At 56.9% G+C, this 44,558-nt stretch carries 49 protein-coding genes and 1 pseudogene; 20 read left to right on the top strand and 30 right to left on the bottom strand.

Going from position 1 to position 44,558, the window contains the following annotated elements:
- The first annotated feature begins 111 nt into the window (after positions 1-111).
- The 4 genes from htpG to ACQUWM_RS05170 all read left to right on the top strand — a co-directional run bounded on the left by htpG (position 112) and on the right by ACQUWM_RS05170 (position 5,763).
- Positions 112-2,004 (top strand): molecular chaperone HtpG, encoded by a 1,893-nt coding sequence (htpG, locus tag ACQUWM_RS05185; protein WP_407000854.1) that lies wholly within the window; start codon positions 112-114, stop codon positions 2,002-2,004.
- Between the two features lie 6 nt (positions 2,005-2,010).
- Complete coding sequence (locus tag ACQUWM_RS05180) at positions 2,011-2,229, top strand: DUF2835 domain-containing protein (RefSeq protein ID WP_407000852.1); 219 nt, start codon at positions 2,011-2,013, stop codon at positions 2,227-2,229.
- 261 nt (positions 2,230-2,490) lie between these two features.
- Positions 2,491-4,662: a catalase/peroxidase HPI gene (gene katG / locus ACQUWM_RS05175; protein WP_407000851.1), complete on the top strand. Its 2,172-nt coding sequence runs from the start codon at positions 2,491-2,493 to the stop codon at positions 4,660-4,662.
- A 135-nt stretch (positions 4,663-4,797) separates the two neighbouring features.
- Positions 4,798-5,763 (top strand): tRNA dihydrouridine synthase, encoded by a 966-nt coding sequence (locus ACQUWM_RS05170; RefSeq protein WP_428921406.1) that lies wholly within the window; start codon positions 4,798-4,800, stop codon positions 5,761-5,763.
- A gap of 1 nt (position 5,764) precedes the next feature.
- Here ACQUWM_RS05170 and ACQUWM_RS05165 read toward each other — a convergent pair whose 3' ends face one another.
- Positions 5,765-6,781 (bottom strand): class I fructose-bisphosphate aldolase, encoded by a 1,017-nt coding sequence (locus ACQUWM_RS05165; RefSeq protein WP_428921405.1) that lies wholly within the window; start codon positions 6,779-6,781, stop codon positions 5,765-5,767.
- Between the two features lie 167 nt (positions 6,782-6,948).
- On the opposite strand from ACQUWM_RS05165, the gene ACQUWM_RS05160 reads away from it, so the two are divergent.
- Positions 6,949-7,362 (top strand): MarR family winged helix-turn-helix transcriptional regulator, encoded by a 414-nt coding sequence (locus ACQUWM_RS05160; RefSeq protein WP_407000848.1) that lies wholly within the window; start codon positions 6,949-6,951, stop codon positions 7,360-7,362.
- Positions 7,363-7,385: 23 nt separating this feature from the next.
- A complete protein-coding gene (locus ACQUWM_RS05155) occupies positions 7,386-8,264 on the top strand; it encodes an alpha/beta hydrolase family protein (protein ID WP_428921404.1) in 879 nt (292 codons plus the stop codon).
- Between the two features lie 50 nt (positions 8,265-8,314).
- Here ACQUWM_RS05155 and ACQUWM_RS05150 read toward each other — a convergent pair whose 3' ends face one another.
- From ACQUWM_RS05150 to ACQUWM_RS05130, 5 genes are all read right to left on the bottom strand, one after another.
- Entirely contained in the window at positions 8,315-8,848 is a 534-nt protein-coding gene (locus tag ACQUWM_RS05150; protein ID WP_407000846.1) for an SRPBCC family protein, read from the bottom strand.
- Complete coding sequence (locus tag ACQUWM_RS05145) at positions 8,823-9,185, bottom strand: ArsR/SmtB family transcription factor (RefSeq protein WP_407000845.1); 363 nt, start codon at positions 9,183-9,185, stop codon at positions 8,823-8,825. The genes ACQUWM_RS05150 and ACQUWM_RS05145 overlap by 26 nt, the downstream gene beginning before the upstream one ends.
- A 127-nt stretch (positions 9,186-9,312) precedes the next feature.
- Complete coding sequence (locus tag ACQUWM_RS05140) at positions 9,313-10,371, bottom strand: quaternary amine ABC transporter ATP-binding protein (RefSeq protein ID WP_428921403.1); 1,059 nt, start codon at positions 10,369-10,371, stop codon at positions 9,313-9,315.
- 11 nt (positions 10,372-10,382) lie between these two features.
- On the bottom strand, positions 10,383-11,417 hold the full coding sequence (locus tag ACQUWM_RS05135) for an ABC transporter permease (protein WP_428921402.1): 1,035 nt from the start codon (positions 11,415-11,417) through the stop codon (positions 10,383-10,385).
- A gap of 100 nt (positions 11,418-11,517) precedes the next feature.
- Positions 11,518-12,483, bottom strand: a complete 966-nt coding sequence (locus ACQUWM_RS05130; protein WP_407000842.1) for an ABC transporter substrate-binding protein — start codon at positions 12,481-12,483, stop codon at positions 11,518-11,520.
- A gap of 229 nt (positions 12,484-12,712) precedes the next feature.
- Between ACQUWM_RS05130 and ACQUWM_RS05125 the strand changes: the two genes are divergently transcribed.
- Positions 12,713-13,471: a DUF2182 domain-containing protein gene (locus ACQUWM_RS05125; RefSeq protein ID WP_428921401.1), complete on the top strand. Its 759-nt coding sequence runs from the start codon at positions 12,713-12,715 to the stop codon at positions 13,469-13,471.
- 31 nt (positions 13,472-13,502) lie between these two features.
- On the opposite strand, the gene ACQUWM_RS05120 is transcribed toward ACQUWM_RS05125, so the two are convergent.
- The 11 genes from ACQUWM_RS05120 to ACQUWM_RS05070 form a co-directional block, all read right to left on the bottom strand.
- Positions 13,503-14,306: a methyltransferase domain-containing protein gene (locus ACQUWM_RS05120; RefSeq protein WP_428921400.1), complete on the bottom strand. Its 804-nt coding sequence runs from the start codon at positions 14,304-14,306 to the stop codon at positions 13,503-13,505.
- Positions 14,307-14,334: 28 nt separating this feature from the next.
- Positions 14,335-15,963 (bottom strand): hypothetical protein, encoded by a 1,629-nt coding sequence (locus ACQUWM_RS05115; protein ID WP_428921399.1) that lies wholly within the window; start codon positions 15,961-15,963, stop codon positions 14,335-14,337.
- Between the two features lie 189 nt (positions 15,964-16,152).
- Positions 16,153-16,470 (bottom strand): hypothetical protein, encoded by a 318-nt coding sequence (locus ACQUWM_RS05110; protein ID WP_428921398.1) that lies wholly within the window; start codon positions 16,468-16,470, stop codon positions 16,153-16,155.
- Between the two features lie 53 nt (positions 16,471-16,523).
- Complete coding sequence (locus ACQUWM_RS05105) at positions 16,524-17,597, bottom strand: class I SAM-dependent methyltransferase (RefSeq protein ID WP_428921397.1); 1,074 nt, start codon at positions 17,595-17,597, stop codon at positions 16,524-16,526.
- A 92-nt stretch (positions 17,598-17,689) separates the two neighbouring features.
- Positions 17,690-18,397 (bottom strand): aspartate/glutamate racemase family protein, encoded by a 708-nt coding sequence (locus tag ACQUWM_RS05100; protein WP_428921396.1) that lies wholly within the window; start codon positions 18,395-18,397, stop codon positions 17,690-17,692.
- 97 nt (positions 18,398-18,494) lie between these two features.
- Positions 18,495-18,893, bottom strand: coding sequence for a DUF4399 domain-containing protein (locus ACQUWM_RS05095; RefSeq protein ID WP_428921437.1), 399 nt, complete (start codon positions 18,891-18,893; stop codon positions 18,495-18,497).
- 299 nt (positions 18,894-19,192) lie between these two features.
- A complete protein-coding gene (locus tag ACQUWM_RS05090) occupies positions 19,193-19,924 on the bottom strand; it encodes a glucose 1-dehydrogenase (RefSeq protein ID WP_428921395.1) in 732 nt (243 codons plus the stop codon).
- Between the two features lie 29 nt (positions 19,925-19,953).
- The gene (locus tag ACQUWM_RS05085) at positions 19,954-21,240 is read right to left on the bottom strand and encodes a cation:proton antiporter (RefSeq protein ID WP_428921394.1); all 1,287 of its coding nucleotides are present in this window, start codon (positions 21,238-21,240) and stop codon (positions 19,954-19,956) included.
- 79 nt (positions 21,241-21,319) lie between these two features.
- Positions 21,320-22,060, bottom strand: coding sequence for a hypothetical protein (locus tag ACQUWM_RS05080; protein ID WP_428921393.1), 741 nt, complete (start codon positions 22,058-22,060; stop codon positions 21,320-21,322).
- Positions 22,061-22,365: 305 nt separating this feature from the next.
- Complete coding sequence (locus ACQUWM_RS05075; protein WP_428921392.1) at positions 22,366-23,244, bottom strand: hypothetical protein; 879 nt, start codon at positions 23,242-23,244, stop codon at positions 22,366-22,368.
- A gap of 24 nt (positions 23,245-23,268) precedes the next feature.
- Complete coding sequence (locus ACQUWM_RS05070; RefSeq protein ID WP_428921391.1) at positions 23,269-23,997, bottom strand: SGNH/GDSL hydrolase family protein; 729 nt, start codon at positions 23,995-23,997, stop codon at positions 23,269-23,271.
- Positions 23,998-24,148: 151 nt separating this feature from the next.
- Between ACQUWM_RS05070 and ACQUWM_RS05065 the strand changes: the two genes are divergently transcribed.
- Positions 24,149-25,123, top strand: coding sequence for a tetratricopeptide repeat protein (locus ACQUWM_RS05065; RefSeq protein WP_428921390.1), 975 nt, complete (start codon positions 24,149-24,151; stop codon positions 25,121-25,123).
- 112 nt (positions 25,124-25,235) lie between these two features.
- Here ACQUWM_RS05065 and ACQUWM_RS05060 read toward each other — a convergent pair whose 3' ends face one another.
- Complete coding sequence (locus ACQUWM_RS05060) at positions 25,236-25,697, bottom strand: methyltransferase family protein (RefSeq protein ID WP_428921389.1); 462 nt, start codon at positions 25,695-25,697, stop codon at positions 25,236-25,238.
- 228 nt (positions 25,698-25,925) lie between these two features.
- Between ACQUWM_RS05060 and ACQUWM_RS05055 the strand changes: the two genes are divergently transcribed.
- On the top strand, positions 25,926-26,576 hold the full coding sequence (locus tag ACQUWM_RS05055; RefSeq protein WP_428921388.1) for a TIGR02117 family protein: 651 nt from the start codon (positions 25,926-25,928) through the stop codon (positions 26,574-26,576).
- Positions 26,577-26,598: 22 nt separating this feature from the next.
- On the opposite strand, the gene ACQUWM_RS05050 is transcribed toward ACQUWM_RS05055, so the two are convergent.
- Positions 26,599-27,558, bottom strand: coding sequence for a LysR family transcriptional regulator (locus ACQUWM_RS05050; protein WP_428921387.1), 960 nt, complete (start codon positions 27,556-27,558; stop codon positions 26,599-26,601).
- A 116-nt stretch (positions 27,559-27,674) separates the two neighbouring features.
- Between ACQUWM_RS05050 and ACQUWM_RS05045 the strand changes: the two genes are divergently transcribed.
- The gene (locus tag ACQUWM_RS05045) at positions 27,675-27,902 is read left to right on the top strand and encodes a hypothetical protein (protein WP_428921386.1); all 228 of its coding nucleotides are present in this window, start codon (positions 27,675-27,677) and stop codon (positions 27,900-27,902) included.
- A 1-nt stretch (position 27,903) separates the two neighbouring features.
- Here the strand turns inward: ACQUWM_RS05045 and ACQUWM_RS05040 are convergent, their stop codons facing one another.
- A complete protein-coding gene (locus tag ACQUWM_RS05040) occupies positions 27,904-28,170 on the bottom strand; it encodes a DksA/TraR family C4-type zinc finger protein (RefSeq protein ID WP_407000825.1) in 267 nt (88 codons plus the stop codon).
- A gap of 141 nt (positions 28,171-28,311) precedes the next feature.
- Here ACQUWM_RS05040 and ACQUWM_RS05035 point away from each other — a divergent pair, with 141 nt between their 5' ends.
- Entirely contained in the window at positions 28,312-28,644 is a 333-nt protein-coding gene (locus ACQUWM_RS05035) for a DUF3135 domain-containing protein (protein ID WP_428921385.1), read from the top strand.
- A 38-nt stretch (positions 28,645-28,682) separates the two neighbouring features.
- Here the strand turns inward: ACQUWM_RS05035 and ACQUWM_RS05030 are convergent, their stop codons facing one another.
- The gene (locus ACQUWM_RS05030) at positions 28,683-29,555 is read right to left on the bottom strand and encodes an MBL fold metallo-hydrolase (protein ID WP_428921384.1); all 873 of its coding nucleotides are present in this window, start codon (positions 29,553-29,555) and stop codon (positions 28,683-28,685) included.
- Between the two features lie 101 nt (positions 29,556-29,656).
- Here ACQUWM_RS05030 and ACQUWM_RS05025 point away from each other — a divergent pair, with 101 nt between their 5' ends.
- Complete coding sequence (locus tag ACQUWM_RS05025) at positions 29,657-30,538, top strand: LysR family transcriptional regulator (RefSeq protein ID WP_428921383.1); 882 nt, start codon at positions 29,657-29,659, stop codon at positions 30,536-30,538.
- Between the two features lie 6 nt (positions 30,539-30,544).
- Here the strand turns inward: ACQUWM_RS05025 and ACQUWM_RS05020 are convergent, their stop codons facing one another.
- Complete coding sequence (locus ACQUWM_RS05020) at positions 30,545-31,459, bottom strand: hypothetical protein (RefSeq protein WP_428921382.1); 915 nt, start codon at positions 31,457-31,459, stop codon at positions 30,545-30,547.
- A gap of 270 nt (positions 31,460-31,729) precedes the next feature.
- Here ACQUWM_RS05020 and ACQUWM_RS05015 point away from each other — a divergent pair, with 270 nt between their 5' ends.
- The 7 genes and pseudogenes from ACQUWM_RS05015 (at position 31,730) to ACQUWM_RS04985 (ending at position 36,925) form a co-directional block, all read left to right on the top strand.
- Positions 31,730-32,545, top strand: a complete 816-nt coding sequence (locus ACQUWM_RS05015; RefSeq protein WP_428921381.1) for an alpha/beta fold hydrolase — start codon at positions 31,730-31,732, stop codon at positions 32,543-32,545.
- A complete protein-coding gene (locus ACQUWM_RS05010) occupies positions 32,546-34,093 on the top strand; it encodes an ATP-binding response regulator (RefSeq protein ID WP_428921380.1) in 1,548 nt (515 codons plus the stop codon). It begins immediately after the preceding gene.
- Positions 34,094-34,154: 61 nt separating this feature from the next.
- Positions 34,155-34,757 (top strand): GNAT family N-acetyltransferase, encoded by a 603-nt coding sequence (locus ACQUWM_RS05005; RefSeq protein ID WP_428921379.1) that lies wholly within the window; start codon positions 34,155-34,157, stop codon positions 34,755-34,757.
- A 168-nt stretch (positions 34,758-34,925) separates the two neighbouring features.
- Complete coding sequence (locus ACQUWM_RS05000) at positions 34,926-35,363, top strand: GFA family protein (RefSeq protein ID WP_428921378.1); 438 nt, start codon at positions 34,926-34,928, stop codon at positions 35,361-35,363.
- 40 nt (positions 35,364-35,403) lie between these two features.
- Positions 35,404-36,096 carry a cupin domain-containing protein gene (locus ACQUWM_RS04995; RefSeq protein ID WP_428921377.1) on the top strand — a complete coding sequence of 231 codons (693 nt, stop codon included), beginning with the start codon at positions 35,404-35,406 and terminating at the stop codon, positions 36,094-36,096.
- Between the two features lie 124 nt (positions 36,097-36,220).
- A pseudogene (locus tag ACQUWM_RS04990) lies at positions 36,221-36,307 on the top strand (DUF3303 domain-containing protein); the annotation flags it as partial.
- An 84-nt stretch (positions 36,308-36,391) separates the two neighbouring features.
- Entirely contained in the window at positions 36,392-36,925 is a 534-nt protein-coding gene (locus tag ACQUWM_RS04985; RefSeq protein WP_428921376.1) for a hypothetical protein, read from the top strand.
- A 73-nt stretch (positions 36,926-36,998) separates the two neighbouring features.
- Here ACQUWM_RS04985 and ACQUWM_RS04980 read toward each other — a convergent pair whose 3' ends face one another.
- The 3 genes from ACQUWM_RS04980 to ACQUWM_RS04970 are packed head-to-tail and all read right to left on the bottom strand — an operon-like array spanning position 36,999 to position 39,181.
- A complete protein-coding gene (locus tag ACQUWM_RS04980) occupies positions 36,999-38,213 on the bottom strand; it encodes a serine hydrolase domain-containing protein (RefSeq protein WP_428921375.1) in 1,215 nt (404 codons plus the stop codon).
- A gap of 5 nt (positions 38,214-38,218) precedes the next feature.
- Complete coding sequence (locus ACQUWM_RS04975) at positions 38,219-38,758, bottom strand: CPBP family glutamic-type intramembrane protease (protein ID WP_428921374.1); 540 nt, start codon at positions 38,756-38,758, stop codon at positions 38,219-38,221.
- A gap of 27 nt (positions 38,759-38,785) precedes the next feature.
- Positions 38,786-39,181: a hypothetical protein gene (locus ACQUWM_RS04970; RefSeq protein WP_428921373.1), complete on the bottom strand. Its 396-nt coding sequence runs from the start codon at positions 39,179-39,181 to the stop codon at positions 38,786-38,788.
- Positions 39,182-39,317: 136 nt separating this feature from the next.
- Here ACQUWM_RS04970 and ACQUWM_RS04965 point away from each other — a divergent pair, with 136 nt between their 5' ends.
- On the top strand, positions 39,318-39,647 hold the full coding sequence (locus ACQUWM_RS04965; protein ID WP_428921372.1) for a thioredoxin family protein: 330 nt from the start codon (positions 39,318-39,320) through the stop codon (positions 39,645-39,647).
- A 191-nt stretch (positions 39,648-39,838) separates the two neighbouring features.
- Here the strand turns inward: ACQUWM_RS04965 and ACQUWM_RS04960 are convergent, their stop codons facing one another.
- From ACQUWM_RS04960 to ACQUWM_RS04940, 5 genes are all read right to left on the bottom strand, one after another.
- A complete protein-coding gene (locus tag ACQUWM_RS04960; protein WP_428921371.1) occupies positions 39,839-40,522 on the bottom strand; it encodes a hypothetical protein in 684 nt (227 codons plus the stop codon).
- Between the two features lie 116 nt (positions 40,523-40,638).
- Positions 40,639-41,253, bottom strand: coding sequence for a poly-gamma-glutamate hydrolase family protein (locus tag ACQUWM_RS04955; protein ID WP_428921370.1), 615 nt, complete (start codon positions 41,251-41,253; stop codon positions 40,639-40,641).
- 114 nt (positions 41,254-41,367) lie between these two features.
- Positions 41,368-42,039: a hypothetical protein gene (locus ACQUWM_RS04950; RefSeq protein WP_428921369.1), complete on the bottom strand. Its 672-nt coding sequence runs from the start codon at positions 42,037-42,039 to the stop codon at positions 41,368-41,370.
- An 82-nt stretch (positions 42,040-42,121) separates the two neighbouring features.
- Positions 42,122-43,108: an RNA-binding domain-containing protein gene (locus ACQUWM_RS04945; protein WP_428921368.1), complete on the bottom strand. Its 987-nt coding sequence runs from the start codon at positions 43,106-43,108 to the stop codon at positions 42,122-42,124.
- 262 nt (positions 43,109-43,370) lie between these two features.
- Positions 43,371-44,153 carry a hypothetical protein gene (locus ACQUWM_RS04940; protein WP_428921367.1) on the bottom strand — a complete coding sequence of 261 codons (783 nt, stop codon included), beginning with the start codon at positions 44,151-44,153 and terminating at the stop codon, positions 43,371-43,373.
- Positions 44,154-44,558: the final 405 nt, after the last annotated feature.

Genomic DNA, 44,558 nt, shown 5'->3' with positions numbered 1-44,558 from the left:
CAACATCCCTGTTGTGTTTTGGGGGGTGTGTGTGGCCCCCCCCCCCACACCCCCCCCCCCCCCCCCCCCCCACCGCTCCTCCGAACGTAAACAGCAGGAGACAAAAAAGCCATGACGGTAGAAGCGCAAAAAGAGACCCTGGGTTTTCAGACCGAAGTGAAGCAACTGCTTCACCTGATGATCCATTCCCTGTATTCCAACAAGGAAATCTTCCTTCGTGAGCTGATCTCGAACGCCTCGGACGCCGAAGACAAACTGCGTTTCGCGGCATTGAAGGATGACGGCCTGTACGAAGGCGATCCCGAACTGAAAATCCGCCTGGACTACGACCAGGAAAAGAACACCATCACCCTGACCGACAACGGCATCGGCATGACCCGTGATGACGTGGTTCAGAACCTGGGTACCATCGCCCGTTCCGGCACCGCCGAATTCCTGCAGCAGCTGTCGGGTGACGAGAAAAAAGACAGCAAGCTGATCGGCCAGTTCGGTGTGGGTTTCTACTCCGCGTTTATCGTGTCCGACAAGGTGGAAGTATTTACCCGTCGCGCCGGCGCAGCAGCTGAAGAAGGTGTGCATTGGGAATCCAACGGCGATGGCGAGTTCACCATCGAGCAGGTGAACCGCGAAAACCGTGGTACCGAGATTGTCCTGCACCTGAAGTCCGACGCGAAGGAATTTGCCGACGGCTTCCGCCTGCGTGGCCTGGTGAAGAAGTACTCTGATCACATTTCCTTCCCGGTAGTGATGAAATCCGAGTCCGAGGACGAGGAAGAAAAGGGCAAGGACGAAACCGTCAACGATGCCACCGCGCTGTGGACCCTGCCGCGTACCGAAATCAAGGATGAGGAATACAAGGAATTCTACAAGCACATCGCCCACGATTTTGAAGACCCGCTGACCTGGTCCCACAACAAGGTGGAAGGCAAGCTGGACTACACCAGCCTGCTGTACATCCCGGCCCGTGCGCCGTTTGACCTGTACAACCGGGAAGCGCCCCGTGGCCTGAAACTGTACGTGCAGCGCGTGTTCATTATGGACGACGCCGAGCAGTTCCTGCCGCTGTACCTGCGCTTCGCCAAGGGCGTGATCGATTCCAACGATCTGTCACTGAACGTCTCCCGGGAAATTCTACAGAACGACAGCACCGTGGAAAGCATCCGCACCGCGCTGACCAAGCGTGTGCTGGATATGCTGTCCAAGCTGGCCAAGAAAGATCCCGAGCAGTACCAGAAGTTCTGGGGTGAGTTCGGCACCGTCATCAAGGAAGGCCCGGCGGAAGACTTCAGCAACCGCGAAAAGATTGCCGGCCTGCTGCGTTTTGCCACCACCCACACCGGTGAGCAGACCCAGAACGTGTCCCTGGATGACTACATCGGCCGCATGAAAGAAGGCCAGAATAAGATCTACTACATCACCGCGGACAACTTCATGGCCGCCAAGAGCAGCCCGCACCTGGAAGTGTTCCGCAAGAAGGGCGTTGAGGTACTGATCCTGTCCGACCGCATCGACGAGTGGATGATGGGGTATCTCAACGAGTACGACGGCAAGCAGTTCCAGGATGTCGCCCGGGGTGATCTGGACCTTGGCGAAGTGGAAACCGAGGAAGACAAGAAGCACAAGGAAGAGGCCGCCGAGGAACATAAAGCTCTGGTTGAGCGCATCAAGACGGCTCTGGACGACCGGGTTCAGGACGTGCGGGTGACCAACCGCCTGACCGATTCCCCAGCCTGTCTGGTGGTGGGTGATTTCGACATGGGCGCCCAGATGAAGAAGATCATGGAAGCCGCCGGCCAGAAAGTGCCGGACAGCAAGCCGATCTTCGAGATCAACGTGGATCACCCGCTGGTGCAGCGCCTGGAAAACGAGAAGGGCGAAGAGCGCTTCGGCGAACTGTCCGCCGTACTGCTGGATCAGGCCACCCTGGCCAGCGGCGAGCAGCTGGCGGATCCCGGTGCTTATGTGACCCGTCTGAACCGTCTGTTGCTGGAACTGGCGAACTAAGAGTCCATGCAGCAGATCATTGTGGACGTCAGCATCAGCCCTGAGGAGTGGATCAAGCTCTATCAGGGCGTAGCCACCGATGTTCACACCACGGCCCGGGACGGACGCTCTGTCCGGTTCCCGGCCCGTATCCTCTCCCGTTTCTATCTTCGCGATGGCGTTCGCGGCAGTTTCCGGATTCTGTTCGACGACGCCGGAAAGTTCTCCTCTATTGAAAGACTCTGAGCTGATCAGGTTTTGATCTCCGCCTTCCTCCCTCTTTTTCGATAAACAAAACCTTTCACTCGATTGTTTTTAATTAATTGTTTCTTTGGTGGTGCCCAGAGTTAATCTGAAGGTGTCCTCGTTAGCGTAGGGAATTTTTATAGGTATTCACTATTCAGACAGTAGGAAACATTCAAGCAGCCAACTGTGGTTGATCTATATTGAATGGTGCCCTTGAGACAAATACGTTTTTTGCCAAAGAAGCAGAAACAGGAGAGAACTATGAGTCAGAATAATGGTACTGGTGGTAAGTGCCCGGTTATGCACGGTAGCAGCACTTCGGCCAGCCAGAATAACACCAGTTGGTGGCCGGAAGCCTTGAATCTGGACATCCTTCACCAGCATGACCGCAAAGCCAACCCGATGGGAGAAGACTTTGACTACCGCGAGGAAGTCAAAAAGCTGGACTACGACGCGCTGAAGAAAGACCTGAATGCGTTGATGACAGACAGCCAGGAATGGTGGCCGGCAGACTGGGGACATTATGGTGGCTTGATGATTCGTATGGCCTGGCACGCTGCAGGTACTTATCGTCTCGCCGATGGTCGTGGCGGCGGCGGTACCGGTAACCAGCGTTTTGCGCCCCTGGGTTCCTGGCCGGATAACGTGAGTCTCGACAAGGCCCGCCGTCTTCTGTGGCCGATCAAGAAGAAGTATGGCAACAAACTGAGCTGGGCGGATCTGATGATTCTGGCCGGCAACGCGGCCTATGAATCGATGGGCCTGAAAACCTTCGGTTTCTCCTTCGGTCGTGAAGATATCTGGCACCCGGAAAAAGACATCTACTGGGGCGCGGAAAAAGAATGGCTGGCTCCATCCGACACCCGTTACGAAGATGTGGAAAAGCCGGAAACCATGGAAAATCCCCTGGCCGCCGTGCAGATGGGCCTGATCTATGTAAACCCGGAGGGCGTCAACGGTAAGCCTGACCCGCTCAAGACAGCCGAGCAGGTGCGTGAAACCTTCGCCCGCATGGCGATGGATGATGAGGAAACCGCAGCGCTGACTGCCGGTGGTCACACAGTTGGTAAAACCCACGGTAATGGCGATGCCGAAACCCTTGGCCCCGAGCCGGAAGGTGCGGACGTTCATGAACAGGGGCTGGGCTGGTCCAATCCCAACCTGAAAGGAAAGGCCGCCAATGCCATTTCCTCAGGGCTCGAGGGCGCCTGGACAGCCAACCCGACCAAATTCGATATGGGCTATTTCGACATGCTGTTCGGCTATGAATGGGAGCTCAAGAAGAGCCCGGCCGGCGCCAACCAGTGGGAGCCCGTTGATATCAAGGAAGAGCACAAGCCGGTCGACGCCACCGACCCATCCATTCGCCACAACCCGATGATGACCGACGCGGACATGGCCATGAAAATGGATCCCAAGTACCGGGCGATCTGCGAGAGGTTCATGGCGGACCCCGAGTACTTCAGGGACTGCTTTGCCCGGGCGTGGTTCAAGCTGACCCACCGGGATATGGGGCCGAAGTCCCGTTACATCGGCCCGGAAGTGCCGGCCGAAGACCTGATCTGGCAGGATCCGGTTCCGCAAGGCGAGACCAACTACATCGAAGAAGTGGTCAAGGAGAAAATCGCTGAAGCCGGCCTGAGCATCAACGAGCTTGTCTGCACCGCCTGGGACAGCGCCCGCACCTTCCGTGGCTCCGATATGCGCGGCGGCGCCAACGGCGCCCGTATCCGCCTGGCTCCGCAGAAGAACTGGGAGGGTAACGAGCCGGAGCGTCTGGCCAAGGTACTGGGAGTCTATGAGAAGATCTCTGCCGAAACCGGCGCCAGTATCGCTGACGTGATCGTTCTGGGTGGCAACCTGGGCATCGAGAAGGCGGCCAGCGCGGCTGGCCATGATGTTCATGTGCCTTTCCTCAAGGGCCGTGGTGATGCCTCGGACGAGCAGACCGACGCAGAATCCTTCGAGCCGCTGGAACCCCTGGCAGATGGTTTCCGTAACTGGCAGAAGAAGGACTATGTGGTCAAGCCGGAGGAGATGCTTCTGGATCGCGCCCAGCTGCTGGGACTGACCGCACCGGAGATGACCGTATTGCTGGGTGGCATGCGGGTGCTGGGCACCAATCACGGTGGCACTGCCCACGGTGTGTTCACAGATCGCGTTGGCCAGTTGACCAACGACTTCTTCGTGAACCTGACCGACATGGCAAACCGTTGGGAGCCCAAGGGTAAGAACTCGTACGACATTGTGGATCGCAAGAGCGGTAACACCAGGTTCACAGCGACCCGCGTTGACCTCGTGTTCGGTTCCAACTCCATCCTGCGTGCCTACTCTGAGCTGTATGCCCAGGACGACAACCAGGAGAAGTTCGTGAAGGACTTCGTTGCCGCCTGGGCCAAGGTGATGAACGCCGACCGTTTCGACGTTAAATAACGTCTGACCCCAAACCGGGCATCCTGATTGCGGGATGCCCGGCTACCAACTTGCCGTCAAATTCCTTACAATCCGCTCCGCCTGATTTTTGATCAGCCGCACTCTGATTTTTTTCTTTCAGCCCCTGGAGCCTTCATGCGAATCATCCTTGCCCCGATGGAAGGGCTGGTCGACGCGCCTATCCGCGAAACCCTGACGAAAGTCGGCGGTATTGACCGGTGCGTGACCGAATTTATTCGCGTGACCCACGGAATGCTGCCGCCCAGAATTTTCTACAAGTTTGCTCCGGAGCTCCATAACCGGGCGCTCACCGAAGCCGGGACACCGGTAGCCGTCCAGCTATTGGGGTCGAACCCCGAGATGATGGGGCGTCACGGTGCGAAGGCAGTGGAGCTGGGTGCCGGGCAGGTGGATATAAACTTTGGTTGCCCAGCCAAAACCGTCAACAAACACAAAGGCGGTTGCGTGTTGATGCGGGAACCGGAGCTGATGCACGAGATCACCGCCGCCGTTCGCAACGCGGTGCCAGCCGGAATTCCGGTGACCGCCAAGATGCGCCTGGGCTATGACGACCGCTCCATGGGCGTCGCCTGTGCGCAGGCACTGGAAGCTGCCGGTGCGTCAGAAATCGTGATTCATGCCCGCAGCAAGGTGGACGGCTACAAGCCACCCGCGTACTGGGAGGAGATCGCCAAAGCCCGGGAAGCGGTCAACACCCATGTGATTGCCAACGGCGAGATCTGGACTGTTGACGACTACTGGCGCTGCCGTGACGTGTCGGGCTGTGAGGATGTGATGATCGGCCGCGGTCTGATCGCCCGGCCTGACCTCGCCCGAAAAATCCGCGCCAGCCAGCTGGGTGAATCCGTACCCGACATGACCTGGCCTGAAGCCGTAGCTCTGGTGCAGGAATACGCCATTGCCTTGCAGGAGCGCCTGGAAGACAGATTCGTCACCGGTCGCATCAAGCAATGGCTCAACTACCTCCGCCAGGGCTTCCGTGAGGCTGAAGTCCTCTGGCCCGAGGCCCGCAAGATCCGCCAGGTTGAACCCATGCTGGCCTGCCTTCGGCAACCGGTACCGGTTTCCCGCGCGGCCTGATTCAGCGCTCCATGTCCGGCGTGTAGCTCCCGTTGCGTGCCACGCCGTTGAGTTTTGCCCGTTTGTGCATTGCTTCCTGGGCCGCCGGCCCGTTTTCGAGGCTTCCCGCCCATGCCTTTTGTGCCGGTTCCTGCAGGGCCCGACCGTAGGAAAAACTCAGCGCCCATGGGTGAGGGCCGTGCTGGTTCAGGGCATTCAGGTTGCTGGTGGCTTCTTCCGGTGTCTGCCCGCCTGACAGGAACACAACTCCGGGAACCGCAGCGGGCACCACCCGGCGGAATACCTTCAGGGTCGCTTCCGCGACCTGTTCCGGACTGGCTTTGCTGGTGTGGGATTTACCGGCGGTGACCATGCTGGGTTTCAGCAGCATACCCTCCAGCAATACGCCATGGCGGTCCAGGGCATGGAACACCTCCCTCAGCACCGCCTCGTTGACCTGGGCGCACCGCTCAATGGTGTGATGGCCGTCCATCAGCACTTCCGGTTCCACAATCGGCACCACGCCCAGTGACTGGCAAATCGCTGCGTAGCGGGCAAGCACTTCCGCATTGGCTTCGATGGCGAGACGGCCCGGATTGGTGTCGGTAATGTGATAGACATCCCGCCATTTGGCAAAGCGGGCACCCTGATCGCGGTATCCCTGCAGGCGTTCTTCAAGGCCATCCAGGCCGACGGTGATCTCATCGCCGGGGGCATTCACCAGAGGTATCTTGCCCTTGTCGACCTTGATGCCGGGCACTATCCCCTGATTCCGCAGTAGTTCGGGAATGGCGATATTGTCCAGGCTGCTCTGGCGAAGGGTTTCCTCATACAGGATGACCCCACTGATGTAATCCCCGAGGCCGGGGGTGGAAAAGATCAGGCTGCGGTACTCCCGCCGCTTTTCCTCGGTCGACTCGACACCAACGGCGCTGAAGCGTTTGGCGATAGTGGGGGCGCTTTCATCTGCTGCGAGAATGCCTTTGCCGTCCTCAATCAACTCAGCGACGGTGTCTTCAAGTACCTGTTGCTGGCCCATGGTGTCCCTCCTTGTCCGGCGTTGGTACTGCATTGGTGGTGTGTGTCTTCCAATTGTAGACGGTCTGCCCGCTGTGCTCTTACGAATTCCATCGGGCAGGCATTCGTTTGCCATTTATTACACATGCGTAGTATATTTGGTCCACATGTGAAGTAAATGGCGAGACCATGGATAAACGGCTTTTCTACCTGCTCAACATCGCCCGCCATCGGGTATACAAGCACGCCGACCAGCGTAGCGAAGAGGAGCTTGGCATTTCGGTTACCCAGATCGGGGCTTTGTTGCTGGTCGCCGGTGACGAAGGTTGCCTGCTGAAGGATCTGGCCCGCAGCCTGAACCTTAATAACTCCGCGCTTACCGGCCTGGCTGGTCGTATGGAGCAGAAAGGGCTGCTGGAGCGCCGCCCCTGCGAGCAGGATGGGCGAGCCTCTCGTCTTTACCTCACCGAGCTCGGGCGCAGCAAGATCGACAGCGCCAAGCCCCTGATCACCGAACTGAACGAGCGCATGACCGAAGGGTTCACCGACGACGAAGTGGACGTAATCCTGCGGTTTCTGAATCGCCTCGTGAATGATTTCTGACACCAATAGCGAGGGATCCAGATATGAGTGCCCACGAATCCGCACTGGACGTTGTTAACCGGCAAGACATACCGTTGACCACCGATGGCGGCCATCGGATCAGCCTCCGCGTGTTCCCTGGAGAGCCTGCCCGGTCGGTGGTGATAATTGCCGGCGCTATGGGAGTCAGCCAGAACTGCTATGAGAAGTTTGCGCGGTTCCTGTGTGAAGAGGGGTATACCGTTCTCACGTTTGACTACTTCGGGACTGGCGCCTCCCTGCATACTCACCTGCGGGATTGCCCCACCAACGTGACAGACTGGGGGAGCGAGGACTGCCATGCAGTGATCGAGTTTGCCCGCAGGCAGTACCCGGGCCAGCGTCTGCAGTGGATTGGCCATAGCGTCGGCGGACAACTCCTGGGCATGACCCCTAACGTCAACCTACTGGATAATGCCGTTACCGTGGCCGTTGGTAGTGGCTACTGGCGGGAGAATTCACCGCCCACCAAACGCATCGCATGGATACTGTGGTACTTCGTGGCACCTGCAACGCTGCGACTGCTCGGATACTACCCCGGAACCCGTCTCAGGCTGGTTGGCGATTTGCCTCCCAATGTCATGCGTCAGTGGCGGCGCTGGTGCCTGCACAAGGACTATGCCGTGGGAGTGGAGGGCAGGGGGCTACGTGAGCAATTTGCCAATGTCACGGTGCCGATTACCGCGGTTTCTTTTACCGACGACGAAATGATGTCCGAACGTAACACCGAATCCATTCACAGCTTCTATTGCAATGCTCCGTTGACCATGAAAAGGATCGACCCGCGCGATGTGAAGGAAAGCCGGATTGGTCATTTGGGGTGGTTCCGGGAGCGTTACCGAGAGTCATTGTGGCGGGGAGTGCTGTTGCCGCTGTTGAAATGAGTTGCGCTCCGCCTGTTTACTCCGGGCGGAGCGTGACCCAGAGAGCTCTGTCAGGCGGACAGCCGCTGGCCGTACTCCTCTTTCAGTTTGGCGACGTTGTCCCAGAACGGCTCAGGATCGCTGCCTTCGAGCCGGGCCACCAATATATCCAGGTGGGCGTGCCAGCCGGAACTGACTGAGAGCAGGGTGGCCTGGTCGGGCAGGCGGTGGTGGGTTATCGTCAGCATGACCTGGTTGCCCATGGGTTCCAGTTCAAAGGAAACGCCCCCGGTTTCGCCCCAGGTGATGGCCAGCTTGCGGTGCATGTCCAGGTCCGTAATCCGGCCTTCCATCCGGTGCTCCCTGGAAGCCCCTGCTGGTCGTTGGCCCGGCGGGTTGGTCAGCTCATCATTACGCCAGACAAACTCGAAAGGCGTGTCCACTTCCATGTCCATTTCGCCCGCCGCCAGCCACTGGCTGCGCAGTTCACTGTCGGTGAGATACGACCAGACACGCTCAACAGGGCCGGGCAGAAGGCGCTGGATCTTTAGCGTGGCGGGCTCGGTCAATACGCCATAATCACTGGGGTTTTGATAGTCCGTCATGGGTTTTCTCCGTTTCGGGTGTGATGTCAGCAGCCTCCTCCTGGTGAAGCAGCCGTTCCAGTACATCCAGGCGATCGTTCCAGAAGCCCTGGTAGAAACTCAGCCATTGGTGTGCGCTGGCCAACGGCCCGGGGTCCAGGTGGCAGACATGAGTGCGGCCACGCACCTCCCGGCGAATCAGCCCGGCGTTTTCCAGCACCTTGATGTGTTTTGAGGCAGCGGCCAGCGACATCTCGAACGGCTCTGCAAGCTGACTGACCGAACGCTCTCCGCCGGACAGCTCATGCAGAATCTGGCGGCGCGTGGTGTCACCAAGGGCGTGAAAGATAGAGTTCAATTGATGCGCATTTAATTCAACCATAAGGTTGAATATAGGGGTGTGATTTCTGAAAGTCAACCATTAGGTTGAATGTTTGGCCGTTACGGAAACAAAGAAGATGCGGCGTAAACGGAGATCTGGTTGGTCAATACTGGGCCCGGTCGTTGCCCTCTGCAGCATCTGTGGGCACCAGCGCTTTCACCAGCTCTTTCATGTCGAGCACGCCCACCTGTTTGCCTTTGCGCATCACCCGGTAGGTGTGATTGGTATCACCTTCGGACATGGCAATCACTGATTCCAGGTTATCCCGCTCGGAAATATCGCCGGCGCAGTTTTCCGGCGCTTCGGTTGTTTTTTCCATGATCGAGCGAACCCTGAGCACCCGGGCGCGGTTGATGTCGCTGATAAAGTCGATGATGTAGGGATCGTTGGGGTGCATCAGAATGTCCTGGGGTTCGCCTTGCTGGACGACGTAGCCGTCCTTGAGGATCACCAGGTGGTCCGCCAGTTTCAGCGCTTCGTCCAGGTCGTGGGTGATGAAAACAATGGTCTTCTCCAGCTCGCCCTGCAGTTCCAGAAGCAGGTCCTGCATGTCGGAGCGGATCAGCGGGTCGAGGGCGGAGAATGCCTCGTCCATCAGCATAACCGGTGAATTCGATGCCAGCGCACGGGCAATGCCCACCCGCTGCTGCATCCCGCCGGACAACTGATGCGGGTACTGGTTCTCGTTGCCCTCCAGGCCCACGCGGGCGAGCCATTTCTTGGCCTCAGCTTCAAAATCCTGAACTGTATAACCGCGCACCAGCAGGGCCATGCCGGCGTTCTCCAGTACGGTCTTGTGGGGGAGCAGGGCAAACTTCTGGAACACCATCGACATCCGCTCCCGCCGCAGCTTGCGCAGCTTGTTCTCGTCGAATTTCAGCACGTCTTCGCCGTCGACCTGAATTTCTCCAGCGGTTGGCTCGATCAGGCGGTTGAGATGGCGTATCAGGGTGGATTTTCCGGAGCCGGACAGACCCATGATGACAGTAATCTCGCCTTCGCGGATGTCCACGTTGATGTCCTGGAGGCCCAGCACATGGTTGTGCTTGTCCAGCAACTCGGCCTTGCCCATGCCCCGGCGAACGTAGGCAAGGGCAACGTCGGGGATGGGGCCGAAAATCTTGTACAGGTTCCGGATGGAAATCTTGATATTCCGATCCACAATTCGCTCCCTTACTGTTTCTGTGAGGCGTTAATACGTGCCAGCGAAGCTTTGGTCACCCGGTCGAGGATCACCGCCAGAATGACGATGCCAAGGCCCGCGACAAGCCCGACGCCAAGCTCCAGGTTGCGAATGCCCTGCAGTACCAGTACGCCAAGGCCCGGCGCAGATACCAGGGAAGCAATCACCACCATCGCCAGACTCATCATGATGGTCTGGTTCACCCCGGCCATGATGTTGGGCAGGGCGAGCGGAATCTGGACCTTGTAGAGCTTCTGTCGGCTGGTCATACCGAACGCATCGGCGGCCTCGATCACATCCTTGTCCACCAGACGAATGCCCAGATTGGTGAGGCGGATCACCGGCACAATGGCGTAGAGGATGATGGCTATGCCGTACAGCTTGGATTCGGTCACACTGAACAGGAAAATCAGCGGAATCAGGTACACGAAGGGCGGCAGCGTCTGCAGCATGTCCAGCACCGGAATCGTCAGCCGCTGCATCATGTCACTTCGGGACATGGCGATACCTATAGGCACACCGAGAACAACGCACAGGAAGGCACACACGAAAATGATGGCCAGTGTCTGCATCGCGTATTCGTAGTAGTCGATAAACGCCAGTAAAGCCAGGCTGATTGCGACAAACACAACCAGCTTCCAGGACTTGGAAACCACGAACACCACCGCCAGAAGTATCGGAATCACGATCCACCAGGGCGTGTTGAGCATGCCGTAGAGGGCGCCGTCCAGGAACCAGCTCAGGGGTTGGGTCAGCGGGTCGAGCACAATGCTCATGTTATCCTTGACCGCCAGGAAGCCTTCCTCCAGGCCCTTGGTCAGGTCCCTTGATTGTGGAAACGAGGCGCAGGATTCATTAAGCGCGTCCATGGAAGGAAAGGGCAGTTCCCAGAGGGAGTCCGGTTCGGCGTCAGTGCCCCTGGTTTTCTTCAGCAATTCCGCCATGGACAGCGGAGCATTGCTTGTGTCTTCCGCGCACCAGTCTTCAAGTCCCAGTGAGGAAAACAGGAAATCGTAGGTAGCCATGTAGGTTCAATGTCCCCTGAGTAGTCAGGATTGTGGCGCAGCACAGGGTCGCCGGAACGGACAGAGCCAGCGTTCCGGCTCTGTCCGTCAGGTCTGGTTATTATTCCAGTACAGCAGCGAGGCGTTCCCTCGCAGAGTCATTCAGCCAACTGGACCACTCGTCACTGTTGTTGTTCAGAAAGTGAACCGCCGCTTCTTCCGCAGAGGCATTGCTCTCATCCATCCACGCCAGCAGTGCGCTCATGGTATCGGTCTTGAACGTCAGTTTACTGAGCATTTCGGCCACCTCGGGTTCGCGTTCCTTGAAGTCGGTGGTGACAGACGTCAGCACGGGTGCTGCCGGAAACTCGGAAACTCCGGGGTTATCGGCATCCTGAGTCTGGTTGCGGGTATGGACGTCGGGATCGTATTCACCCAGCTCGACGCGGGTCATGTCATACTTGCCGAGGGGAACGGTTGGGCCCCAGTAGTAGCCGAACCACGGTTCTTCATCCTGCACGGCAGACGCCATGGACGAGGCCAGTGTTTCGCCGGACCCGTGGTTGAACACCTCAATGCCGGAGGATTCCAGATCAAGTGCCCGGATCAGGTTATCACTGACCACACGGCAGCCCCAGCCGCTCGGGCAGTTGTTGAAGCGGTTGTCCACCAGCTCGGGGTTTGCCATGACGCCTTCGATGGTGGTCAGTTCCGGGTGCTTTTCCGCCAGGTAGGTGGGAATCCACCAGCCCTCAACGCCGCCGGGATCAAGCACTTTCCCCAGGCGTTCGACCTTGCCCTGCTCCTCCAGTTGCAGGTAAGCCTCACCTGCGGAGTTCAGCCACAGCTCGGTAACAATGTCCGGCTCACCATTTTCGGCAACGGACGTGACCGCCGGAACGGTATCGGATGGCACAACGGTGACATCGCAACCATAGCCCTGCTCCATGATGAACTTGGCAACGCTGGTCACCACGGTGTTGGAGGCCCAGTTCATTTCGGTGATGGTAACTTCACCGCAATCCGCCTGGGCGAGGGCGGGAACGGATAGCGCGCAAAGCATTGCAACAGACGTTAGCTTTCGCATGGTTGGTCCTCCTTTTTGGGGTGGAGAATGCAGCAAAAAAGCTGCGGGCGAAGTCCGGATGACCTCGCTGGAAGTGAAAACTGCTGGTGAATCGACCGCTGAAATAGACCGAAAATAGTGTTAACCCTCGGTTAATACCTATATTCAAGAATAACGCTCCAGACTTGAGTTACAAGTCTGTAATAGAAATTGATGTTAAATCTGGCCGCACACCAGAAAGGAGAGGGCGGTGTCGTACGCTGACCAAAGTGTCGAGCGCCTGCTTCACAAAGATCGAAGGGTCGTGCTGGCGCTACTGATTGCCGTGACCCTGGCCAGCTGGGCCTATCTGCTGGCCGGTGCCGGCATGGATATGTCGGCCATGGAGACAACCATCTGGTCGCCCGGCTACGCGGTGGTCATGTTTTTCATGTGGTGGATCATGATGATCGCCATGATGCTGCCGGGCGCCACCCCCATGATCCTGCTGTTTGCAAGCGTAAACCGACGCCAGCGGGAGCAGGGCAGCCCCTATGTACCCACATCCCTGTTTACCGCAAGCTACCTGCTGGCCTGGGCCGGGTTTAGCCTGGCGGCCACACTATTGCACTGGGCTATCCATCAGGCCGGTCTGCTGATGCACATGGCGGTAACCAGTGAACTTCTGGGAGCAGGAATACTGATCACCGCCGGAGCCTATCAACTGACCCCCCTCAAGCGGGCCTGCCTGCGACACTGCCGGATGCCGGCCATGTACATTGCGACCCACTGGCGACCGGGCCCCCGAGGAGCGTTTATCATGGGCCTGCAACACGGCGCGTTCTGTCTGGGATGCTGCTGGGTGCTGATGCTGCTGCTTTTTGTTGGTGGTGTGATGAACCTTTACTGGATCGCCGGGCTGGCGATCTACGTAATGATCGAGAAGACCATTTCCACCGGCAACTGGCTCGACTACGGGCTGGGTGTGATACTCATTGCCGTTGGGGGATGGTTGTTGGTGCAGCCTTAGCCATGGCGGGTCTTGCTCTGGACCCGACGACTCAGGTCTTCGTCGCGGTGATGAAATGGACGGGCACCCTGAAGTCCACAGCCCCGTGTGAGGTCTGAAATGGCTCCAGTTCCTTGCTCGCTTCCTGGACCACTGCCTCAATCGCATCTTCGCCGAGCTCTATTCCCGCGAAGGGGAACCAGCCCCGGACATCCGAAAGCACCATGTTCCTGACGCTGTCAAAGTGCGCTGTGCCCTCGTGGGTGATAATCACCGGGGCCTGGATGCCCGCATCGGAGAACAGCTGGGAAAGCCGGTCTGTATCGCCCATCGAAAACGGGATCTGAAGTGCGTTGCCCACCCCAGGGTCGACAAGGCGCTCAAAGATGCTTGCCATGGTTGCGTAGGCCGGCAGTTTGTCGAGGGAATCGAAAACCGCCACCGCCAGGTGACCACCGGGCTTTAACACGCGTTTCATCTCCCGGAGCGCGATGTCCGGGGCGGAGAAGAGCATCAGCCCGAACTGACTGACCACGGCATCGAACTGGTCGTCTTCATAGGGCAGCGCCTCGGCAGAGCCTTCGCGCCAGTCAATGCCCGGGCAGTTGCGCCTGGCCACCGCCAGCATGCCCGGATTGATGTCGACACCGGAGACGGCTCCGTTCTGACCGACACGTGCAGCAAGCGTTCGGGCGAGTATGCCAGTGCCACACGCAACATCCAGTACGCGTTGGCCCGACCGGATTTCCGCGGCATCCGCCAGCCGGTCTGTCCACTGCTCGAATAATGCGGGGGCCAGCAACTGCTCGTAGGCTTCCGCCACCTTTTCGAGTTCCTGAACGCTTAAGTGACTCATGGAATGTCTCCTCCCATTCCGATGGATACTAAGACCTCCCCGCCAGTGTCTTTATTAGATCGATCGAGTCACGCTCGGTTCCCGGTGCGGCTTCCAGCAACCGACGGGACCACAGCGCTGCGGACTCGCTGTCCCCGGAAGCATCGGCCGCGCGGGCAGCCCCTTCCAGGGTGTGATAGCGTTGCGGCCAGGTTTGATTGGACTGCTCGTAAGCGGCCAGGGCTTCGCTCGGGCGATCCAGGGCAAGCAGCAGGTCGCCAAGCGACTCATAGGGAGGCAGCAGGGCACCAGGCGTAACCGGGTGCTTTTCAACAGTGGCTTCCATTTCCCCAGCATACCGCATCAGATCGACGGCACGCTCGGAGTCACCCTTCGCCTTTGCGATCCAACCGGCAAGAATCAGACGATCCACTTCAAGGTAGGTCGAGAATCGCTGATCGGCGGCGGAACCGGCACTTGCGACCAGTGCCGCCAACTTCTGCTCCGCCTCCAGGGCGGTGTCCAGATCACCGGTGTGGACCGCGCCCAGCCCGCGGGCAAACCAGCTCAGGCCATCAGGCCAAGGAAACTGGTCCCAGGCAATATAGTCCACAGCCCGCGGGGTAATGGAGGCAGCGGCTTTCCAGTCCCGCGTTTCAACGGCCAGCCGTGCCGGGATGGAAGCCAGGTGGTAGGCGCCGGGGAAATTCCCCTGGTGAGGTCCATTGGCCTGTGCGGTTTCCCAGACTTCCCTGGCAGCGTTGTCCTCCCCACGCTGGAGATGACCGTAGACCAGGTAATCCAGGGCGTGGATGTAGTGGAACGACGTCGCGCCATCGACCTTGTGATCAACCGCAACGTCGGCGGACCGGCGATTCCATTCGATCATACTTGGCCAGTCACCAAGCCTGACGTAAATGTGCGAGGGCATATGCAGGGCATGGGGTACGCTGGGAGCAATCTCTGTATACGAATCAACGATTTCAGTCGCGTTTGCAGCGCGACCATCGGCATCGGTGGCGTGGATAGAGTAGTGAACCGCCCCCGGATGGGTGGGTTCGGTTTCCCAGGCGGCCCGCAGAATACCTTCAGCTTCATTGTGCAGCGCTTTCCGGTCCTCGGCGGACAGTGCGAGTGTCAGGCGAGACAGCGCGTACAGCGTGGCGACGTCGAGATCTTCTGGGAAGGCCTGATAGGCCTTTTCCATGCCCTTGATCCAGCCAGCCAGGCGTTCCCGGAGCTGATCGGTATCGGGCTCGAAGAACGCCGCAGTGGCCTCGATCAGAAGCCGTTCCCGCTCAGTCTTGGCCGATTCACGGGCTTTCTGGATCACCTGGCGACCCTGTGTGATATCCCCCGCACTTGGCGTGGTGCCCCATAGCGGCTGGAACAGAGTGGTGGCGACGCCCCAATAAGCCATGGCACAGCCGGAATCGGCCTGGGTAATGGCCTCAAACTCGGCTCGTGCCTGGGTGTACATCATGTGATGCATCATCCCCAGCGCGTGATCAACATCAGCGCGCACATCGTCATTGCAGTTGGCCTGGAAATCAATCGTGCCGATGGTATCTCCGGCACTCGCCGAATGACTATCGTTCATGGATTGTTCATCGGCCAAAGCAGGAAGGGTAAGGCTCAGGGTAGCGGCAACAATCGCTATGCGAAACGTTGTGTTCATGACAGGACTCCAGTGGACCGTAGTGCTGGTGGAGCCGGCATGTCATACGCCGGTCAGCTACCGAGAAAGCACCGTCAGCAGCTGGCCCTGCATGCGCAGCTTGTAACTAAGAAATTACTCCTGTCGTGGTCGTTTTTCCAGAGGGATTGCTTAAGGTTTTGATGCGTTGAAAAGCTAACTATAACGGCTCTATTTATTGGAATAGGACTCAGGCACAAAAGCATAGGCTTGCCTTACCTGGTGCATGATCATTGTCGCGTCTTCGGCTTCCAGGCCTATTTTCATCAACTGCGGCATAACCAGTCTGCCAACCTTCGAGCTTTCTGATCGAATGATCTTATGCCTGACAAACACTTTCGCTATATCTTCCGGGGTAGCGTTCCTGTCTTTCCGGATGAGCTGGCCGATGTCATTGGCGCAGGACTGTTTCGCCGGGTCTTTGTTGCGGTTACTGCGGAAGGCCAGAAACACCAAAACGATGAATACCGCTACAGACAAATACTTCATATCCCGAACCTGGTCTTTTTGAATGGAAGTCGCGAATTTCGGGTTAGTACCCTTTAGCCCCGTGAGGCGATGAAGTAGTTATTGAAGATATCGCCCTCAACCTGTTTGACTTCTACCTGGGTAAATCCTGCTTCTGTCAACATTTGTCGCGCGGTCTGTTCGCCCCACATCGCGCCCAGGCCCGGTCCGTTGAGCCCCATCGACACTGGCACACAGTGCATGCAGGAAATCGTATACATGAACGGCCCTGCGGGGAAGTCCAGGTTCTCGTGGACCTTGCTGGATGCCCCAAAATCAACCATCAGAAATACGCCCTGGGGCCGCAGCGCCTGGGCAATGCCCGTCAACACCCGAGCCGGTTGCGCCTGGTCGTGGATTGCGTCAAACGCAGAGATGAAGTCAAACCGGTTTTGGACCTCCAGCGAACTTGCGTCACGCAACTCGAATTGCGCATTGGTCAGTCCAAGTTCCTGCGCTTCCCTGCGTCCTTCACGAAGCCCTTCTTCGGAAATGTCGTAACCGACAAACTGGCTTTTGGGAAACGCTTGCGCCATCAGATTGATTGCGTGTCCACACCCGCATCCGACGTCGGCCACCTGGATACCGGCCTGCAAACGCTCAACCAAACCGGGCACAATCGGCAGCATCGAATCAACCAGGGCGACATCATGAATGGCTGCGCTGTCTTCCGCCATCAGTTGATGAAATCGTGGGTAGGCAGAGTAGGGCAAGCCTCCGCCATTGCGGAAACGCTCGAGGATGGATTCCTCGACTTGCGCCAACAGGGGAATGAACTGCGCCGGGCGAGCCAGATTGTCGGGCCCGGCGCTTCGGGTCAGCGTGGCGGCATGCTCGGGCGGCAATGAATACGTCGCGTTCTCCGGGTCATAGTCAATCACCAGCCCGGTCACCATCGCGCCGAGCCATTCGCGCACATAGCGTTGGTTCAACCCCGCCACTTCTGCGATCCGTTTGTCCGTCGAAGGCGGTAAATCCGCCATGATATCGAACAAGCCGATCTGATGACCGATACTTGCCATCTGTGCGAGGGCGGCGTGGTTGAGAACGTCCAGCATGTGCCCGGCGAAGGCCTCTGCTTTTGCATAATCAAGCGTTTGACTGCTCATGGGGAACCTCCTCATGCCAGGTCTTGATCTACGAAGCAGGACAATTCATACCCGGGACCTGGCCTTTTCAATCAGGGTAGCCCATTCCGGGGCTATTCGGACTGAACCTGAGTTCCCAAAGCAAGCTGGACAGCGTAATCCGCATGGATTTCCGTGGTGTCGTACAACTTCACCGCTGTATCCGCTTCCTGAATCAGCAGCCCGATCTCGGTACAGCCCAATATGACCCCCTGGGCTCCGCGATCAGCGAGGGAAGACACCACCTCAAGGTACGCCGCCTTTGAGTCAGGGTTGATCACTCCCCGGCACAGTTCCTCATAGATAACGGAATGAACAACGTCTCTCTGGGCTTCGTCGGGCACGATAACGTTGATGCCGCGCGCCTGGAGCCGTTCCCGGTAAAATGCCTGCTCCATCGTGAACCTTGTGCCAAGCAATCCCACGGACGTGACCCCATCCTTGATGAGAGCATTGGCGGTGGCATCCGCGATATGGAGGAGGGGAATCGAAGCTGTTTCTTCGATTTGGGGGGCAACCTTGTGCATGGTGTTGGTGCAAATGACGAGAAAATCCGCACCTGCGGATTCCACTGAGCGCGCTGCCGCGCCCAGAATCTCAGCCGTTGCGGCCCAATCGCCCTGATGCTGAAGCGTCTCAATCTCTGCAAAATCCACGCTGTAGAGAACAAGCCTGGCGGAATGCAGGCCACCTAGCTTCTCCCGCACTTTTTGATTGATCAACCGGTAATAGGTCTGGGTTGATTCCCAGCTCATCCCGCCGATCAGTCCGAGTGTTTTCATTCAGAACCTCCGTGTTAAACGTTTTCGCCACCAAATGTACTGTAGTGCACGACCTCCGGTTCAAGTTCCCGGAGAGTTTTCAGACACTCAATGTAGATTATTCCACCGTAATGGTGATCTTTTCCGACATAACCGGTGGCTGGTGGGGCACGTGCATGTAGTCGCCCAATAGCAACTGCAGGGTATGTTCACCCGGCTCCAATTCCAGCTCGGTACTGGTCTGGCCTCCGCCGAAGTGAATAACCTGATCCGTCGACGGCAACGGCGCATCCATGGGTGGCAGAGTATCCACATCGACCAAGAGATGGTGATGGCCGCTATTTTCCTTGTCAGTGCCTGCCTTGGCGACCTCCATACCTTCCAGGCCGAATTCCACAGTCACCGGACTGGTGACGGAGTCCCCGTCCCCTGGACTGAGTATGGTGACTTCCGCATTTGCCGGTGCGCTCGCGCGCTCAGTGGTCGGGTTTTCGGTCGCTCCTTCGCTTTCATTCATAGCCGCCTGGTCCTGCGCCATGGGATCTTCTTCCTCACGGCTATCGGAACAGCCTTGCAGCAAAATGCCGGTGGTGAAAAGAATACTGATCAGCGAGATTTTTGACGGTGCATGCATGGCTAATCCCTCCTTGTGCCATCGATGACTCGGGAAGAGCCAGCGCTTCAAATGACGACGGCTGGCCCATGTTTGATACTACAAGCAAGATAACAAAAAGCTAAAGATAAAAAACTGTGTGGTCAGGATCCACTCACAAAGGCATCGCCCTTCGCCGTCATGATTGAGATTTCTGTAGTAGCCTATCGCCCCCCGGCAACATCCAGCAGCGACCCCGTTACATACGACGCCTCGTCGGATAGCAACCAGGCAATGGTATGGGCCACTTCCTCCGGTTGACCGCCGCGTTTGAGGGGAATAGTGGGCGTCAGCCGTTCAACCCGGCCGGATTCGCCGCCATCGGCGTGGATGTCGGTATGAATAAATCCGGGGCGGACGCCGTTTACACGAATCTTCCTCTCCGCCGCCTCGGCAGACAACCCCTTAGTCATTGCATCCATGGCGGCCTTTGATGCCGCATAATCCACGTATTCAAAAGGGGAGCCGGTGCGGGCGGCCAGGGAAGACACGTTCACGATAGCACCGTCGTCGGGCATCCGCCGCATGGCCTCGCGGCAGCAGAGGAAGCAACTGGTGACATTGGTGGTCATCACCCGGTTAAAGCGCTCGACATCCATATCCACCAGCCGCGATTGGGTAAACAACACGCCAACGTTATTCACCAAAGCCGTTACCGGTCCAAACGCCTGCTCCGTGGCATCGAACAGCGCGATGACGTCCTGTTCCTGGCTTACATCGGCCTGAAAGGCGAGGGCGGTTCCGCCGTCGGCGATAATATCTGCCACCACTGCCTCGGCCTGCTCAACCCGGGAGCGGTAATTCACGCACACCGCGTAACCCTTCGATGCCAGCAGCTTTGCCGTGGCAGCTCCGATTCCGCGGCTGGCGCCGGTGATGATGGCTACGTGTTGCATGGGCGACTTCCTCGGTTTTGTTGCGAAATCTACGGCCACCATTTCAGGATGATCGGCCTGACGGTTAGCCCATGGATGATGATCGAGAGCACGACAACAACCAGCGTAATGTGGATGAACTCTACGTCCACCTCTTCCGGCAAACCAAAGACGATTGCGAACATCAGGTAATAGATTGAGCCGATGCCACGCACGCCGAACCAGCCGACCAGCATCTGCAGCCTGAGGGGCGTTCCAGAACCAAGCAGGCCGAGGAAGACGCTGACGGGGCGAACAACCAGAAACAGGAACAGCGCCAGGCCGACTGCTCTGAAGCTCCAGGAGTCAAGAAACAGCATCCCGCCCAGCAACACAACGAGTACCAGCTCAGACAGCCGCTCCAGCGGTTCCTTGAAAAGCAGGGAACCTTCGGACACCTGCGGGCTATACTGCGGCGTCCGCATTGCGGTGTGAGCCGAAGATTCCGGTACCGCGTGTGCGTTATTGCCGGGCGCGTCCATACCCGCCAGCTTGAGTTCTGTTTGCCGAAGCGATATAGCCGCCACAAACACCGCCAGAAATCCCCAGGCCTGGAGTGCCAGGCAGACACCATAGACCACACCGATCAAGCCCAGCCCCAGAAAGTCGTCCAGCAATGGGCCTTCGCTGTCCAGAAGACGCTGCTTCTGGACAATTCGCGCCAACAACTGTCCCAACACCAGCCCGACAACCAGCGCAGACAGCGTCGACCACAAGACGTCCTTCAGCACCCAGGCGCCCAGCAGTTCGGCACTGGCCGGAGCGTTCATCAGAGCCAGTCCCAGCATGATGAACGGGAAGGCACTGCCATCGTTCATGCCGGCTTCACTGGTCAGGGTGAATCGTAACGGGTCCGTATCGCCCACGTGCCGAACCTGAACCTCCGTTGCCAGCACGGGATCGGTGGGCGCGAGAATGCCGCCGAGCAGGATTGCCGCGCCGAGAGGCAGCGCCAGCACGTAATGAGCAAACGCTGCGGTCAGGGCGACACTGATAGTCATGGACAGGAAGGCAAGTCGCACCGGAGCGCGCCACTCCCGCCAACGGAATGGCAGCGGCATTTTCATGCCGGCAATGAACAGTGACACCAGCACCGCAACTTCGGCGAGCACTTCCAGCAAATGCGCTTCTTTGAGGGGATTGAAATGGAAGGCCCCAAACACCGTCGGCCCGAGCACTACCCCAACCGCCAGGTAAACCATGGGCTGTGTCAGATTGAAACGCTGCAGAATGGATGACCGCAAACCCATCATGATCAACAGGCTTCCGATCAACACAAACCAGACGGCGATGGTCAAGGTGGTTCTCCGATCCAGGGCCAGTTCAGACGTTATCGTATCCTGAGACCGGTCCGCGAGGGTAAGTCAAAAAGCACCATTAACCGAATAGGATATCCGTTAGACCTTTACGCTTACCTTTATCGTCATCGCCGTTGCTATCATCACCACTGCCGTCATCAGACCCGCCATCGCCAGTGCTGTCATCACCACCGCCGTCATCAGTACCGCCAGTACCATCGTCGCTTCCTGAGCCATCATCCTCCGGAGGTGTCGGTGCCGGGGGAATGGACTCAAGGTTTCCGCTAGAGATCAGGTCTACAAATGCCTGATAGCTATCCACATTGGGCATGTTTCTCACCGCGGCTGAAAAAGCATCAAGCAGCTGGTCCACGGCATCGTTGATCTCGAAGCTGGAATGGAAAGGATCAAACCCGTCGTCCGGCAGGTTATAGTTTGCCCCCCGTAGCGCACCCAGAAACTCCTCCTGGGCCTGGCTCAGGCTACCAACGGCCGTTGTGCGCTCATCTTGTTCAAACCAGTCCATTGGCGCCCTGGACGCGGACAGGGCAATAATCAGATCCGTAAACGGGGTGATGTTGATGTTGCCTTCCGAGTCGGCATAGCTGTGCAGGATGTTATCCTCGCCTTCTCCAGTAACTCGCAAGGAACAGGGTAAAGAAGACGCCTCCACTTGCCCCAGAAACCCGCCGGAATCATCGGTGGTTACGGACTCAATAAAGCCTTCCCCACCGTCACAGCGTGCATCAACCGGCGCGTTGGCAATCGGGGCGCCAACAGCGGCCCGCCCGGAAAGTGCCACTAGCTGATCACCGGCCACATCACCTGAATCGTCCGATGAAGGTCCCGAAGGGCTACAACCATGCAATGCGACTGCCAGAGCCAGGAGTCCAGCCCTCTTTGATATCCATGTCATGGTCAAACCCTCTGTCAGCACCCGACATGAGAGTTGCAGGCAAAATGAACGCCACAGGGTAAGAAGTTTCGTGAAAACAGAGTGGGGGAAAGCGGGATAAGAGCCTGTTATTGCGAGATTGTAAAATATGCCGACACAACAAACCTACCGTGACTTGTTACCCCGGCAACCGGTATCAAAGAATCCTCAAGACTTCGCAGGCGTTTCATTCATCCGTTTTTGCCCGCATTCGCTTCGGAAATACGATCCAGCTCCCCCAGCTTCTGCCCACTGATGAGATTCCGAAAGATCTGGGCGGTCATGAACGGTGCCGAACCATCCACATTGGGTGCGCCCGAACCCGCAGCCATATCACGGCGATTCACCGTCCGCGTTTCAAAAGACAGCCGTGTCAGACTCGTGGTGTTGGGAACGCTCGCGTGCAGGTGGGCCCCTGAAAAACACAGGAGGTCACCGGGTAACAGGCTGACCACCAGGGCGTCGTCCCAGTTAGGCGCCTCGGTTGCCGTCGGCAGAAGCGGGTAACCGGGAGCGCTTTTCGTCCGGTGTGCCTGCACCATCTCCTGAAAGTTCCAGTCCGCGCTGTTGTTCTCGACGGTCCGCGCAAAAAAGCCGGGGAAAATTGCGAGGGTTCGCTCTGGCGTTGTCTCGTAAAGTGGCGCCCACCAGTTAACCTGTGCCGGCAGATTGGACCCCCAGGTGTCCCGGTGAGCGCACAGCGGTTGGGTTCGCTCGCCTTGTGCTCCCGATCTGGGTGGCTGGACACGAATGACCATGCTGTCGCCGTAGGTCTCGTCCAGATCGGTATGGATCGCGGAAAGCACCTGTCGCCACGCCAGATCCACGTTGCTGTCCTTTCTGATTACTGTGCGCAATGCCTCATTGGCCTGTTCGATTTCGCTGGAAGACATGGTGTGATGGACTTGGGTCGGATCACTGCCGAAATACCTGATGCAATGGGCACGCAGTTGATCCGTTAACTGAACCATCGCATCAAAACCACGAAAAATGATCAGCTCACCCCGATAGAGTCTGGTATTGCGCTCGGTCTCGGGCAGGGGCGTTGCCAGTTGATACAAAGCGGACATGGCCCGGCACCTTTTCAGGATGGATCATGGGGCCGGCTGATCCGGGAACCAGTCTTCACAGGCCAGAACCTCCGCAATGGCCCGGTAGCCCTTGTCACTTGGATGATAGCCATCGCTGGCCAGAAGCGAAACATCAGTGATTGCCGGGTAACTCCGGTACTGGAAATCCCCGGGCGCATGCCTGGCCAGTTGTTCGTAGACCCGGTTCAGCTGCCGGGCCCGCCACCCCATGATTTGCCGGAGCGGGGAGGGCAACGCCGTGAACAGGTGCATGGGCGGCACACTCAGCAGGCAAATCGGCCCCGGGTAACGCGGGGCAAGCATCTCGCGGAGTGCGAGTAGTTGCCGCCGGAACCGATGCCTGGGGGTAAAGCCGGTGGTGTCATTGACGCCCATGCTCAGCAGCACCACGTCCGCCTGCGGTAATTCCATGCTGGCCAGTATCTGGTTGAGTTGTCCCATACGGATGCCGTTGACGCCGAAGGTGTGCCAGGCAATGGTTTGGCCTGTACGCTCACGCAGTTGCAGTGCCAGCTGGCTCGCAAGGCCCTGCTCATGGCGAGACGCGCCCACGCCAGCCGCGGTGGATTCGCCGAGGACCAGAAAACGTATATCCGGCGTACCCTCACCGTACTGGCCGCAGGGGGAACCCTGGGCTTCCGGCAGCCGGGGCGTATGCTTCCGGGCGCGCTTGCCCTGGTACAGCAGGACCGGGAAGAGTAGGGCGGTGGTTAACCAGAAGGGTAGGTGCATGGGATTCCCGTTGGGTTTCTTGCCATTTACAAAGTAACCATACCTGTTTTCCCGGATCAGAATTGGCGTTTATTCAAAGGGTGCCGAAATCTGGGCCAATGGGGGACATTCTTTCCTGTGGTGGAATTGCCCAAACCACGGAGTAAAAAAAATGCTAAAAAAAGCCCTGTCTCTGGTCATCCTTATCATCGCGAGTGCCCAGGTTTTCGCGGAACAGGCCTGGCAACCCTACCCGGAAGATCTCCAGTCTTTCAACTACACAGAACAGGACCTTGCTGAACATTGGCAGGATCTGACTGACGGATTTCGTGGCCCTCTGCCAACGTCAGAGAGCCTTCGTGCAGACGCTGAGCGTTGGCCCGAAATGTACGACTTCACGCAGAATCATCTGCAAACGATCGCCCGCTCCCATCCGGATCTGGCGTCGCTCTCGGAAGGCGAGCTGAGCAATTCCTTCGATGCCTACGCCCGAGAGTTGCGCCGAGCCTGGGCACTGCTGTTCAACGGCCAGTTCCGGGAAGCGCGGGATCTGGGCCTCGCTCTGGGGCCGGCCGGCTACTTTCCGGGGCTTTATGCCCAGTCTCTCTACGCAACGCTGATCGAGAGCGATGAGGACACGCGCAGGCAGCTTCTCAAAGAGGTCATCACCCTGACCGAGGACATCATGCCCATGGCGCCTGACCACCCGATGATCCGGTTTGGCAACGCCTATGGCAAGGCAAGGATACTCGAGAACCTGTCCGCCTCCGAGGCCTTGGGAACTGGCTATACCTCAGAAGTTATCGATACTTTGGAAGCGTTGCTTGAAGACGATCCTGACAATATCTATGCGGTGACATTATTTGGTGGCGTACAGTCCGGCATCATCGAAAAAGCCGGAAGCCTGATTGCCCGGATGACCTACGGCGCAAAAGAATCGTCGATGGAAGACCAGTTCAACAAGGCCATGCGGTTATCGCCGGACTATCCGGGCGTGTACTACGAATACGCCCGGGCAAAAATGAAAATTGATGAAGAGAAAGAAGCGCTTGCCCTGTTGAAGAAAACGGAGGGGATGACTGCCATAAGCGCCGAAGAGGCCCTGCTGCTGGAGGCGTCAAACCGCCTTCGGCAATCGTTGGAGTAAAACGGGGCGGATCCTCTCGGCACTCATAACTTCCCGCTTCCTCCAGCAATGCAGAGGCTATGCCTCTTCTGGAGGCACCCGGCGCTGTATAGTTGCGAAAATTCACTGTGAATCACAGCCAGCGCCGAACACGCTGCTCATAATCCAGGAAGGTATCCCCGAACAGGTCTCGCAGCGCTCGTTCCTCCGGAGCGATCTGGAAGCGGTTCATGTACATCACAAAACCCACCACGCCGAGAAATGCCCAGCCAGAGCCCAGGAAAATAGCCCAGGCCAGCAACCATAGCGCAAACCCGACATACATCGGATTGCGGGAATACTGGTAAACCCCGGAACTGACCAGGGCGGAGCTGGCTTCGGGCGGGCGTGGATCCACAGTGGTCTGGGCCTGCCGGAAGGCGAAGACGCCGGCAACCGGGAACAGGGTGCCCAACACAAACACGGCGACGGCTATAACGTTCAGTATTGCGCTGTCTATGCCGAGGGGCGGCGTGGAAGAAGCGAGACCCCACATGGCCGCGCCGAAAATAACCACCAACAGCAGGGGAGGGATGCGTTTTTCCAACATGGTCAATCCAGCGCCTTTTCATGTGAATCAATTCCCGGACCGGAGCTCGCTTCAGGAATGGCAGCTACAGGAGGGGGCTGTCCTCAAGCTCCGTGTACCGGGGTAAACTATCCGAGAACTCATACCACTCAGCCGCAGAGGCAGGTTCCTTTGAGCATTAATCCTCACTTTGGCAAATGGGTTGAGTTAAGCAGTACTGTAGGTTACTGCAGTCTCACTCAATGGGGCATCAGGATGAAATCAATTGGCCTACTTTTCGTGTTGTTCGCCATATATGGATGTTCCGGAAAACCCCTTGTCATCAAGCCGGACGTCGAAGCTGACAGCTCCCGCACGAGCAAGCTGTACGTTGTGAGCCATGGTTGGCATGTAGGGCTCGCACTGGCCGCTGAAGAACTTAACTCTGCACTTCCGGACCTGAAGGAGTGGTTTTCAGGGGCTGAGTATTACGAACTGGGGTGGGGCGATGCAGGCTTCTATCAGGCCAATGAAATCACATCAGGCGTCACGCTACAGGCCATCCTCTGGTCCCAGGGAGCGGTGGTACATCTTGTGGCGTTGCCGGTATCCCCCGATGAGTACTTCCCCGGTACGAATGTTGTCGACACCTGCCTGACCCCTGAAGAACTCGATTCCCTGACTCAATACCTGTCCAACAGCTTTACCCGGGACGAATCCGGCAACCTGATTGAGCTCAAGCGCGGAATCTATGGCGACAGCCAGTTCTATGAAGGCGAGGGCCGGTACCACCTGCTCAATACCAGTAACAAATGGGCCGCGAAGGCGCTGAAGAGTGCGGGCATGGCGTTATCACCCACGTTCAAGCTGACGGCCGACAGCGTTATGGGGTTTGTTGAGGAAAACCGCAAGGACTGCACCCGGTAAATCCAGGGGCCAGCGAAACAGACTAACCTAAAGGCCGCCCGGCAAGGCGCTGACTCTGCGCCCGGATGGCGTCCGTCAGAAAGTCCATCAGTGCATGAATCCTCACCACGCCCCGCAGGTCCGGGTGCATCAGGAACCACAGGCCGTATTCCAGCTCGGGGATGGGGTCGGTGAGCTGGACAATGTCGGGGTCTTCGTCCGCCAGATAACAGGGGAACACGGCCAGCCCCATGCGGGAACGAATGGCGCTGAGAATACTGACCAGGGTATCCACGCGGTAAACGCAGGCTTCCTTCAGCGCGTTGTTGTCCATCCACTGGTCCACCGAAGAATCCTGCAGCCGTGGCCCGGCGCCAATCCAGGGCTGACTGGCGAGGGCCTCAATGGGCGTGCCCGGAGTCAGGCCAAGGTCTTTGTGCCCGTAGACAGCCTGGCCGATGGCGGTCAGCGGGCGACCAATCAGGTTTTCCGGTGGGCGGTTGGACGGGCGGATAGCGACGTCCGCCTCACGGCGTGTGAGGTTGAACAACTGGTTGGAAACGGCAACGTCCAGCACGATGCCGGGATATTTATGCCGGAACTGGGTGAACAGCGGCGCCAGCACCCCCATCAGCAGCGAGTCCGTTGTGGTGGTCCAGATCTCGCCAGTGGGCTCCAGGTCACGGCCGGCCACTTTACGTTCGGCGGCCAGGGCAGCCTCGTCCATAACCCTGGCGGTGTCCGCCAGTTCTTCCCCAGCCAGCGTTGGCCGGTAACCGCTCCGGCTTCGCTCAAACAGAATCACCCCCAGGCGCTGTTCAACATCACCCAACCGCCGAAAGACCGTGGCATGGCTCACGCCCAATGCCCGCGACGCGCCGGACAGGGAGCCGGCAGTCGCAATGGCGAGCACCAGCTCAAAGTCATTCCACGCCAGATTACTCCGCGCTCTCTGTGCCGTGGCAGGGGATTTGCCGGGTTGTTTGTCTGTTCGTTTTTGCAAAGTCTGTTCTCACGTCTAGGGAATAGTTTGCAGTTAAGAACAATATTAGCATGTACCTGAACTCATAAGACAACCAGGGCGCCAGCCACCAGATGCAGCGCCGGGAGGACAGAGACATGTTGCTTTCAAAAGAGATGAACTACTTCCACGGCCACAACCCGTTAGCCTTCCGCGAGAATGATGACGTATCAGACCGGGGCGTTGACCGCTTGCCAGGGAACAGCATACCGACCAGATATCGCGATGGAATGGGAGGCATCAATCTTGAACTGGTACGGCGGGATCAGCGCCGGGCACGGCGAGAGTTTGTACAGGCAATGATAGGTCGCCTGGGCAAGCGTTGAGTTACCGGAGCTGGCTGTCCTTGCTGCCACGCCGGTTAATGCCGCCTGGAGACGTTTCCTGCTTCTCCAGCGCGGCCTGGCACTCAATACAAAGCCGAACCCCGGGAATCGCTTTGCGCCGCGCTTCCGGAATAGCACTGTCACACTCTTCGCAATGGGTGGCGCTTTCACCGCTTGCCAACTGGCTGCGTGCGCGTTGCACTTCATCCTCAACGCTCGCGTCGATCTGATCCTGAACGGCGCCATCCCGTGACCAACCACCTGCCATAGCGTTCTCCGATCTGTGAAGGAATCTCCGCCTGTGTTGGATATCGTACCGCAGTTTTCCGACTGGCGAACACGGGTTGCAGCGACTTAAATTAAAGAAGGTGCCGCACTGACTACCTGATTCCAGGAAAGGAGGATAGTCATGGATGTGCCCACGTTCGATGAGCTCAGGGATCTGCTCCAGCGTGACCCGGAAGGTTTCGAGAGTTTGCGCGCGGCGCTGATTGACGATTGTATTCGTGGCAGTCCGAGGCGCAATCAACGCCGGCTGCGGGGCCTTCAGTTCGTGATCGATGCCCGGCGACGGGTAGCCGGCAGCCCCGTGAAGGCACTACTGGATATTCAGGTCATGATGTACGACTCGCTTCTCGCCCTGCAACAGGCTCTGCTTGATCCGCCACGCCCCTCTGAACCATCCGCGCCGACCAGCGCACGAATCCTGAATTTTCGGGAGCCCCTGTCGCCGAAACGCTGACATCGGCGACAACGGGTTTCACTTTTCCCCGGGGCTGATCACGGCCACTGCATCTCGCCCTTGAGCACCTTGGCGCTCAGTTCGAGGCTGCTGTCGTCAAGCAACGCCGGGTACCTGGCTTTCATCGACTTGATCAGGCTTTCGCTGTCCCTGGCTTTCGGCAACTCCTTTTCCAAAGTCAGCAGGTAGTCGCGGGTGAAGCGCAGGTCGTCCAGGTTCAGCTTGGGCTCACCCAGGTAATGGCCGGGAATCAATGTGGTCGGTTGCAGGGCTTCCAGCTGGTCGAGGGATTCAAGCCAGGACTGACGAGCCTCGACGGTCTGCGCATCGGCGATCCAGGGGTGGATGTTGGCGTAGGTGAGTACCCCGCCGACCACGGTCCTGATGCTGGGAATCCACAGGCTGGTGTGCTTGGGATCGTGGCCGATCAACTGCAGGCTTTGCCCTTCCAGGGTCAGGCTATCGCCTTGCAGGGCTTCCGGCACCACGGTGCGCTCCGGTGCGCTGTCCTTGAGGATCGGCCCCCAATACGCCAGCTTGGGCTCGCGGCTTTTCTCGATATAAGCGACGGTCTCTGGCGTTGCCAGCACCTTGGCCTCGGGGTAGGCGCGGGTCAGGGTATCGAGGCCGAAGTAAAAATCCGGATCGCCGTGGCTGATGAAAATAGTGGTCAGGTTTTTGCCGCTGGCCTGAATGAGCTCGACCAACTCCTGGGCTTCGCTGTTGGAAAACTGGGCATCGATCAGGATCGCGTCGCGCTCGCCGGTGATCAACGTCGAGCTGACCGGGAAGATGGCGCTTTCGCCGGGGTTGTACACCTCGACGCTGAGCGGTTGCGCCAGGGCGGCGCAGGCACTGACGAGCAAAGCAGCGCCGGCGACGAGTTGGCGGACGATACGGGTAGTGGGCATGTTGACCTCCATTTCTTGAGTGGTGGAGGAATATTAGTTGCTTTGATTGTTGCAAAATACCCCTTAAACTGATCGGGTTTATTGCATAAATCGAGCGAATAATGGATCGTCTGACGGCAACCCGGGTATTTGTAGAGGTGGTGGAGAGGGGCAGCCAAACCGCGGCTGCCGAAGCGCTGGAGATGTCGCGGGCGATGGTCTCGCGCTATCTCGGTGAGCTGGAAACCTGGGTCGGCGCGCGTCTGTTGCATCGCAGCACGCGCAAGCTGAGCCTGACCGGCACCGGCGAACAGCTGTTGCCGCAGTGCCGGGAAATGCTCGCGATGGCCGAAACCATGCAGGGCATCAGCTCAAGCGGCGACACGGTCCCGCGCGGCAACCTGCGCATCGCTTGCAGCCAGTCGTTCGCCCAGGCCTGGCTGGTGCAGGCGTTGAATGAGTTCATCGCCCTGTATCCGCAGGTCGGCATCGATCTGCTGATCGACAGTCAGGCGGTCAATCTGGTCGAGGCGCGGGTGGACCTGGCACTGCGCATTACCAATCAACTGGCCCCCAATGTGATCGCCCGCCAACTCGGGGTATGCCGATCGGTGGTGTGCGCCACGCCGGCCTACCTCAAGCGCCACGGCACACCGCAGCGGCCCGAGGATCTGGCGCAGCACAATTGCCTGAGCTACGCCTATTTCGGCCGCAGCACCTGGAAATTCAAGCGTGACGGCGAGCCCTTCGCTGTCGACGTCAACGGCAACCTCAGCGCTAACGAATCCATGGTGCTGCTGGAAGCCACGCTGGCGGACGCGGGCATCAGCCAGCAGCCGCTTTACTCGGTTAGCGCGCTGCTACGCTCGGGGGCGCTGGTGCAGCTGTTGCCCGAGTATCAAACGCAGGAGCTGGGCATCCATGCGATCTATGGCAGCCGCCGGCAAATGCCGCCGGCGCTGCGTGCGTTGCTGGATTTTCTGGTTGAGCGGTCCGCCGAGTGACGAATCTTAATCCATATCCATATCGGGATTCGCGCATTCCAATGTCGCTTCCACTTGCAGGTCGGGCCAAGGGTCGGCAATGTCGGTGGCTTCGCAGCGGGGAATTACAAGATAGGCCGGGTCGCGCGGAGACAGGCTCACAAACCATTCTCCTTGCGGGTGGCCATTGAAGGCATCGGTGACTTGCCCCGGTGTCAGTGTGATCGGGCCAACGGCCGGGTTGTTCGTCCGCAGCTCGATGGTATGGCTCGTTGTGTTGCGCACATTCACCACCCGCACGTTGTCGCTGGCATATCGGCGCTCTCTCCAGCCATATTCCTCATCAAGATCGAGCGGTTGCCATCCCGGACCCGCACTGCTGCACACGAACGGAAACTCATATACCGGGGTGGATGGCGGGGTGAGCCGCACCATTTCTGCGGTTTCCGTCATGGTATAGGTTTCGTCTTCAAAGCTGACCCGGCCGTTGAAAGTCGTGGTGGCCGTTGGCATAACAGTCCGCGAGCCGGTTAATTCCTCATTCTCGCCGTTCACCGGTGGCGTAAGCGTGAGCGTATCGGCGGTTACGGTCAGCTCGAACGGCGGGTAGCAGCCGTAATGGTTCGGGCAGGCCTGCGCAATGCCGGACGGGAACGACGAAGGGCAACAATACCCATCAATGCAGGTGCCATCCGTGGGGCAATCAGGCGCGGTGCCGCAGCTGGCGTCGGAGTCGTAACCCTCGCCCAGAATACTGCAATGGGATCTATCGCGCGGCATATTGCTGACATCCCAGCTGACGGTGACTTCATCGCCCGGGCAGAACAGTTCAGGCTCGACTTTCAAGTGGGCGGGGTCTCCCGGCAGGCCGCCTGTGGATGCGGCACAGGCGCTTAGAAGAAACAGGGCAGGTAGACAAATCTTAAGTATCTGGATATTCATTGTTTTATTCCCTAACTATGACCAATCATCTTCATCCCTAGTACGACTGGTGCTGCACTTACTACCTCGTTTCAGGCGCAGCTAACCCTTCAACACACTGAGTGTAGACCCTATTTCTGAGCCAGGGGCCAAAATTATCGGAGTTGACTGTCCTTGCTGCCCCGGTCCCGCTTGTCTGAATCCCCATTTCCACCTTGGACGCTCTGTTTTCTTGGGGCTATGCTTAATTCATAGGTGCCCGACTTGAGCCATCGGCACAAGGAGTGGCTGATGAACCGCCAGAAAGTTGTCCGCAGGAACAACGTCCACCTGATTGGGAATGGTGCTCGCACCATGGTGCTTGCCAATGGGTTTGGTTGCGATCAGACCATGTGGAGGTACCTGGTGCCGCGATTGCCGGAGCAATACACGCTGGTGCTTTTTGATTATGTCGGCTCAGGCGGCTCGGACATATCCGCGTTTGATCTGGATCGCTACAAGTCACTGGAAGGCTACGCGAGGGACGTCAAAGAGATTTGTGAGGCGCTTGAGCTTCAGGACGTGATTCTCGTGGGCCATTCGGTAAGCAGCATGATCGGTCTTCTTGCCTGCCAGGCAAATCCGGCCCTCTTTGAGCGGTTGGTGATGATCTGTCCGTCTCCCTGTTTTCTGAACATCCCTCCCGACTACCTGGGCGGCTTTGAACAGGAAGATCTCCAGGAGCTCCTCGACTTGATGGAGAGAAACTATCTGGGGTGGGCCAGCTTCCTGGCCCCGCTGGTCATGGGGCGCGAGGCGCCACAGCATATGATTGATGATCTGGCCAAAACCTTCTGTTCAACCGATATCAGAGCTGCCAGGGTTTTCGCCCGGGCCACGTTCTTTTCGGATTATCGCCACATTCTTCCCGACTCAAAGCATCCCGCGCTGATCCTGCAGAGCGAAACTGACGCTCTGGCCGATCAAAGGGTTGGTCATTATATGCATGAGCGGATGCCCGGAAGTACGTTTTCGTTGATCAGGGGGGAGGGCCACTGCCTCCACATGACTCACCCTGCCGATGTAGCAGACCGTATCGAGCGTTTCTGCGGTGATCGGAGGCACTGAATGCAGGAATTTTCCGACCCCGGCCCTGAAAAGTTCCCCTGTGGTTGTATGGTGACCACGGGCCCCGGTACGCCCGGTGAGCGCAAAATCGTATTTGCGAACCGCTATTTTTATAACCGGCTGGGTTTCATCAGCGGCTCCCTGCACGGACACTCCCTCGCTTCCTTGTTGACGCCCGCATCCTGCATCATTCTCGACAGTTTTATTCTGCCGATGCTCAAGCATGAAGGGAAAGTCGAAGAGATTCTGCTAGAGGTTCTCAGCGCCGATGACAGGCACATTCCTGTGGTGGTTAATGCCGTAACTGACGGGCCGGGGGAACAGTACATTTACTGGAGCCTGTTCCGGGCGGATCAGCGGGACAGGCTCTACAAAGAGCTGAACCAGACCCGGGATCTGGCCGAGCAGGCGAGCAGGGCAAAATCCCGGTTTCTGTCCAACATGAGCCACGAGTTGCGCACCCCGATGAACGCCATTCTTGGTTTCAGTCAGATAATGAAAGCCGATCCTACTCTGCCCGACAGTCACTGGAGCAGTGTCGATGAAATCATCAAAGCCGGTCATCATCTGCTTGAACTGATCAACGAGATCCTGGATCTGGCGCGGGTGGAGGCTGGGCAGATAGACGTGTCACTGGAACCGGTTCAGGTCACCACGGCCATTGAAGACGTGCTGGGACTGGTACGGCCTCTGGCCGAAGAACGTGAAATACAATGCCGCCTTAACGCCACCGAATGCCTGAGCGTGAAAGCTGACCGTACTCGCCTGAAACAGGTGCTGCTGAACCTGGTCTCCAATGCCATCAAGTACAACTGCGTGGGCGGCGAGGTCATCGTGGATGTTGAGCGGATTCAACACAACGGCGAAGATCAGGTGCGACTCTCCGTTACCGATACAGGGCCGGGCATTGCCCCTGAGGATTTACCCGGATTGGCCACCCCATTCAATCGCCTCGAGAAAGAGGACAGCAGCATCGAAGGCACAGGCATTGGGCTGACCATTACCCGGCAGATTGTCGAAGCCATGGATGGGACGCTGGGGATAAGCAGCGAGGTAGGCATAGGCAGTACCTTCTGGATAGAACTGCCCGAATGCCAGCCAATGGGGCCGGCACCAGAAACCTCGGTGGAAAAGCCTGCGGCTGACGCCAGTGTACGAGAGCCACGATCGAACATTGTGTTATACATCGAGGACAACCCCGTCAATCTCAAGCTGGTGGAGCAATTTGTCCGCCGGCACGGCAGGGCCCGGATGGTGCCCGCAGATACTCCGGAAAAAGGCATTGAGCTGGCTTCCACACTCAAGCCGGCGATTGTCCTGCTCGACCTTAGCATGCCTGGTATGGACGGCTATCAGGTGTTGGAGATACTGAAGGCGAAACCGGAACTGGCAGGCATACCCATTATCGCCATGAGCGCCTATGCCTTGCCGGAGGACATCCACCGGGGAAAGGCCGCCGGTTTCGACGACTACCTGACCAAACCGCTAAAACTGAATCATTTCTTCGAGGTTCTGGATCAGCATCTGCTTGATCAGCCGCGCTCATAGACCCCCACCAGAATGAAACTGGTAAAATAGCTCGAATCAACACCGGACAAAGAGGCTACTAATGACGCCAGATTACCTGCGCACCCTGGTCGTAACCGGCAGCGAGTTGGCTCCTTGGCTCCAGGCGGTGGCTGAGCTGCGCATTCGGGTTTTTCGCGACTTCCCCTACCTCTACGATGGCTCGCTGGAATACGAGCGTAATTACCTGCAAACCTATGTGGAGTCCGGCACAGCGGTCTGCGTATTGGCATTGGACGGCGACCGGGTCATCGGCGCCTCGACGGGCCTGGCCATGACCGACGAAACCGAGGAATTTCGTCAGCCGCTGGTCGAGGCCGGGCTGGATATCGATTCCGTATTTTACTGCGCCGAATCCGTATTGCTGCCGGACTACCGCGGCCATGGCCTGTATCGGGCCTTTTTCGATGAGCGGGAGGCTCACGCCAGCCGACTGGGCAAGACCCTCAGTGTATTCTGCGCCGTGCAGCGGCCGGAGAACCACCCACTGAAACCGAAGGACTACCAGCCGCTCCATGCTGTCTGGGCACGCTTCGGTTACAACCCAATGCCGGAGATTCAGGCTACCTTTCCCTGGAAAGACATCGACCAGCCTGTTGAGACGGATAAGTCTCTGATGTTTTATCGGAAATACCTGGACCGTTGAGGGCGCATCTCTATTTACTCTTTCTCTCCCCCATCGTCGGGCTAAAAAACAGGTCCGTCCCGGTTTTCACCGACCTTGTGGCATACGCTGCAAGGTTCCATACTTTGATTCTCAGGATCCCTTTTCGGGGATCCACGGCGTATAACCTCAGCAAGAGGGGAACGAGCCATGTCAAAGAAATATGCCGGGGGTTGTGAGCACATCCACACCCAATCAAGTAATGATCCGATAGACAACCACATCTGCCATTGTTCTGTCTGTAAACGTGTCACCGGGCAAGAGTCGACCCATGTCGTCTTCTTCAACCACCGTGACCTGACAGTGGACAATCGGGAAGGCCTGAACCGACAACCTTTCAACGACCAGAATCCGGATGGACCACTCGAGCTGTGTACCTGCGCAACGTGTGGCACACCCATCATGCTGGACGACAAGCAAAGACGAATCCGCGCGATTGTGCCGAACCTTATGGGGTACGATCCAGAGAGCCTGCCCGCGACTTACCATGCGTTTTTTGACGAGTCCACGGGCGCGCCTCGTCCTGATGATGGTCGTCCCGTTTATGAGGGGCTGCGGCCCGACTTCATCTGGCCGCCTTCCGCGTGAATAGACTGGATTTCGCGACCGGGTGGGGAAACGGCATCCTATGCTGATCAATGCGGATTTCAACAAACGCGCAGTGGTTCACGGAGCGCGCCAGGACTGGGTTCCGTCCCCCATGCCCGGTGTCGACCGGCGGATGCTCGACCGGATTGGCGAAGAAGTGGCGCGAGCCACATCCCTGGTGCGCTACGCAAAGGGCAGTGCATTCTCACCCCACACCCATGACGGCGGTGAAGAGTTCCTGATCCTGCATGGGGTTTTCCAGGACGAGCACGGCGATTATCCGGCGGGAACCTACGTGCGCAACCCGCCGACCTCACGCCATACGCCCGGGGCAGAGCAAGGCTGCCTGATGTTCGTGAAACTGCACCAGTTTGATCCTGCCGATCGCACGTTCGTCAGGATCGATACCAACAGAATCGGCCGCATAACCGATCCCGAGAGGCCGGATGTTGCCGTCTCACCCTTGTTCGAAGATGAGCGGGAGACGGTTCAATTTGAAACCATAGCGCCCGGGGCGTCGGTCAGGATCGGCGACCCCGGGGGCTTCGAAATGCTGGTGGTTGATGGAACACTCACCGTTGACGGCGAAGACTACGAACCTCAATCCTGGCTGAGACTGCCCCCCGACGATTACGCGAGACTGGTTGTGGGACCAAAAGCCGCGACGGTTTGGGTCAAGCGGCGTCATCTCAGACAACGTGCGCTGAACGCAGGTGCTTTTGCCATTTCGTGAATGAACGGATTCGTCGAATGTTCCGTTAAGACATCTCCGAGACCTCATCGCTGGACGTCGAAGCGGGGATAGGGCGGTCAGTTTCTGGAGACCGGTGGTAAACCACCAGAAGGTGTCGCCCTGGTGGAACGACCTGATGCGGATGGAAGTCAGTCCAGCGCTGACGGATGAACAGATCGCTCCCTTGATGGCCGCGGCAGTTGAGCGGTGAACCCATTGACCTTTGTCATCGTGTAGCTATATATCCGGAATGCAGCCGCATCTTTGACGAGCAATCGGTAGGGGGAGTGCAGGGGTGATTCTAATCAAGGTGTTGTGGTACCTGGCGGGCTTCGGCGCGGTCGCCGCGCTTGGCCTGATGCTTATTACCACGGTACGCATCGCCGTTTTCAGATTTCACCCACGCCCATTTCGCCTAACTTCCCTGGAGCACGGGGCGCTAATTGCCAGTATTCTGGCGGTGCTGGCCTCTGCCCTGTATTTCCATATCGGTTGGCAACCGGAAACCATTCAAATATCGGTACAGCGACTGGCCGATGGCACCACGGCCTACAGTCGGAGTGTGGCGGAGCCGGCACGGTTGCAGCTGGAATGGCGGGGCAAAGTCGAATTTTTTCTGTTTCTGGTCATCCCCTTGATGATCGCCATGCTGGCTTGGTCCATGAAGCGGACTCGAACTCGACCCATCGTGTATGGATTCTGTGCTTTGTTGATGGTCAGCCAGTCTGCCGTCGGCATGTCCGGCTATGGGCTCCTCTATGTGCCGGCCGCCCTGTTTCTTCTGTTGGCCGGGGCCTGCGCGCTTTTAAAACCACCGGGCCGCGAGTGAGCAGCGACGGTTGGACTGCCTCACTCCAGAACCCCGGACCAGTTTCGGTCTCCCTGCTCCTGGTTGGAAACCGCTACACCAACGCCCCATTCACAATAGCCCGCAATTCCTGACGGATCGGGTAGGTGGATGAGGGGATCAGTTGTGTCATGAAGATCACCACCAGTTCCTCCACCGGATCGATAATAAAGTTGGTGCTCGCCAGGCCACCCCAACCATACTCGCCGACCGATCCGTTGATCTGGGATTTGGCGACGTCCGTCTTTACCGAAAAGCCCAGACCGAAGCCACTCCCGGCGTAAGGTGTTTCGCTGAACGGACCGACAGAGAGACCAGGCAGGTCCTGGTTGCCGGGTAGATGATTGCGACGCATGAATTCCAGAGTCTTTCGGCCAATAATCCGCTGCCCGCCAAACTCGCCGCCCTGACAGAGTGCCTGGGCAAAGTGGAAATAATCGTCGATGGTGGACACCAGCCCGCCGCCGCCAGACAGAAACTTCCTTTTGTCCCGGAAAGGGGAGGTCTGCGGATCGTCCTGCAGCTTGAACTGATCGACAGGATCGTACTGATAGCAGGCGGCGAAACGGTCAAGCTGATCGTCACGAACATGGAAGCCGGTGTCGGGCATGGCCAAAGGTTCAAAGATATGCTCGCGCAGATACTCATCAAACGGCTGATCAGCCAGCAACTGCACCAGATACCCCAGCACATCCGTGCTGACCGAATAGTTCCAGGCGGTACCCGGTGAGAACTCCAGCGGCAGTTCCGCCAGATGACCGACCAGCGCTTCCAGTGTCAGATTGCGGCTGCCATCCAGCTTCAGTTCCCGGTAGGCGGCGTCAACGTTGGTGCGGTTCATGAACCCGTAGGTCAGGCCTGACATATGGGTAAACAGGTCACGAATGGTCATGGTGCTGGTGGCAGGTGTGGTCAGGAAGTTGGGATAGACACCACTGTTGTATACCCGCAGGTTCTTCCAGGCCGGAATATACTTGTGCACCGGATCATCCAGCAAAAACCGCCCCTGCTCATAGAGCTGCATCATCGCGATAGACGTTATCGGCTTGGTCATGGAATAAATGCGGAACACCGTATCCCGGCAAACCGGCTTGTTGCGCTCCACATCCATCAGCCCCTGAGCTTTCAGATAGGCAATTTCCCCACGCCGCGCCACCAGAGTCAGCGCGCCGGGCAATTTCCCCGGCTGGATATAGCAACGGTCAAGATGATCTTCAATGCGAGGAAGGTGGTCTGATGAAAGGCCGGTGACCTGTTTGGATTCCGTCATAGTGATTACAACTCCAGCACGAGATTTCTGCCGCCAAGAAAAAGCACCCAAACCGACACTGTAACCCAATGAATGATCACCGGCACCCAGATAGACCGGGAGAGGGCATAGCTATAGCCACAGGTGATGCCCAGGGCACAGGTGATCATCAGAAACCAGGGGTTCAGGAACAGAGGAATGGCCGTGGGATTAAACGCCAGCGCATTGAGCGGGTGCCACACCACAAAGACAAACGTGCTGATCCCCACAGCCCAGGTGGTCTTTACGACGCCAGAATCCAGTATGTTTCGTGGAATAAGCACGCCCCTGAATAAGGCTTCTTCAAGAAAGGACGGGAACACAAACAAAAGGAAGGGCAGCAAAGGCGCGAGGGTAGAATCCAGCCAACCAAACTGAAATAACCCGGCCCCAAAACCGACCGACACCGCTATGATGGTAAACACCGGCACCAGTGCCCAGGCCTTCAATGGGGCCCGGAAAGGGGAGGCCAGAAGACTCTGGCCAAGGTTGTCACGGAGGTACTTGATAGGCTGCTTTGACATCATAGAATTGCGTACCTGCCTCGATCTGCGCTAGGCCCTGCGCCTCATCTTTGCCGCGATGAACGGCGCACAAGCCGTCACCGCAAGCACGAGAGGCCAGAGGTTGCCATCCTTGAAGGTGTAGGCTTCAAGCATCACTGGCCACGACTTTCCCTGTGCAAGCCCAAAGGAGAACTCGAACGCAAGCGTGAGTGCGAGCCAGCCAAAACCCACCAGCCAGAATTGCCCAGGGCGGCGCAGGCGCAACCAGGGAAGGGATACCCACGCCACGCCAATAATCAGGGCTGACAGTAGCAGGCCGCTCAGTACGAATGCAGTTGGAGTCCCGAACGCTGGCAGAAGCACAGCCTCCCGAAACAGGCCGTTAGCGATGGCCAGGGCTAGTATGCTTAGCCAGATTATTAGTGTTTTTGAAGCCGCGTTCATGGGCATTCGCTCACTGTTTCGTAGCCGTCGGCGCCCCGAGATTTGAGCAACCGGTGTCTGGATGAATGATTCGATAAAAAGGTACCATTTGGATACTTATGCTCAAACGTTGCCTGACCCCTGCCGAGGAAGCATCATGCCGTTCGAGAGCCAATATACACCCGAATCCATAACTCCGGAGGAGGTGGCCCATAGCCAGGGTCCTTTGTTGATTGAGTTCGGCACAAACTGGTGTGGCTTCTGCAAGTCAGCGCAGCCGCACATCAAGACCGCTATGGAGCGCTATCCCGGGGTTGAACACGTGAAGGTGGAGGATGGAAAGGGGCGCCGGCTGGGCCGGACGCTTGGTGTGAAGTTGTGGCCGACGCTGGTCTTCTTGAAGGATGGGCAGGAAATCACCCGCCTTGTACGCCCTGACAACCGCGAGGATATCAATATCGCACTGGCGCAGATTCAAGATCGCTGAGTCTTACTTCAACTGCTTCCGATTTCTTCATTACAATTCCAGCTCAGGATGTCTGCCGCCAAGACAAAGCACACAAGCCGATACTGCAGCCCAGTGAATGATCATCCGAACCCAGACAGACCGAGAAAGCACATAAGCGTAGCCACCCTTAACCCCAGGAATAAATAAATCTGTCCCGGTTTTGCTTTCCTTCAGATGCTGACCGCTTTTTTAGCGAATTCAAGCAGATCACCTATGATGTTCACATCCTCGATTGTAGCGTTCCGGTCGGCAAGATAAGCAATTACGCGTTTTCCGCGCACCTGGATTTCGGGCCGGAAAGAAAGCGTCTTGGCTAAGGCCGCTAATTGCTTCAGGACATGATCATTCACTAGTTCCCCGGCATGTGAAGTACTTTCTGCTCTGACAACCATCATGTTAAAAGACCCAAAAGCCTGCTCTTTTACTATGTCGTCTTGAAGATACATGGTGCTTTTGTGCGATCTTCTCTTGCAGAACTGTACCGAACACCGGTCGGCAATGTGGTCGGTCGCAGTCAAACCAGCAACGAACCACTCTCTCGCCCAGCCCTCTGAATAGCGGATACTGTGACGGAAAAGGAGTATTTCTGATGAGTTTGTTGATCCACTGACGACATCCTTCGAGATAACCTTACCGAGAGATGGCGACCAGAATCGCCCGATACCATCAAAGTCCTGGGCGAATGCCTGTACTTTCCCATCGTCTTCATCGAGGTAAGAGAATCCCTGCTTCCTGGCAAATTCTTCAAATACCTTTTTCTTGGCCGTTCGCTGCTTTCGTGCCGAATGAACTATGGCATAGCCAAACAACGCAATGAAGAGAAGCAGGCCAAGAGGAATAAGAACGTCTTTCATAAAGCAAACACCCCGCTTTGGAGTTGTGCTTCGCCTAATGCTGAGGTAACCGGCGCCGGAGCCACAGTAGAGGGAACCAACAGCAGAATGCATTTGGTCTCCGGTTGACCGTTTTGTTAGAGCAGGCCTGCATGACTTAGTCCCTGACGCACGGCATCGACAAATTGATGGAACACCTGAGTCTGGCGTACTCTTCCGGCTGTACGGAGAGACTCGAAGAGATTAGACCTCAAGCCGCGGGATAGCTCTAATTGAACGCCAGCTCCGCTCGTTCCGCGATTACAGATATTCGCTCGTGATTTCCCTTGAAGGTTCGGATTTTCATGCTCGCGCACCGCAAAATCTGCCTCTTCAAGTGCGTTGCCTATATGTGAGCTAAGCAGTGCATCAGCACCGCCAATAAATACCGTTTCCTCTAGGCTGCTTTCACCATGTATCGCTACAACAATACGAGACCGCACGACCACGTCGGTACAACGAGGCTCGTCGAAATTTGTACTCGTTATGTGCAAGTCTCGGTTCTGGGCTGCTTTGGTGCCCTCAAAAATCGCGAAACTAAGCTGCTCTCCTGCAATAGCTAAGGCCAACTCTGATGTGCCTGGCTCAATTGCCCCACCGTGAGGGGCTATCACAGCTACCGTAGCCTCCTCTCGCATCATCACCTGAACGCGAAAATCGCGCCCCTCAGTTTGCTCAGCTTTAAGTACTTCAAAACTTGAGTATCTGTCCATCAATTCGCTCTAAAGCCGGGCTGTGCGGTGGTTTTGGAGGAACGAAGCGACGGAAAAACCGTCCGACGACAGCTCCTTGACTTCGGGAGATCTTATAGATGTTAGAGATCATATTTACCAGCTCGGTTGCGGGTTCGGCCACGGATTGTTTACAAACTGAGACTGCATTTCTGAGAACTTCTGGTTTTTTACCTGTTCGCCAAAGGTGTAATAGAAATTTCGATCACCAGAAGCCTGCCTCATGGCGATTACTGCCTGATCAAGATTCGCCATTTTGAAAAATAAATGATTGTAGAAAGACAGATAGGCGACTGTAACATCAGATTGGAGGACCGCGCCGGTATTTCCAATAAGTGCGCTAAACGCTGGGTCAAAAGCCGTAGCCATATTGGTAGCATTGAATCCATTACAGGAGGCCATACATATGTATGGATCGTGGCCCTTGACCATTTTATGTGTAAGCAAAAGGTTTCTTAACTCAATCCACGCCAAGAAAGAGTGATCTGTAAGTCCAACTCCCATATCCGCACCATGCATGCATAAGTGAACGAAAGGAATAGAGTTAATGTTATGCGAAGGCTGCATTTGACGGATCGCATCGGGAAGTCGATGTAGTAGAGTAGTTTCAATATTAACTTTGCTTGTGGCGAGTGTATAGAAACAGGGGATTCTGATAGCTCTTAGCGCGTCTCTTAATGCCATCCCGATGCTATAACCATCAAAGAGGTCTTGGTGAGACGGCGAATCAACAAGAAAAACGAACGGCCGATGTATGGTTTGATTCATTTTAGTCTTATCCTCTTTTGATCTCTAACGCTTTGAATAGGCAGCCAGTTTTGATCGGTAGCGGAAAACTGGTCGGCTTAATTCATTTGTTAGCTTTTCGTTTCCACGTCGAGAACTGACGCTTCACCTTATTTATGATATCGGGATCTTGACGGACCTCGGCACGAATAAGATCTATTAATGCCTTAGAGTATTTGTTTATCTTGGATTTTTGCCCAGTAGTGACTTCCGTATGATACTGCCGGTTTCCTTTTATTTTGTACTTCCACGCAACAGCTTGGAACTCGTACTGATTTATACCCGTCTCTGACAAAACGTGAGCCGTCGTGTAAGGATACGCGCTCTCAGCGTAGATGATGCGATCTGCATCCAAAACTCCAGATATGTCACCGGCAAGCTTTAAGGCTGGCGCCCCTTTCTTTTCAACAAAGTGGCCTTCTCTAATGAACTTGATTTTATCGATAACATCGCTGTCAATGAGTACTGTTTTGTCGCCAACTGAAAGCTCACCTCGAGCAGTATCTAGAATGTGAACCTGGCTCGGTCCTACCGCACCTATTTTTTGTATGTGGGACATCCACAGTTGTTTTTCCTTCTCCCGCTCAGCGTCGAGTATTGCCGCCAACTCAGAGTAACGGATTTCCTTCGTTTCACCCCTATACCGATAATAGATCGCTCCTTCTCTCAACTGCTTGCCCTGGCTCTTTCGGCAAACAATTGGTTTTACCCGTGCTTCTTGTACCGACAAGATGCCGAAACTTCGCCCCTGCCAGTCGAAGCTATGAATCGAGTAACTTAGGTCAGCAGAGAAATATTCCAGAATAATAGCGTTCAGCTTTGTGGGGTCGAGGTTATCAAACTTGTCATTCTGTAGTCCTACTGGTTCCCGTGGCCTGTCCTTAATGCCGAATACGATCTGACCACCACGATTATTTGCCATGCCCACCAGAGACCGCACGTAGAAATGCAAAGAATCCCCGTAATGAAATGATTGCTTGAACTCGAGATCGAACGACTCGCGCTTAGTGAGGTGACCCTTTTTATTTACCTCGATCTCAAACCGTTCCATGAATTCTCACTTTAGGCTAACCCCGAAAGCAGCAAGGGACCCTAGCGTAACTCCAAGACGCCTGGTATTCAGCAGGCATTATCCCATGACTACCTGAAAGCCGAAGGATTGGGTATCTTTGCGTGATGGATGGATAAAGCTTCACCATTCCCGGTGAAACGCCCTGTGCGGAGCCGTCGGTCCGACGCATCGGTGCAGTGTGTTGTGGGGGCTGGGGTAGATACCCCCCTAGCTACCCGATTAGGCGATATGCCTATTACAGCTACCATTCACATTCTTGAAGTCTATCCCAGTTGGCATTAAGCGAAGTTGCAAACGAGGCAGCCATGAGCCCCCAACCTAGCCAAGGAACAAACCGACTAGCCATAGATTTTAAAACCTTTCTGAACGCATCCTCTCCAATGGCTTTTTCAAGAAGCTCAAGCGTTTTCTCGTTTGACAACGATATAAAGAATTTCCGCAGCAGCATAGTTGCTCTCACCCAGTCCTTCAGCTTTGCAGCTTGGCCTATTTCATTAGCGAGAGTATAGAGTCCGCGTTTCTCGAGAGCGTCCGTAACCTGTTTTCTGACCCCATGGCCAATACCGAAGGTTTCCAACAGTATGAGTACTAAAACCTCTCCACATGTTTTCGATGTCTCAATTTCAATTTCACGCGGATCTCGCATGGCATCCGCAACATATTTCGTAGTGCTCACGTCAAATTGCTGCATTCTCTTTGCAAGAAGAATCTGTTCGTGCTGCCAAAGCAATTGCAAATTGTATTTCTCGGCCTGCGGAAGAACATCTGACATTTGGCTTCGGATGTTTTGTTCAACCTTTGTAAAGTCGAGCTCGATATCAGTAGCTATATCGATGAGTTGAACTGCAGCAAAGTTACCAACTTCACCCAATCTTAGGAGAAGGTCCTCTGGGATTTTTTCTGCCGACGTGGCTGTAGCTGCCTGAGTAGCGGGCGGAAGCATAACACTAGCCCCTCCGACCGCAGCGGTTCCAATGTGGGACAGCACCGCACGGCGAGAGCTTGAAAAAGGTTTACTTGCCATCTCGAATCCCTCGCTATTTCGGGTCGGTACCTCGGTTGCCTAACTTATAAGCATTTAATGGTCGTGCGCAGCATGACCTTTAAATGTCTGTTGGACTAAGCCGCCAGGGCAGCTGCTATCGGGCGACGTATAAGGATTAAGTAATTCGGGGGCTGGAGCCGGAGCGGTGAGTCTGGTTGCCGAGGTGTATCAGCACCCGCGAACATGGGCCTCATTATATCCTTCATGGGGCGGTTCCTTGTTGTGGTTTCATTCAGACTAACCCGCAGATACTGCTTTTTCCAGTTCTGGACCGTACAGAAGTCCAGCTCACAAGGAACTGTAGGCTTTCACCCGCCAGATCAGGAGCAACAGGAAGACTAGCCAGTCGGCACGGCCGCTATTCTGAACCGGGGGATCTGACGG

Source organism: Marinobacter sp. DUT-3, from assembly GCF_050379435.1.
Taxonomy (GTDB): Bacteria; Pseudomonadota; Gammaproteobacteria; order Pseudomonadales; family Oleiphilaceae; genus Marinobacter.
This window is presented reverse-complemented; position numbering and strand designations above follow the sequence as displayed.

Excerpts from the sequence above, each read along its gene's own strand:
- ACQUWM_RS05065 (WP_428921390.1), top strand. The coding sequence starts at position 24,149 with ATGCTAAAAAAAGCCCTGTCTCTGGTCATCCTTATCATCGCGAGTGCC.
- ACQUWM_RS04995 (WP_428921377.1), top strand. The coding sequence starts at position 35,404 with ATGCTGATCAATGCGGATTTCAACAAACGCGCAGTGGTTCACGGAGCG.
- katG (WP_407000851.1), top strand. The coding sequence starts at position 2,491 with ATGAGTCAGAATAATGGTACTGGTGGTAAGTGCCCGGTTATGCACGGT.
- ACQUWM_RS05020 (WP_428921382.1), bottom strand. The coding sequence starts at position 31,459 with ATGAATATCCAGATACTTAAGATTTGTCTACCTGCCCTGTTTCTTCTA.
- ACQUWM_RS05040 (WP_407000825.1), bottom strand. The coding sequence starts at position 28,170 with ATGGCAGGTGGTTGGTCACGGGATGGCGCCGTTCAGGATCAGATCGAC.
- ACQUWM_RS05120 (WP_428921400.1), bottom strand. The coding sequence starts at position 14,306 with ATGAGTCACTTAAGCGTTCAGGAACTCGAAAAGGTGGCGGAAGCCTAC.
- ACQUWM_RS05110 (WP_428921398.1), bottom strand. The coding sequence starts at position 16,470 with ATGAAGTATTTGTCTGTAGCGGTATTCATCGTTTTGGTGTTTCTGGCC.
- ACQUWM_RS04970 (WP_428921373.1), bottom strand. The coding sequence starts at position 39,181 with ATGAACGCGGCTTCAAAAACACTAATAATCTGGCTAAGCATACTAGCC.
- ACQUWM_RS05115 (WP_428921399.1), bottom strand. The coding sequence starts at position 15,963 with ATGAACACAACGTTTCGCATAGCGATTGTTGCCGCTACCCTGAGCCTT.
- ACQUWM_RS05095 (WP_428921437.1), bottom strand. The coding sequence starts at position 18,893 with ATGAATGAAAGCGAAGGAGCGACCGAAAACCCGACCACTGAGCGCGCG.
- ACQUWM_RS04945 (WP_428921368.1), bottom strand. The coding sequence starts at position 43,108 with ATGGAACGGTTTGAGATCGAGGTAAATAAAAAGGGTCACCTCACTAAG.
- ACQUWM_RS05070 (WP_428921391.1), bottom strand. The coding sequence starts at position 23,997 with ATGCACCTACCCTTCTGGTTAACCACCGCCCTACTCTTCCCGGTCCTG.
- ACQUWM_RS05165 (WP_428921405.1), bottom strand. The coding sequence starts at position 6,781 with ATGGGCCAGCAACAGGTACTTGAAGACACCGTCGCTGAGTTGATTGAG.
- ACQUWM_RS05100 (WP_428921396.1), bottom strand. The coding sequence starts at position 18,397 with ATGAAAACACTCGGACTGATCGGCGGGATGAGCTGGGAATCAACCCAG.
- ACQUWM_RS05005 (WP_428921379.1), top strand. The coding sequence starts at position 34,155 with ATGACGCCAGATTACCTGCGCACCCTGGTCGTAACCGGCAGCGAGTTG.
- ACQUWM_RS05130 (WP_407000842.1), bottom strand. The coding sequence starts at position 12,483 with ATGCGAAAGCTAACGTCTGTTGCAATGCTTTGCGCGCTATCCGTTCCC.
- ACQUWM_RS05150 (WP_407000846.1), bottom strand. The coding sequence starts at position 8,848 with ATGACGGACTATCAAAACCCCAGTGATTATGGCGTATTGACCGAGCCC.
- ACQUWM_RS05090 (WP_428921395.1), bottom strand. The coding sequence starts at position 19,924 with ATGCAACACGTAGCCATCATCACCGGCGCCAGCCGCGGAATCGGAGCT.
- ACQUWM_RS05105 (WP_428921397.1), bottom strand. The coding sequence starts at position 17,597 with ATGAGCAGTCAAACGCTTGATTATGCAAAAGCAGAGGCCTTCGCCGGG.
- ACQUWM_RS05170 (WP_428921406.1), top strand. The coding sequence starts at position 4,798 with ATGCGAATCATCCTTGCCCCGATGGAAGGGCTGGTCGACGCGCCTATC.
- ACQUWM_RS04955 (WP_428921370.1), bottom strand. The coding sequence starts at position 41,253 with ATGGACAGATACTCAAGTTTTGAAGTACTTAAAGCTGAGCAAACTGAG.
- htpG (WP_407000854.1), top strand. The coding sequence starts at position 112 with ATGACGGTAGAAGCGCAAAAAGAGACCCTGGGTTTTCAGACCGAAGTG.
- ACQUWM_RS05180 (WP_407000852.1), top strand. The coding sequence starts at position 2,011 with ATGCAGCAGATCATTGTGGACGTCAGCATCAGCCCTGAGGAGTGGATC.
- ACQUWM_RS04940 (WP_428921367.1), bottom strand. The coding sequence starts at position 44,153 with ATGGCAAGTAAACCTTTTTCAAGCTCTCGCCGTGCGGTGCTGTCCCAC.
- ACQUWM_RS04975 (WP_428921374.1), bottom strand. The coding sequence starts at position 38,758 with ATGATGTCAAAGCAGCCTATCAAGTACCTCCGTGACAACCTTGGCCAG.
- ACQUWM_RS05025 (WP_428921383.1), top strand. The coding sequence starts at position 29,657 with ATGGATCGTCTGACGGCAACCCGGGTATTTGTAGAGGTGGTGGAGAGG.
- ACQUWM_RS05045 (WP_428921386.1), top strand. The coding sequence starts at position 27,675 with ATGTTGCTTTCAAAAGAGATGAACTACTTCCACGGCCACAACCCGTTA.
- ACQUWM_RS04965 (WP_428921372.1), top strand. The coding sequence starts at position 39,318 with ATGCCGTTCGAGAGCCAATATACACCCGAATCCATAACTCCGGAGGAG.
- ACQUWM_RS05015 (WP_428921381.1), top strand. The coding sequence starts at position 31,730 with ATGAACCGCCAGAAAGTTGTCCGCAGGAACAACGTCCACCTGATTGGG.
- ACQUWM_RS05135 (WP_428921402.1), bottom strand. The coding sequence starts at position 11,417 with ATGGCTACCTACGATTTCCTGTTTTCCTCACTGGGACTTGAAGACTGG.
- ACQUWM_RS05155 (WP_428921404.1), top strand. The coding sequence starts at position 7,386 with ATGAGTGCCCACGAATCCGCACTGGACGTTGTTAACCGGCAAGACATA.
- ACQUWM_RS05010 (WP_428921380.1), top strand. The coding sequence starts at position 32,546 with ATGCAGGAATTTTCCGACCCCGGCCCTGAAAAGTTCCCCTGTGGTTGT.
- ACQUWM_RS05160 (WP_407000848.1), top strand. The coding sequence starts at position 6,949 with ATGGATAAACGGCTTTTCTACCTGCTCAACATCGCCCGCCATCGGGTA.
- ACQUWM_RS04950 (WP_428921369.1), bottom strand. The coding sequence starts at position 42,039 with ATGAATCAAACCATACATCGGCCGTTCGTTTTTCTTGTTGATTCGCCG.
- ACQUWM_RS05035 (WP_428921385.1), top strand. The coding sequence starts at position 28,312 with ATGGATGTGCCCACGTTCGATGAGCTCAGGGATCTGCTCCAGCGTGAC.
- ACQUWM_RS05000 (WP_428921378.1), top strand. The coding sequence starts at position 34,926 with ATGTCAAAGAAATATGCCGGGGGTTGTGAGCACATCCACACCCAATCA.
- ACQUWM_RS05055 (WP_428921388.1), top strand. The coding sequence starts at position 25,926 with ATGAAATCAATTGGCCTACTTTTCGTGTTGTTCGCCATATATGGATGT.
- ACQUWM_RS04960 (WP_428921371.1), bottom strand. The coding sequence starts at position 40,522 with ATGAAAGACGTTCTTATTCCTCTTGGCCTGCTTCTCTTCATTGCGTTG.
- ACQUWM_RS04980 (WP_428921375.1), bottom strand. The coding sequence starts at position 38,213 with ATGACGGAATCCAAACAGGTCACCGGCCTTTCATCAGACCACCTTCCT.
- ACQUWM_RS05075 (WP_428921392.1), bottom strand. The coding sequence starts at position 23,244 with ATGTCCGCTTTGTATCAACTGGCAACGCCCCTGCCCGAGACCGAGCGC.
- ACQUWM_RS05030 (WP_428921384.1), bottom strand. The coding sequence starts at position 29,555 with ATGCCCACTACCCGTATCGTCCGCCAACTCGTCGCCGGCGCTGCTTTG.